45 protein-coding genes and 7 pseudogenes (2 of these 52 running past the window's edge) are annotated in these 57,671 nt (G+C 71.5%); 11 read left to right on the plus strand and 41 right to left on the minus strand.

Annotated elements, in window-relative coordinates; translation table 11 throughout:
- Together E4N62_RS03735 and fxsB are read right to left on the minus strand one after the other, a co-directional pair.
- Nucleotides 1-645 carry the 5' portion of an AAC(3) family N-acetyltransferase gene (locus E4N62_RS03735; protein ID WP_230211902.1) on the minus strand. The gene continues 138 nt to the left of window position 1, outside the view, so the window shows 645 of its 783 coding nt (coding positions 1-645); its start codon is at nt 643-645; the stop codon falls past the left edge of the window.
- Complete coding sequence (fxsB, locus tag E4N62_RS03740) at nt 638-2,800, minus strand: radical SAM/SPASM protein FxsB, inactivated metallohydrolase extension form (RefSeq protein WP_230211903.1); 2,163 nt, start codon at nt 2,798-2,800, stop codon at nt 638-640. The genes E4N62_RS03735 and fxsB overlap by 8 nt, the downstream gene beginning before the upstream one ends.
- A 543-nt stretch (nt 2,801-3,343) precedes the next feature.
- Here fxsB and E4N62_RS03745 point away from each other — a divergent pair.
- Nucleotides 3,344-4,258: a DUF4231 domain-containing protein gene (locus tag E4N62_RS03745; protein WP_230211904.1), complete on the plus strand. Its 915-nt coding sequence runs from the start codon at nt 3,344-3,346 to the stop codon at nt 4,256-4,258.
- 30 nt (nt 4,259-4,288) lie between these two features.
- On the opposite strand, the gene E4N62_RS03750 is transcribed toward E4N62_RS03745, so the two are convergent.
- From E4N62_RS03750 to E4N62_RS03770, 5 genes and pseudogenes are all read right to left on the minus strand, one after another.
- Nucleotides 4,289-4,780 (minus strand): hypothetical protein, encoded by a 492-nt coding sequence (locus E4N62_RS03750; protein WP_230211905.1) that lies wholly within the window; start codon nt 4,778-4,780, stop codon nt 4,289-4,291.
- A gap of 347 nt (nt 4,781-5,127) precedes the next feature.
- Nucleotides 5,128-6,165, minus strand: coding sequence for a rod shape-determining protein (locus tag E4N62_RS03755; protein WP_230212433.1), 1,038 nt, complete (start codon nt 6,163-6,165; stop codon nt 5,128-5,130).
- A gap of 204 nt (nt 6,166-6,369) precedes the next feature.
- A pseudogene (locus E4N62_RS03760) lies at nt 6,370-7,840 on the minus strand (carboxyl transferase domain-containing protein).
- Nucleotides 7,837-9,315, minus strand: coding sequence for an acyl-CoA synthetase (locus tag E4N62_RS03765; protein ID WP_230211906.1), 1,479 nt, complete (start codon nt 9,313-9,315; stop codon nt 7,837-7,839). Before E4N62_RS03765 ends, E4N62_RS03760 begins: the two are co-directional and overlap by 4 nt.
- Nucleotides 9,316-9,431: 116 nt before the next feature.
- On the minus strand, nt 9,432-9,617 hold the full coding sequence (locus tag E4N62_RS03770) for a hypothetical protein (RefSeq protein ID WP_230212489.1): 186 nt from the start codon (nt 9,615-9,617) through the stop codon (nt 9,432-9,434).
- A 195-nt stretch (nt 9,618-9,812) separates the two neighbouring features.
- Between E4N62_RS03770 and E4N62_RS03780 the strand changes: the two are divergent.
- Nucleotides 9,813-10,025: pseudogene (locus tag E4N62_RS03780) on the plus strand (FCD domain-containing protein); the annotation flags it as partial.
- Nucleotides 10,026-10,062: 37 nt separating this feature from the next.
- Here E4N62_RS03780 and E4N62_RS03785 read toward each other — a convergent pair.
- Complete coding sequence (locus tag E4N62_RS03785; RefSeq protein ID WP_230211907.1) at nt 10,063-11,133, minus strand: MerR family transcriptional regulator; 1,071 nt, start codon at nt 11,131-11,133, stop codon at nt 10,063-10,065.
- A gap of 310 nt (nt 11,134-11,443) precedes the next feature.
- Between E4N62_RS03785 and E4N62_RS03790 the strand changes: the two genes are divergently transcribed.
- The 3 genes from E4N62_RS03790 to E4N62_RS03800 all read left to right on the plus strand — a co-directional run bounded on the left by E4N62_RS03790 (nt 11,444) and on the right by E4N62_RS03800 (nt 16,121).
- Nucleotides 11,444-12,283 carry a DUF3152 domain-containing protein gene (locus E4N62_RS03790; RefSeq protein WP_230211908.1) on the plus strand — a complete coding sequence of 280 codons (840 nt, stop codon included), beginning with the start codon at nt 11,444-11,446 and terminating at the stop codon, nt 12,281-12,283.
- Between the two features lie 261 nt (nt 12,284-12,544).
- The gene (locus E4N62_RS03795) at nt 12,545-13,441 is read left to right on the plus strand and encodes a RimK family alpha-L-glutamate ligase (protein WP_230211909.1); all 897 of its coding nucleotides are present in this window, start codon (nt 12,545-12,547) and stop codon (nt 13,439-13,441) included.
- A 130-nt stretch (nt 13,442-13,571) separates the two neighbouring features.
- A complete protein-coding gene (locus tag E4N62_RS03800) occupies nt 13,572-16,121 on the plus strand; it encodes a LuxR C-terminal-related transcriptional regulator (protein ID WP_230211910.1) in 2,550 nt (849 codons plus the stop codon).
- Here E4N62_RS03800 and E4N62_RS03805 read toward each other — a convergent pair.
- The 14 genes and pseudogenes from E4N62_RS03805 to E4N62_RS03855 form a co-directional block, all read right to left on the minus strand.
- Nucleotides 16,099-16,566, minus strand: coding sequence for an ATP-binding protein (locus E4N62_RS03805; RefSeq protein ID WP_230211911.1), 468 nt, complete (start codon nt 16,564-16,566; stop codon nt 16,099-16,101). The genes E4N62_RS03800 and E4N62_RS03805 overlap by 23 nt on opposite strands.
- Entirely contained in the window at nt 16,563-17,483 is a 921-nt protein-coding gene (locus tag E4N62_RS03810) for an MEDS domain-containing protein (RefSeq protein WP_230211912.1), read from the minus strand. Before E4N62_RS03810 ends, E4N62_RS03805 begins: the two co-directional genes overlap by 4 nt.
- A gap of 187 nt (nt 17,484-17,670) precedes the next feature.
- Nucleotides 17,671-18,267: a hypothetical protein gene (locus tag E4N62_RS03815; protein ID WP_230211913.1), complete on the minus strand. Its 597-nt coding sequence runs from the start codon at nt 18,265-18,267 to the stop codon at nt 17,671-17,673.
- A complete protein-coding gene (locus E4N62_RS03820) occupies nt 18,236-19,075 on the minus strand; it encodes an FkbM family methyltransferase (protein WP_230211914.1) in 840 nt (279 codons plus the stop codon). Before E4N62_RS03820 ends, E4N62_RS03815 begins: the two co-directional genes overlap by 32 nt.
- Nucleotides 19,072-19,344 (minus strand): Trm112 family protein, encoded by a 273-nt coding sequence (locus E4N62_RS03825; protein WP_230212435.1) that lies wholly within the window; start codon nt 19,342-19,344, stop codon nt 19,072-19,074. The genes E4N62_RS03820 and E4N62_RS03825 overlap by 4 nt, the downstream gene beginning before the upstream one ends.
- Nucleotides 19,341-20,253 (minus strand): annotated as a pseudogene (locus E4N62_RS48520) (hypothetical protein). The gene E4N62_RS03825 and the pseudogene E4N62_RS48520 overlap by 4 nt, the downstream one beginning before the upstream one ends.
- A gap of 15 nt (nt 20,254-20,268) precedes the next feature.
- Complete coding sequence (locus tag E4N62_RS03830) at nt 20,269-21,027, minus strand: class I SAM-dependent methyltransferase (protein ID WP_230211915.1); 759 nt, start codon at nt 21,025-21,027, stop codon at nt 20,269-20,271.
- The gene (locus E4N62_RS49240; protein ID WP_374116921.1) at nt 21,027-21,341 is read right to left on the minus strand and encodes a hypothetical protein; all 315 of its coding nucleotides are present in this window, start codon (nt 21,339-21,341) and stop codon (nt 21,027-21,029) included. The genes E4N62_RS03830 and E4N62_RS49240 overlap by 1 nt, the downstream gene beginning before the upstream one ends.
- Before the next feature lie 62 nt (nt 21,342-21,403).
- The gene (locus tag E4N62_RS49245; RefSeq protein WP_374116936.1) at nt 21,404-22,033 is read right to left on the minus strand and encodes a hypothetical protein; all 630 of its coding nucleotides are present in this window, start codon (nt 22,031-22,033) and stop codon (nt 21,404-21,406) included.
- A gap of 146 nt (nt 22,034-22,179) precedes the next feature.
- Nucleotides 22,180-22,617, minus strand: a pseudogene (locus E4N62_RS49250) (condensation protein); the annotation flags it as partial.
- 203 nt (nt 22,618-22,820) lie between these two features.
- Nucleotides 22,821-27,056 (minus strand): alpha-(1->3)-arabinofuranosyltransferase family protein, encoded by a 4,236-nt coding sequence (locus E4N62_RS03840; protein WP_230212437.1) that lies wholly within the window; start codon nt 27,054-27,056, stop codon nt 22,821-22,823.
- Nucleotides 27,053-27,874, minus strand: a complete 822-nt coding sequence (locus tag E4N62_RS03845; RefSeq protein ID WP_374116922.1) for a class I SAM-dependent methyltransferase — start codon at nt 27,872-27,874, stop codon at nt 27,053-27,055. The genes E4N62_RS03840 and E4N62_RS03845 overlap by 4 nt, the downstream gene beginning before the upstream one ends.
- A 35-nt stretch (nt 27,875-27,909) precedes the next feature.
- On the minus strand, nt 27,910-29,061 hold the full coding sequence (locus E4N62_RS03850) for a glycosyltransferase family 4 protein (RefSeq protein ID WP_230211916.1): 1,152 nt from the start codon (nt 29,059-29,061) through the stop codon (nt 27,910-27,912).
- A gap of 276 nt (nt 29,062-29,337) precedes the next feature.
- A complete protein-coding gene (locus E4N62_RS03855) occupies nt 29,338-30,315 on the minus strand; it encodes a DUF3068 domain-containing protein (protein WP_230211917.1) in 978 nt (325 codons plus the stop codon).
- Between the two features lie 195 nt (nt 30,316-30,510).
- On the opposite strand from E4N62_RS03855, the gene E4N62_RS03860 reads away from it, so the two are divergent.
- The 4 genes and pseudogenes from E4N62_RS03860 (at nt 30,511) to E4N62_RS03875 (ending at nt 33,878) form a co-directional block, all read left to right on the plus strand.
- Entirely contained in the window at nt 30,511-30,663 is a 153-nt protein-coding gene (locus E4N62_RS03860) for a hypothetical protein (RefSeq protein ID WP_184894552.1), read from the plus strand.
- Nucleotides 30,664-30,666: 3 nt separating this feature from the next.
- Nucleotides 30,667-31,908 (plus strand): helix-turn-helix domain-containing protein, encoded by a 1,242-nt coding sequence (locus E4N62_RS03865; RefSeq protein WP_230211918.1) that lies wholly within the window; start codon nt 30,667-30,669, stop codon nt 31,906-31,908.
- A gap of 304 nt (nt 31,909-32,212) precedes the next feature.
- Nucleotides 32,213-32,986, plus strand: a complete 774-nt coding sequence (locus E4N62_RS03870; RefSeq protein ID WP_230211919.1) for an IclR family transcriptional regulator — start codon at nt 32,213-32,215, stop codon at nt 32,984-32,986.
- Nucleotides 32,983-33,878, plus strand: a pseudogene (locus E4N62_RS03875) (SMP-30/gluconolactonase/LRE family protein). Before E4N62_RS03870 ends, E4N62_RS03875 begins: the two are co-directional and overlap by 4 nt.
- A gap of 35 nt (nt 33,879-33,913) precedes the next feature.
- Here the strand turns inward: E4N62_RS03875 and E4N62_RS03880 are convergent.
- From E4N62_RS03880 to E4N62_RS03890, 3 genes are read right to left on the minus strand one after another with little or no spacing between them, the layout of a single operon-like run.
- On the minus strand, nt 33,914-35,353 hold the full coding sequence (locus E4N62_RS03880) for an MAB_1171c family putative transporter (RefSeq protein WP_230211920.1): 1,440 nt from the start codon (nt 35,351-35,353) through the stop codon (nt 33,914-33,916).
- Nucleotides 35,354-35,364: 11 nt separating this feature from the next.
- The gene (locus E4N62_RS03885; RefSeq protein WP_230211921.1) at nt 35,365-36,126 is read right to left on the minus strand and encodes a toxin-antitoxin system, toxin component; all 762 of its coding nucleotides are present in this window, start codon (nt 36,124-36,126) and stop codon (nt 35,365-35,367) included.
- Nucleotides 36,123-36,752, minus strand: coding sequence for a transcriptional regulator (locus tag E4N62_RS03890; protein WP_230211922.1), 630 nt, complete (start codon nt 36,750-36,752; stop codon nt 36,123-36,125). Before E4N62_RS03890 ends, E4N62_RS03885 begins: the two co-directional genes overlap by 4 nt.
- A gap of 339 nt (nt 36,753-37,091) precedes the next feature.
- Between E4N62_RS03890 and E4N62_RS03895 the strand changes: the two genes are divergently transcribed.
- Nucleotides 37,092-38,606: an alpha-N-arabinofuranosidase gene (locus tag E4N62_RS03895; RefSeq protein ID WP_230211923.1), complete on the plus strand. Its 1,515-nt coding sequence runs from the start codon at nt 37,092-37,094 to the stop codon at nt 38,604-38,606.
- 360 nt (nt 38,607-38,966) lie between these two features.
- On the opposite strand, the gene dacB is transcribed toward E4N62_RS03895, so the two are convergent.
- Nucleotides 38,967-40,346 carry a D-alanyl-D-alanine carboxypeptidase/D-alanyl-D-alanine-endopeptidase gene (gene dacB, locus E4N62_RS03900; RefSeq protein WP_230211924.1) on the minus strand — a complete coding sequence of 460 codons (1,380 nt, stop codon included), beginning with the start codon at nt 40,344-40,346 and terminating at the stop codon, nt 38,967-38,969.
- Nucleotides 40,347-40,665: 319 nt separating this feature from the next.
- Here dacB and E4N62_RS03905 point away from each other — a divergent pair.
- Nucleotides 40,666-41,122 (plus strand): annotated as a pseudogene (locus E4N62_RS03905) (Rrf2 family transcriptional regulator); the annotation flags it as partial.
- Here the strand turns inward: E4N62_RS03905 and E4N62_RS03910 are convergent.
- The 15 genes and pseudogenes from E4N62_RS03910 to E4N62_RS03980 all read right to left on the minus strand — a co-directional run.
- Nucleotides 41,122-41,958, minus strand: coding sequence for a phosphotransferase (locus E4N62_RS03910; protein ID WP_230211925.1), 837 nt, complete (start codon nt 41,956-41,958; stop codon nt 41,122-41,124). The pseudogene E4N62_RS03905 and the gene E4N62_RS03910 sit on opposite strands and share 1 nt — an antisense overlap.
- Nucleotides 41,959-42,032: 74 nt before the next feature.
- Nucleotides 42,033-42,434: a DUF6416 domain-containing protein gene (locus tag E4N62_RS03915; RefSeq protein WP_230211926.1), complete on the minus strand. Its 402-nt coding sequence runs from the start codon at nt 42,432-42,434 to the stop codon at nt 42,033-42,035.
- 65 nt (nt 42,435-42,499) lie between these two features.
- Nucleotides 42,500-42,778, minus strand: a complete 279-nt coding sequence (locus E4N62_RS03920) for a GNAT family N-acetyltransferase (RefSeq protein ID WP_230211927.1) — start codon at nt 42,776-42,778, stop codon at nt 42,500-42,502.
- A gap of 13 nt (nt 42,779-42,791) precedes the next feature.
- On the minus strand, nt 42,792-43,298 hold the full coding sequence (locus tag E4N62_RS03925) for an ATP-binding protein (RefSeq protein ID WP_230211928.1): 507 nt from the start codon (nt 43,296-43,298) through the stop codon (nt 42,792-42,794).
- Between the two features lie 330 nt (nt 43,299-43,628).
- Complete coding sequence (locus tag E4N62_RS03930) at nt 43,629-44,369, minus strand: SDR family NAD(P)-dependent oxidoreductase (RefSeq protein WP_230211929.1); 741 nt, start codon at nt 44,367-44,369, stop codon at nt 43,629-43,631.
- A 151-nt stretch (nt 44,370-44,520) separates the two neighbouring features.
- Nucleotides 44,521-46,068, minus strand: coding sequence for a BTAD domain-containing putative transcriptional regulator (locus E4N62_RS03935; protein WP_230211930.1), 1,548 nt, complete (start codon nt 46,066-46,068; stop codon nt 44,521-44,523).
- A 113-nt stretch (nt 46,069-46,181) separates the two neighbouring features.
- Nucleotides 46,182-47,441, minus strand: coding sequence for an extracellular solute-binding protein (locus E4N62_RS03940; RefSeq protein ID WP_230211931.1), 1,260 nt, complete (start codon nt 47,439-47,441; stop codon nt 46,182-46,184).
- A gap of 322 nt (nt 47,442-47,763) precedes the next feature.
- Nucleotides 47,764-49,417 (minus strand): annotated as a pseudogene (locus E4N62_RS03945) (histidinol-phosphate transaminase).
- Nucleotides 49,418-49,605: 188 nt separating this feature from the next.
- Nucleotides 49,606-50,685 (minus strand): aldose epimerase family protein, encoded by a 1,080-nt coding sequence (locus E4N62_RS03950; protein ID WP_230211932.1) that lies wholly within the window; start codon nt 50,683-50,685, stop codon nt 49,606-49,608.
- A gap of 45 nt (nt 50,686-50,730) precedes the next feature.
- On the minus strand, nt 50,731-51,975 hold the full coding sequence (mmsB, locus tag E4N62_RS03955; protein ID WP_230211933.1) for a multiple monosaccharide ABC transporter permease: 1,245 nt from the start codon (nt 51,973-51,975) through the stop codon (nt 50,731-50,733).
- A complete protein-coding gene (gene mmsA / locus E4N62_RS03960) occupies nt 51,972-53,522 on the minus strand; it encodes a multiple monosaccharide ABC transporter ATP-binding protein (protein ID WP_230211934.1) in 1,551 nt (516 codons plus the stop codon). The genes mmsB and mmsA overlap by 4 nt, the downstream gene beginning before the upstream one ends.
- A 32-nt stretch (nt 53,523-53,554) precedes the next feature.
- Complete coding sequence (gene chvE / locus E4N62_RS03965; protein WP_230211935.1) at nt 53,555-54,667, minus strand: multiple monosaccharide ABC transporter substrate-binding protein; 1,113 nt, start codon at nt 54,665-54,667, stop codon at nt 53,555-53,557.
- 136 nt (nt 54,668-54,803) lie between these two features.
- On the minus strand, nt 54,804-55,772 hold the full coding sequence (locus E4N62_RS03970; protein WP_230211936.1) for a hypothetical protein: 969 nt from the start codon (nt 55,770-55,772) through the stop codon (nt 54,804-54,806).
- Between the two features lie 122 nt (nt 55,773-55,894).
- Nucleotides 55,895-56,917 (minus strand): zinc-binding dehydrogenase, encoded by a 1,023-nt coding sequence (locus E4N62_RS03975; RefSeq protein WP_230211937.1) that lies wholly within the window; start codon nt 56,915-56,917, stop codon nt 55,895-55,897.
- Nucleotides 56,914-57,671: the 3' portion of a mandelate racemase/muconate lactonizing enzyme family protein gene (locus tag E4N62_RS03980; protein ID WP_184894600.1), read on the minus strand. The gene runs 400 nt beyond the window's last position; the window shows 758 of its 1,158 coding nt (coding positions 401-1,158); its start codon lies off the right edge, out of view; it ends in the stop codon at nt 56,914-56,916. Before E4N62_RS03980 ends, E4N62_RS03975 begins: the two co-directional genes overlap by 4 nt.

The following is a 57,671-nucleotide window of genomic DNA, read 5'->3' on the forward strand; positions in this document are numbered from 1 at the left end:
GTCGAACAGGGCGAGATCCTCGTACGCGAACCAGTTGCCCTTCTCCTCCAGCACACAGCGGTACGTCCGCGTCGACGGGGGCGGGCTGGTTCGGTACTCGGCGAGGTGGAACGCGGTGCACACCTCGAACCCCACGCGCAGCAGGAGGATCTGGGCGTCGGCCGCGTAGAGCGTGGCCATCGGGGACCGTTCACCGAGATGGCAGGTCGGATCGTGGTCGGCGAGCAGTTCCGCCGCGCGCGGGCCGAGGGCGGCGAAGGAGGTCTGGGGGTGGGCGCTGCGCACGGCCCCCGCTGTGCTCCGCACGCACTCGGCGAGTGCGCCCATGGACGGACATGGCGTGGCGTCCTTCTCGAACGGCAGCATCCCCGCCCGGAACTCGGCCTTCTCCCGCTCGGACATGCCCTCCGTGAACGCCTGGTACTCGCGGGAGGTGTCGGAGTTCTCCGGGGTGAAGGCGGGGACGACCAGGGTGCCGTCGGGGCCCAGGGCGCTCAGCAGCGCGTCGCGTACGGCGACGGGGGCGAGGCCGGTGCCGCTCAGTGAGGAGTGCACCATCAGGACGCCTCCGGGGCGGACGCCCCACTCGGCCAGGTCGTCGTGGAGACGGGCCGCCAGGCCCTGCGGTCGAGTGGCGTCAGCCATGCAGCGTCACCCATTCTCTTCGTAGTTCCTCTGCCAAGTGAACTCCACTCTCGGTGAGTTGGGCATCGGACAGGGCGCCGAGCCGGTCCAGGGTGTGTCGGGCGTGGAGCAGTTCCTCGGTGCGGGCGGCCCGGTCGGTCGACACGGTGGCCCGGCCGATGGCCTCGCTCGCCTCGTCGAGGAGCCGTCCGGCGCCGGTGCCGGGCACGTTCAGGTCCGCGACCTGCCGCAGGGCGGCGAGCCTGGACCGCCGCAGCAACAGGGGAAGTTCGCGGGCCAGTTCCTCGGGCTCGAAGTCGACGGCCACCCCCAGGGCGCCCGGGGTGCCCGTTCCCGGCAGCAGGCCCGTGCCTGCCGCGAGGGGGGTGATCGTGGTGCAGAGGGAGGCGTCCGGGCCCGGCCGTGGGCTCGGATCGTGTGCGTCCGGCGCGTCGAACGCGGCGCGCAGCCGTTTGGCGAAGAGCTCCAGGTCGCTGGGGTTCAGCGGGGCCGCGACCGGTGCCGGGTAGCAGTCGCGGTAAGGGTCGGCGTCGTCGATGAGGAGCGCCGGACCGGCCGTGGGCTTCAGCGACTTCAACGGGCGCCATTCGACGTGCAGTTCGCCGCCGTGCTGGTCCCTTCCGGTCACCTGGAGGCCGTCCGCCGTGATCGCGCACTCGACCCGTCCGGGTGCCGAGAGGCGCAGGGTCCCGAGGGTCGGGAGGTACAGGTCCCGGTCCTGCTGCCACCAGGTGAGGGCGGCTTCCCTCTCCGCGAGCACGGCCGCCGCCGAGGCGGCCGCCGCCAGCCGCGCGAGGTCGGCGTGACCCTCCAGGGCGCGCAGCAGCACGGTACGCAGATACGGGTGGGCGAGAACGGTGTCGAGGTGGGGCGCGGTGACGGCGTCGGAGTCCAGCTCGACCAGCAGGTCCCAGGTCGCGGCCCAGTCGGGGTGACCGGACAGCTCGGTGTTCACCCGGGCCAACAGGGCCCGGTTCAGTTCCAGTTGGGCCAGCCGGAGGCTGTCGGTGTCCGTGACCGCCGGGTGCAGTGCGCGCTCGGTGATCCGCTCGGCGACGCCCTCGACCAGGCCCCGCAGGTCGGAGCAGAACACGGAGGGGTTGTCGAAGCCTCGCTCGCCGCTGTACCGGTGGGCGTAGAGGCCGCCGCCGCAGGACGTGACGACCGGGCAGCGGCGGCAGGTCTCGCTGACGCCCGCGATGCCGAGCTGCCGGGCCCGGACACCGGGGTGCTCGGCGAACTCCGCGAAGCCGTGCCGGAAGACGTCGTAGCCGGTGGCGGGTGCGCCCTCGTAGGCGGTCTTGAGGCTGTCGGCCTGCTCGAAGGTGCCGTCGGTCTCGATCACCGCCAGGTCGGACGGGGCGAGGCCCAGCGCCTCGGTGAGGCTGGGGCCGCCGCGCAGGGTGCTGAGCACCGAGTCGAAGGTTCTGACCGGCATGGGGCGCCCCTGTTCCTCCCAGCGGTCGAAGACCTTCAGCAGCCAGTCGGCGTAAGGCGTTCCCCTGCCGTGTCCGGGGGGAGGGCTGTCCCACGTCGAATGGGGGAGGAGGTAGTCGACGCGGGGCGGTTCCAGGGCGGTCAGGGCGTCGTGCACCGCGACCGGGTCGTTGGCCACGTCCACCGTGCACAGCAGGCCCTGGAACAGGTCCCGGTACTCCGGCAGGCGGAGGAGCCCGATCGCCCGCAGCACCCGGTCGTAGCTGCTGCGACCTCGGCGGTCCAGTCGATGCCGATCGTTGGCCACCCGGTCACCGTCGAGTGAAATTCCGATCTTCACACCGAATTCCCGGAACACTTCCAGGTGCCGCTTGTTCAGCTGTACGCCATTCGTATGAATGCGCAGGTCCAATGTCGTGACCGGTGCCAATACGCGGGTGAGTTCCGCGCACATGTGTCGCAGCCGGGCAGGCCCGGCGAGAAGCGGTTCTCCACCGTGCAGAATCACGGCGACGGATTCCAGTTCGCTCTCGACCGCGTATTCGGCGAGGCGGCGAGCCACTTGGCCGAGGGTCTCCTCGGCGATCACCACCGGCCGCCCACGCCAGCTCTGGTCGGCGTGCTCGTACACATAGCAGTGGTCGCATGCCAGGTCGCAGCGGCTGTGCACCTTGAGGACCAGTTGCTGGATCGGTCGCTGGCCGCGGAAGTCCGTCACTTTCCGGAAGTGTACGCGCCGACGCGTCCCCGTGGAGGCGGCGCGAGACCCCAACACCCTTGTTGATCAAGAAGGTTGGGGTCTCGGATGTCGTGCTCGGAGTCAGATGGACGAGTTGAACTCGCCCGCTCCTGCGGGGCGCGACTCGCGAGGCTCGGTCACACGACCGGTGAACCGCTGGACGCGGGGCTCACGCGTGTCGATCGTCGCGAGTGTGGCCGTCCGCTTGGTAGCCGGTCGAGTCGCGCCCGGTCGGCGGATCGGCTTCGTGCCCGGAACGTTCATGAATTTCTCGTCCTCCTCAGGAGACCAATGCGTCATCAGCCCCTGGCCGACGAGATCCCGTGGCAAGGGCCTGGTCATTGAGGTTCGGACGACACTGTAGGGCATGGTTCTATCATGCACGCCCTTTACCACGCACGCCTCCGACGGTAAAGGGTGCCTGCGCCCGACCGTGTTCTCCGACATGCGGCCTGGCGCGAATTCAAGATTGACGAGAGCATGACCATTCCGTCGGCTTCCCGGTATCCGTATGAGGTCTGCATGGCTGTGACGCCCGGCCCCAGCACTACGGTGAGTGATCGTGATCTGTCCCCGTTGTTCCAGGTGTGCGATGAGAAGGCGGTGACCCATCAGGGTGAAAGCTTCAAGGTCGTCCGGATGCAACTGGTCGTCCTGCTGCTCGCGACCGCGACCGCCTCGCTGGCCGAGCGGGTCGGGAGCCGGGTGCCCTCGGCCGTCGCGGCCGTGCTGTACGCCCTGACGATCGTGATCGGCTTCTATGTGTCCCGTCGGCGGGCGCGGGCACAGTGGCAGGCGCACAGGGCGGCGGCCGAGGTGGTCAAGTCGCTGGCCTGGCAGTTCATGGTGCACGGCGGTCCCTTCCACTCACGGCTCGTCAACCCCGAGGCGCTGTTCGCCGAACGGCTGGAGCTACGGCTCAGCGAGCTGCGCAAAGTGGGGTGGGAGGACCCGCGCGAGACCGTCACCGAACTCGGACTCGGGCAGATCACGCCGATGATGCGTGCGGTGCGCGCCAAGGCGTACGCCACCCGGCGTGACATCTATCTCCGTGACCGGGTCCTGCAACAGCTGGCCTGGTATCGCGGCAGGGCCGGAGAGGCGCACCAGGCGTCCGTGCGCTGGTCGGGCGTCACCACCACCCTGACGGCGCTGGCCCTGGCCACCGCCGTCGCGCGGGCCACCGGGGTGATCGGCAGCCGGTTGGACCCAACCGGTGTCCTCAGTGCCGCCGCCGCGGCCGGCGTCGCCTGGCAGGAGATGCGACGGCACCGCCCGCTCACGTACGCCCACAAGCTGGTGGAACAGGATCTGGGCACGCACCGCGTCACCATGATCACGACCGTCGGCGAGGACGGGTGGGCCGACGCGGTCGCGGAGGCGGAGCGGCTGGTGTCACCGCAGCACACCGACTGGCTGGTGCGGTTCGGGTCCTGACGGGGGTGGCGGCCCCTCACGATGGAGGGTTCAGACGCGGCGCACGCCCGGGCTCCACAGGACCGTCACCGGGACGCCCGTGTGGCGTGCGTAGTCGACGATGTCGGCCGTGCCCCCCAGGCCGCGGGCCGGGGCGCCGTCCCAGACGGCGATCATGCGGTCGGTGTGGTCGACGATGTAGCGGCCGGCCGCGTAGTACGCCTCCTCGTGGGTGCGCTCGTACGGCAGTTGCTCGCGTTCGGTGCAGCATTTGAGGAGGCGGCGGTAGGCGCCGCGGACCTGGTCGTCGCCGAGGTGGGTCTCGTAGTCCATGCCGGGGATCACGGCCGTGACCTGGAGTCCGCTCTCCAGGGCGATCTCCGCGAAGAGCTGATCGGCGCCGGCGGCGAGACTGCTGAGGGCCCGGGTGGTGGAGGGGCGGCCGCGTAACTCCGCCCGGATGCCCGAGCGGACGGCGGACAGGGCGGCCTCCGGGATCTCCCGGTGTCCGGTGATACCGATCCGGGTCACTGGCCCTGGCATCCGCGCGCTCACCTCCCTGGCCGTGTTCCTCCAAGTAACCCTAGCGGCGGGGGACTTCGACGAGAACGACACGTACGGGCGTTCGGTGGGGCGTCACGGGCTCACGGGGGCGACGATCGGGTGACCGACGTGGTGCCGACCGCCCTCGTGTGCCCCGGGTGCTGCCGCTCGTGGGCATGTTCGGAGAACTGTTCGTAGGAGGAGGGGCGAGGGAGGGCTGGGGATGTGCGGGGCGGCCTCCGGCGCGGGGCGGTCCGGTGCGGTCCGGTGCGATGTGATGCGGTGCGGGTGCGGTGTGATGCGGTCCGGTCCGGTTCGGTGGGGGTGCGGCGGCCGGGGCGCGTCGGTCAGTCGCCCACCGGGTCCAGGCTGATGGGTTCGATCCGGCCGTCGAGCATGGCGCCGACACCGAGCGCTGCGCAGACGTCGGGGCGTTCGGCGATGTGGACCGGCATGCCGGTGGCGTGGCGCAGCATCTGGTCGAAGCCGGGGAGCAGGGCGCTGCCGCCGACCATCATGATGCCCCGGTCGGCGAGGTCGGCCACCAGGTCGGGCGGGCAGTCGCGGAGCACCTTGCCGATGCCGTCGACCACGGCGGTGAGGGGGGTCTGGATGGCATCCCGTACGGCCGCGGTGTCCACCTGGACGGAACGGGCCAGCCCCGTCGCCACGTCCAGGCCGTGGATCTCGGTGGATGTGGGGCCGTGCGGGGTGAGGCCGTTGCCGGAGAGGGCCAGCTGGAGCGGCCGTACGGACTGGCTCGGCAGCGTCAGTTCGTGGCGCAGGCGCAGGTGCTGCACGATCGCGTGGTCGATGGTCTCGCCGCCGACGGGGATGCGTACCGCGCTGACGACCGAGCCGAGGGAGAGGACGGCGAGTTCGGTGGCACCCGCACCACACACCATGATCATGGTGGCCTCGGGCTGCTCCACCGGCAGACCGCAGCCGATCGCCGCCGCGATGAGGGTGTCCACCAGTTCCACCCGGCGGGCGCCGAGGCCCACCAGGGTCTCGATCGTGGCGCGTTGGGCGAGCGGGTCCGCGCCGTGCGGGGTGCAGGCGGCGGCTCGCAGCACGGGCTTGCGGCGCAGATTGCGGCGGACCCGGTCACCCAGCAGCTGGCGCAGCATCCGCTGGGCCATCTCGATGTCGACGACCGTGCCGCCGGAGACGGGCCGGACGACCCGGATGTAGTCGGGCGTACGGCCCGTCATCTTCTCCGCGAACTCCCCGACCGCGATCAGCGCGCCCGTCCGGGTGTTCACGGCGGCGACGCTCGGCTGGTCCACGACCAGGCCCGCCCCCTTCACATACACCCGGGTCCGCGCGGCCCCGAGGTCGACGCCGAAGTGGCAGCGGCGCAGCTGCTCCAGACTGGCGGTCATCGCGGTCATTGCGGATCCTCCCGAGCACGGACCGTACGGACCGCCGCCGGTCGGCGGTTCCGGGTTCCCTTTGCATCGTGCGGGGGCGGGGGTGGGGTGCCTGTTGGGGTGGGCCGGGTGGGGTGCGGCTGGACGGGTGGTTCGGTGGGCCGGGACGGCCGCGCCTCTTCGCGTCAGTCGGGTGTGGGTGTTGTGGCGGGGGCTTCACGGCGGGCGTGGCGGGGTCGTCGTGGGGGTGACGATTCCGCGTACGACGCCCAGCTCGACCAGGTCCTGCGGTCGTAGGCGGAGGTCGTCGGCCGTCGCCCGCACCTGGCCCCGGGCGTTTGAGGATCGCGGCCGCCAGTTCCGGGGCGATCACCGAGAAGTAGGAGTCGGGGTGGCCCAGGTGTCGGTGGGGGCGGCGAGGGCGAGGGCGCGCCGCCGGAGCCGCCCCGCCGATGAGGAGGGTGGTGACGGGGGTGCGGGCGGTGGCGACGGTGGTGAAGAGGGCGGCGATGGCGGGGCCCGCGCCCTCGCGTTCGGCGTCGGCGTCGTTCGCGGCGCCGGGGTGTCGATCAAGGTCAGGACGGGGATGCCGAGGCGGTCGGCGAGGCGGATGAGGCGGGCGGCGGTGCGGTAGCCCGCCGGGCGGGTCGGGTGCCGCACTGGGCCGCGTAGGCGACGGTCCGGCCCTCGTGTTCGCCGAAGCCGCACAGCATGCCGGGGTCGGTGCCGCCGACGCGGTCCCCTCGCAGGGGCTCGGCGGGTGAAGTAGGCGTCCAGATAGGCCTCGGCTCGGGGGCGGTGGGGAGCGGGCGCGTTGTACGGCGTCCCAGCCTGTGGTGGGGAGGGCGGGGAGAGGCGCCTGTTGGGGTGGCGGGTCTGGTTGCCTGGCGGCTGTCGGCTCGTGGGGGCTGGGCGCGCAGTTCCCCGCGCCCCTTGAGGGCCCCGGCCCTCGTGAGGGGTGGCGTCGGGTGGGAGGGCGTGGGGTGGGGGTGCCGGTTCTGTGGACGGGGTGGTCAGGAGGGTCAGCCAGAGGGACAGTGTGTCGCGCAGGTCGGCCGGGGGGACCACCGCGTCGATCGAGCCCGCCGCGAGCTGGGACTCCGCCGTGTACGCCGTCGGGTCCGCGTCCGGGGGACGGACGCGGGAACCGGCGAAGCCCACCTGGGCGTCCGGGAGGGCCAGGATGATGTCGGCGGCGGCGCCGAGGGCGGCCCACCCGCCGCCCGTCGTGGGGTCGCGGAGGACCGCGATCTGCGGCAGCCCCGCCTCGCCCGTCAGCGCCGACTGGCGTGCCACACGCTGGAGTTGGGTGAGAGCGCGCATGCCCTCCTGCATACGGCTGCCACCGGTCGCGATCAGGGAGACGACCGGGAGACGGTGCTCACGGGCATACACGTGGGCCGCTTCCAGGCGGTCGCCGGTGCGTTCGCCGAGGGAGCCGCCGAGGAAGCCGAACTCGAAGGAGATCAGGACCGCTTGTGCGGTTCCGACGATCGCCCGCCCCCACACCACCGACTCCTCCTCCCCGGTGCGCTCGGCGGCGCGGGCGCGGGAGGCGTCGTAACCGGGCCAGGAGAGGGCCGTCGGGGCGGCGGCCCGTGCGGGTGGGGAGTTGAGCGAAGTCGTCCGTCAGGAGGGCGATGGCGTCCCGGGCCGAGTGGCTTCTGCTGTTCAACTGTTCACTCATCCGTCTCTACTCGGGGTTCGCTCGTCCGTCTTCAGCGCGCGCTTCATGATCTTGCCCATGTCGTTGCGGGGAGGGAGGCGAGGTAGTGAACGGTGCGGGGCGCTTGTGGGGGAGAGGAGGGTGGCTACGTGGGTCGCCAACCCACTGCCGGGGAGGGATTGAGGGTCCTGTGGGACGATCCAGGCGACCACGCGTTCGCCGAGGTCGGGGTCCGGTGCGCCGGTGACGGCCGCCTCCCGGACGCCCGGGTGTTCCAGGAGCGCGTTCTCGATCTCGCCCGCGCCGATCTTGTAGCCGCCGCTCTTGATGAGGTCGGTGGCCTTCCGGCCGACGATGCGGACGTAGCCGTCGGGGTCGCGGACGGCCATGTCGCCGGTGCGGAACCAGCCGTCGGCGGTGAACGCGGCGGCGGTGGCGTCGGGGCGGTTGAGGTACTCGGTGAAGAGGTTCGGACCGCGCACCTGGATCTCGCCGACCGACTCGCCGTCGTACGCGGTGAGGGGCGTGCCGTCCTCCTCGACCAGCCTCAACTCCACTCCGGGGAGCGGGACTCCGACGGTGCCGGCGCGGGGTTCGCCGTCGGCGCGGACGCTGGTGTTCATGAGCGTCTCCGTCATGCCGTACCGCTCGACGACCCGGCGGCCGGTCGCCGCCGCGATCCGCTCGTGGTCGTGCACCGGCAGCGCGGCCGAGCCGGAGACGAGGAGGCGGGCGCGGCCGAGCGCCTCGGCGAGGTCCGGGTCGGTGGGGAGGGTCTCGGCGATGCGGTGGTACATCGTCGGAACGCCGAACAGCATCGTCGCGCCCGACGACAGCTCCCGGGCGACGGCACCCGTGTCGAACCTGCCGAGGTGGTGGACCGCGCCGCCGCGCCGCAGCGGGCCCAGGATGCCCAGGATCAGACCGTGCACGTGGAAGAGGGGCAGGGCGTGGACCAGTACGTCGTCGGCGGTCCACCGCCAGGCGTCGGCCAGCGCGTCCAGGGTGGTCGCGATGGCGCGGCGGGGGATGACGGCGCCCTTCGGTGGGCCGGTGGTTCCGGAGGTGTAGACGATGAGGGCGGGGGCCGTGGGAGCCGCTTCGTCCGTGACCGCCGCGTGCGAGGGCGAGCGGTCCTGCACGTCGACGTCCACTCGCGCCAAGTCAGCCAGTACGGACGGTAGTTCGGCGCCGGGGGCGGTGAGGATCAGGGCGGGAGCGCTGTCCTTCAGGATGTGTCCCAGCTCGCTCTGGCCCGACTTCGGGTTGAGCGGTACGGCGGGGACGCCGGCCCGTAGCGCGGCCACGACGCCCACCGCCGTCTCCAGCGTCGGTGTCGCCCAGACGGCCACGCGGCCCGCGTCGCGGATCCGGGCGGCGAGCGCGTCGGTCACCGCCGAGAGTTCCGCGTACGTCAGGGAGCGGTCACCGAAGCGCAGGGCGGGGTGGTCGGGGGTTCGGGCTTCGCCGGTGAGGGCCGGGAAGAGAGAGGACACGTTCTGCACTCCTTGGTCGTCGCCTTGCTCGTGGGCGGGGTCGTCGTCTCGGTCCTCGCCGTTCGAGGTACCGCACCGCCCTTGGGCGCCCCGATCGACGGGGCTCCCCGATGGCCTTACCCGAATCCCGGGACCACCAGCACCAGCCACACCACGGCGGGTACCACGGCCACCACGATCCCTCCGTAGATCATCAGCTGTCGGAAGATAGCGCTCGCGGTCGATGCCCGGTGCGGCGGCCAGGAGACCAGGGCGCCGTTGGTGGAGAAGGGGGTGAAAGCTGCTACGGGTTTTCTGGTCATTCGTGGTCACTTCTAGTCGTACGTCCCGGATATCTTGATCTTGTGAAGCTTTCGGAGTGGGCGCGGCAGCAGGGCGTGAGTTACCAGACCGCCTGGCGATGGGTGAAGGACGGCAAGATGCCCGTTCCCGTCACCCAAGCGCCGTCCGGGACGTGGCTGGTCGCCGAGCCCGCTCCGGCTGTCTCCGCGGTCTGCTTGCGCTCCATCGCCGACCAGATCGCCGAGAGCCGTACCGAGTCGCTGCGCCAGCCCGGCCGCCCCGACCGTTCCCTCGCCCAGCACCAGGTGATCCTCGACGCCATCGCCGCCCGGCAGCCCCAGCAGGTGGCCGCCGCGATGCGCCGCCATGTCCGCACGGTCGCGAAGGTCCGCCTGCTGGACTGGGACCCGGGAGAATCGCCTTCCTGAGGCGGGCCGGGTCGTCCACCTTCGCCCTCCCGGCCCTCTACCGCTGCCCGGTGTGTCGGCCCACCACGTCCGCCACGACGCAGCTCACGTTGTCGGGGCCGCCCGCCTCGTTCGCCTCGGTGACGAGGGCGCGGACGGCGGTGTCGGGGTCGGCGGCCGAGGACAGGGTGTGCCGGACGGCCGGGTCGGGGACGACCGAGGAGAGGCCGTCGGAGCACAGGAGGTAGCGGTCGCCGGGGTGGGCGTCGTGGAGGCGCAGGTCGGGTGTGGCGGTGGCCGCGCCGTTGGTCAACGCCTTGAGGAGCAGGGCGGGTTGGGGGTGCGCGGTGGCCTCCTCCGGGGTGAGGCGACCTTCGTCGATCATCGACTGGACGACCGTGTGGTCATGGGTGATCCGGAACAGTTCGCCGTCGCGCAGCAGATACGCGCGTGAGTCGCCGATGTGCACGAGGGCGAGCTGCGAGCCGGTCCAGAGCATCGCCGTCAGGGTCGTACCGTCCTCCCCGGTCCCCGCGACGTCCCGTACGGCGTCGCTCGCGCCCCGTACCGCGTCCTCCAGCAGGTTCAGCACACTGCCCGCCGGGAGGGTCTCGCGGTCCAGGGTCTTCAGTGCCTCCACGGCGGCCGTGCTCGCGGGCGCCCCGGCGGGGCCGAAACCGTCGGCGACGGCGAGGACGCGGGTGCCGGCGTAGGCGGTGTCCTGGTTGGCGGCGCGGACGAGGCCGGTGTCGGAAAGGGCGGCGTAACGGAGTTCGAGCATCGCGGTGTCCTCCTCGGACGTGTGGGTGAGGTGGTCCACGAGGAAGGCCGCCAGGTCGCGTCGGGTCGCCGTCTCGGCCTCGACCCCGGCCCAGTACGCCCGGATCTCCCGGGCCGCGGAGCCCGGCTCCAGCGCGCACACCATACGGATACGGGCCAGCGGCATCCCGAGCCGACGGAGCCAGGCCACCAGCCGGGCCTGCTCCAACTGCTCGGCGGCGTAGTAGCGGTAGCCGGTGTCGGGGTCGACCCGGGCGGGCCGCAGCAGCTCCAGTTCGTCGTAGAGCCGCAGTGCCTTCGGTGACAGCCGGCACGCCTTGGCGAAGGCACCGATCGTCAGCATCCGCATGCTTCCTCCTGTCGGTCCTGTCGGTCCTGTCGGTCCTGTCGGTCCTGGCGTTCCTCGTTCCGCTATCGATGCTGGGGCTTCACCGAAGGTGAAGGTCAAGCGGTGGTACGGAGCCCAGTCGATCATCCGTTATCTTTTCGTGACTGAGTCGGCCACATCCGATCACATACCGATCACACTCTGAAGGAATATGAGCGCGCACAAGGCACCACGTTCTCGCGGCCGCAGCCACAGTCGGACCCGTAGCCGCCGGCGGCGGAAGGCTCCCGCGTCGCGAGCGAGGGCGCCTCTGTGGAGCGGCCTCGGGGCGGTGGCGGTCGTCGGTGTCGCCGGGTTCGCCGCGGTGGGGTGGATGAACGGCGGGACGGGCGAGTCGGCGGGCGAGCGCGGCGGCAGCGCGTCCGCCGAGTCCTCGGCCGAGCGGCCTGGGCGCTCGTCCGGGCCGAGCGCCCAGGCGGACGGCCCTCCTTCCGGAAGCCCTTCCGGAAGCCCTTCCTCGCCCAGCTCCTCGCCCAGTTCGTCCCCGAGTTCCTCACCGAGCGCGTCTGGATCGCCGTCCCCCAGCGGCTCGGGGTCGATCACCGTCCCCAGGACCGGGCCCGGCACGTTCACCACGGCGTCCGGGGGCAGCGGCAAGGTGGGGAAGGGGACGCCGCTGCGCTACCGGGTCGACATAGAGAAGGGGTTGTCGCTGTCGGCCGCCGCCGTCGCCGAGGAGGTGGAGGCCGTCCTCGCCGACCCGCGCGGCTGGACCGCCGACGGAAAATCGGCCTTCAAGCGGGTCTCCGACGGTCCCGCCGACTTCGTCGTCAAGGTCGCGACCCCGGGCACTGTCGACGACGTCTGCGGCCGGGCCGGGCTGAACACCCGGGGCGAGTACAACTGCCGGGCCGGTGACGACGTCATGGTCAACCTGGAGCGCTGGGAGCTGGCGACCCCCGTCTACGCCGAGGACGTCAAGGCCTACCGCGCCCTGATCATCAACCACGAGGTCGGCCACTTCCTCGACCACGGCCACGTCACGTGCCCCGGCAAGGGCAAGCCCGCTCCGGCGATGATGCAGCAGATCAAGGGCATGAAGGGCTGCCTCCCCAACGTCTGGCCGTACGACCGCGACGGCCGCCTCATCACGGGCCCGGCGGTGCCGTGACCCGCCCCGCGGCGCGGTGAGCCGCCGTAGGGCTCCGCGGGCCCCCGGGAGCACGACCAGCAGGTCTTGTGGTCGGGGTGCGGACGGGGCCGCGGAAACCCGTTCCCTTCACGGCGCCCGAGGTTGTTAGCCTCGGCGGACATCCGTCTTCCGGGCCCCTCGTCGGGGCGCGGCCTCCCGGCCGGTGCTCCGCCGTCACCGGAGTGCCCTCCGCGTCGCGGTCCCCGGGAGGCGCCGTAGACGTACGAGATCGGAGTTCCCGTGGCCCGCACAGCCGCTCCCCGTATAGCCCTCGCCACCTACGATCCCGGGCCCAGGATCAACCACGACCGGGATCTGCCGGTGCTGGTGGAGGCGCTGCGGGAGGCCGGGGCCGACGCGGTGGCCGTGCACTGGGACGATCCGGCGGTCGACTGGGCCGCACACGACCTGGTCGTCATCCGGTCCACCTGGGACTACAGCTGGCGCGCGGCCGAGTTCGTGGCCTGGGCGGAGAAGACCGGCGAGGCCACCAGGCTCGCCAATCCGGCCGAGGTCGTGCGCTGGAACACCGACAAGCGGTACATCGGCGATCTCGCGCGGGCCGGGGTGCCGGTCGTGCCCACGGACTACCTTGCACCCGGCGACCCCCTGTGGTTGCCCGAGGCGCACCCGTACGTCGTGAAGCCCACCTCCGGCGCGGGCGCCCGGTACGCCGCCCGCTACACCCCCGACCAGCGGGAGACCGCGGCGGCGCATGTCGAGCGGATGCACGGCGAGGGGCTCACCGCGATGGTGCAGCCGTTCGTGGCCGGCATCGACACCGAGGGCGAGCGGGCCCTGCAGTTCTTCGGCGGCCGGCTCCTGCACGCCAGCCGCAAGGGCGCGGTGCTCGCGCCCGACATGGCGTACGACGCCGAGAAGACCGCCCACCCCGACCTGGTGCCCTGGACCCCGACCGGTGCCGAACTCGCCGTCGCCGAGCGGGCGTTGGCCGCCGTACCGGGCCGGCCCGAGCTGCTGTACGCGCGGGTCGACCTGGTCACCGGGGCCGACGGGCAGCCGTGTGTGATGGAGTTGGAGCTCGTCGAGCCCAACCTCTTCCTGTGGCTGCACCCGGACTCGCTGCCCCGGACCGTGGACGCGATCCTGGCCGCCGCCGCTACCGCCACCGCCTGACCCGCGGCCCGTCCACCCGCGTGCCCCCTCACCCGAAGAGGCGGGAAATCCATGAAGCGGGCGTCCCGCCCGTGCCCGCTGCCTACCCTTCGGGGTTACAACAGCGCGTACGGGAACCACAACTGAGGGCGTGACCAGCATCGTGGGCGGATCGGAGTCGCGGCGCACTTCCGGTTTCCCGGCGGAGCTGACGAGCTTCGTGGGGCGACGGGACGAGGCGGCCGATGTCAGGCGGCTGTTGTCGGCGGGCAGACTGCTGACGCTGACGGGACCCGGCGGGGTGGGCAAGACCCGGCTCGCCGGGCATGTGGCGGGGCAGGTCGCACGGGCCTTCCCGGACGGCGTGTGGCTCGTGCCGCTGGCCGCGCTCAGCGACGAGGCGTTCGTCCCGCACGCCGTCAACGACGCGCTCGGCGTCCGCAACGAGACCGTGCGGCACCCGCTGGAGATCCTCGTCGACCATCTGCGCGAGCGACGGTTATTGATCGTCCTCGACAACTGCGAGCACCTGCTGCGCAGTTGCGCGGTCCTCGCGGGGACGGTACTGGCGGGCACCGAGGGCGTACGGATCCTGGCCACCAGCAGGCACCGGCTCGGGCTGGCCGGGGAGCAGCTGTTCGATGTGCCGCCGCTGCCCGCGCCCGCGCCGGAGGAGCTGAGCCCGTCCACGAGTTCGTCGGCGGTGGAGTCCTTCCCCGCGCTGCGGCTGTTCGCCGACCGGGCGGCGGCCGTGGTCCCCGGCTTCACCGTCGGCGAGGCGAACCAGCAGGCCGTGGCCCGGCTCTGCCGCCGCCTCGACGGGTTGCCGCTCGCCATCGAACTGGCGGCGGTCCGGGTGCGCGCCCTCGGCGTGGACCAGCTCGTCGAACGCCTCGACGACCGCTACCAGCTCCTGACCTGTGGCAGCCCGACCTCCGCGCCCCGCCATCGCACCCTGCGCTCCGCCGTCGACTGGAGCCACGAACTGTGCACCCCGCAGGAGCAGTTGGTGTGGGCGTGGCTGTCGGTGTTCGTCGGCGGCTTCGACCTGGCGGCCGCCGAGGCCGTCTGCGCCGGGAAGGACACCGGGACCGGGGAGAAGATCGCCCCGTGCGCGGTGCTGGACGCCGTCGCCGGGCTCGTCGACAAGTCGGTCCTCGTCCGGGAGGAGCACGCCGGTCAGGTCCGCTACCGGCTGCTGGTGTCGCTGCGCGACTACGGGCTGGAGAAACTGCACGGCCTGGGCGAGGCGACCGAGACCCGGCGACGGCACAGGGACCACTTCGCGCGTCTCGGAGCCGAGTACGAGCAGGCGTGGTTCGGCCCTGACCAGACGGAGATCACCGAACGCATCCGGATCGACCAGGACAACTTCCGGGCCGCCCTGGACTTCTGCCTCACCACCCCCGGCGAGGCGCAGCACGGGCTGCGGCTCGCCGCCCGGCTGTGGTTCCACTGGGTCGCGGGCGGCATCTGGGGCGAGGGACGGCACTGGATGGACGGGGCCCTGCGCGCCGGTGCCCGGCCCGATGTGGCCCTGACCCGCGCCATGTGGGCGGGCGCCCTGACGTCCCTGGTGCACAGCCGCTCCGCCGCCGTCCTGGCCGGCCTCGATCCGGTGCGGGCCGCGGCCGAGGCCGACGCGGAACTCCCGGTGCCCGCGCCCCCGCCCGTGCCGGCCGGCGCCCTCGCCCCGGGCCGGGCCCGTGCCTCCACGGCCTTCGTCGTCCTCACCCGCGTCGAACTGGCCTGCACCCTCGTCAGCCGGGGCCGCGCCGGCGAGGCGATCCCGCTGTGCGCCGAGGCCGTCGCCCTCTGCGAGGCGCACGGGGAACAGTGGGCCCGCTCCTGGGCGCTGCGCACCCTCGCCCTCGCGCACTGGTCGGCCGGGCAGTACGACCGGGCCGCCGAACACGCCCGCGCCTGTCTGCGGCTGCCGTACACCGTGAGCCAGCACCAGAGCCTCGCCCGCACCCTCGATCTGCTCGCCGCCGCCGAGGCGCTGGCGGGGGATGCCGAGCGGGCCGGTGTGCTGCGCGGTGCCGTCGACCGGATCTGGCACGACATCGGCGGCAACCCCGTGGAGGCCCTCCAGCCCGGCCGCACCCGCGCCGCCGAACACCACGCCCGCCGCGCCCTCGGCGACCACGCCTACGCCCTGGCCCACCGCCGGGGCAGCCGTCTCACACCCGAGCAGGCGGTCGCCTACGCCTTGGGCGAGCCGGGGGAGAGCCCGGCCGCCGCGCGGAGGGGCGGACGGAGGGACGGCTCGGTCCCGGCCTCCCGCGCGGGCGGACGGCGTGACGGCGCGGGCTTCGGGCCGAGCGCGGACGACGGGCGGGACGGCTCGGGTCCCGGTCCGCGTACGGGGGAGGCGTCCGCCGTACGCCGGAACGCCCGGGGCTCCTCCTCGGACCCCCGGGAGGGCACCCTCACGGCCGGGGGCCCGGCCCGCGCCCTGGCGTCGACGAAGGCCTCGGCCCCCGTCACCGCCCCCGTCGTCGACCCGGTCCCGCTGACCCGCCGTGAACTGCAGGTCGCGGCGCTCGTCGCCCAGGGCCGCACCAACAAGCAGATCGCCGACCACCTCGTCATCGCCCGCCGTACCGCCGAGGGTCATGTCGAACGGATCCTGGTGAAGCTGGGGTTCCACAACCGCAGCCAGGTGGCGGCCTGGTTCAGCGCGCGGGCGGGGCTGTAGCGGGCGGCGTACGCACGAGGTCGGGCGTCGGAGCGGGCAGCGGGCCGGGCGGCGGTTCCGACAGCGGGCCGGCGAGCGGGGCGGACAGGGTGACCGTGGTGCCGTGGGGCGTGTCGCGGACGCCGATCCGGGCGGGAGCGCCGATACCGGCGATCAGCGACTCCGCGAGGCCCGGGCCGTGCCCCTCGGGCCGTCCCGGCGGGGGGACGGCACCGCCGTACGTCACCTCGCAGAGCAACTCGCCATCGCCTGCGCGGAGTTCGACGACTCCCGGGTCGGCGCCCCGGGCGGCGGCGTCCGTGGCGAACTCCACCGCGGCCTGCCCGAAGGCACCTCTGACGGAGGCCGGGAGACGGGCGCGCAGGGACGCCTCCTCCACCAGGGCGCGCACCAGGGCGAGTTCGGGACCACGGAACTCCATCCGCAGTCGCAGCCCCTCGCTCACCCGGCGTCCTCCTCGTCCCCTTCGCCCTCCACACGGACCAGCAGCTGGGGCACCTCGTCGGCGCCCAGTTGCTCCAGCACCAGCCCCAGCAGTTCCCCGCAGCGCACGGTGACCTCGCTGCCGGCCGGGAGCGAGGCGGCGAGACTGATCAGTTGCCAGGCGCAGTGGGCCTCCATGAAGCAGAGGTCGCGGAGGTCGAGGACGAAGTGGCTGGGCCCCGAGTCGTCACGGTGTTCCAGCGCCTCGCGCAGCGCCTCGACGAACTCGCTGCGGGTGCTCAGCTCGGCGGTGCCGGCCATCCGACCGCCGTCCGCTGTGCCGGTGACGTCCAGGGAGTCCAGGCGTTCCATGACCCGCAGCGGATGGACCTTGCCGACGCGGGAGGTCAGCTCGTCGTCGAAGCGCCGGCGGTCGTACCAGCAGATCGCCGTGAACAGCGGGTCCGCGAAGAGCGGCGCCACCGAGGCCTCGTAGTCGAGCAGCCGGTCGTGGCCGAGGTTGACCCGGGGAGCCCAGCTCATGTCGGCGGTGACCCGCAGCCCCGCCCAGCCCTCGTCGCAGGCGCGGTCGACCTCGGCGGCGTAGGTGTCGATCGTGCGCCGCTCCTGGAAACGGCCGTCGGGCACATAGATCTCCGTGTTGCGCCTGAGCGACAGCTGGCCGCCGTCCCGCGCCGACGCCACCTGCCCGCTGCCCCGGTCCAGCAGCGCGACCACCTCGTCGTCGCTCAGATCGTCGGGGTCCATGACCAGCAGGACCTTCTCGCCGCGCGCCAGACTCGTCCGGGTGTACGCGGTGAAGACCTTCCACGGCGACTCGTCGGCCCCCTCGGGGTCCCTCGGCCCCATACAGGCGTGATCCCCCAGCCGCAGCCGCTCGACGGGCACGGTTCGCTCCGCGGGGTGCTGGCTCGTCATGGGGGCGCCTTCCCTTGAGGATCTTTCCCGTGAGGATCAGGACTCTGCACGGACAGTAGGCCCGTCGGCGCCCCCGACGGCCGGATGATCGCCAATCTTCTGCTTGGGAGGGATTTCGGGGCGGGTCGGAGTGAAGTTCGATCGAGAGTGGGCGCCACCCGACCGGCGGTGACCGGGTGTTTTCTGCTTAGGCCACCCTCTGCAACAACCCCCACGTGAACTCCGCGACACACTCCCGCCGCACCCCGGCCCCGTCCGGCGCGACGAACCGCAACCCCCACCGCGTGGGCGCCGTCCCCTCCATCGGCCGGGCCGGCGCGAAGGCCCGTGCCACCTCGTCCACCGTGCAGGACCACGGCACCAGATCCTCCAGAGCGCGCGGCTCGGGCCCGGCCGCCCCGGGCGCGCGCACCAGCCACTCGTTCCACACCGCCCCGTTCGGCGCCAGCAGCACCTCGAACCGGAGGTCGTCCCACAGCGGCACCGGCCACAGCCACGCCTCGCACTCCAGGTCCCCGATGCGGCGCCCGGTCACGGACTCGGGCGTGCCCAGCACCGACCGGTAGCGCGACGCCGACCCCCGGGCCCGGGGCGAGCGCGCCATGGCCTGCCACCGTCGGTTCGCCTCACGCATCTCGCTGATCGAGACGCCCAGCTGGCGCCGGGCGTCCTCGACGAGCCCCGGGTTGTGGTCGGCCATCCGGCGCAGCAGCACGAGCTGGAAGTCGAGGGGGGTGAACGGACCGGAGGGCCTATCCGGCCCGGGGCGCTTCGCGGAGGACATGCCCTCCATGGTCGCGTACGGCACCGGACGCGGCGGGCGGCTCACCCGGGCGGCGCCCGTCCGGCAGGAACAGCACCGAGTTGACGTAGCGGGGCCCGGAGAACGGCAGGACCCGACGGAGCAGCCCCTTGGACGCCATGTGCGACGTACGCGCCTGGTGGGCCTCCAGCGTGGCCGGGTCCAGCCGCCGCCAGGTCTTCGCGGGCAGGACCCAGCCGGCGTAGCCGAGGCCCGCGAGCAGGTCGACGACCGGGGCGATCGGCTGGATACGGCACTCCAGCTCGACGAAGAGCGCCGGGCGGTCGCGGACGAGGAGGCCGGACGCGCCGCGCAGGACGGCCAGTTCGTTGCCGTCCACGTCGATCTTGACGAAGCCGACGTCGGTCAGACCGAGACCGTCGAGGGTCACACAGCGGACGTCCAGCGCACGACCGTGGATGTCCCGGCGGACCAGCGACGACACCCCGCGCCCCCCGTCGTCGCCCGGCGGCAGCCAGAGCCGGGCCGTGCCCGGCCGGTCCGAGGCGGCGGCCTGGACGACACGGACGTTGGCGGGGGCCGACGAGACGAGCAGCCGAGCCAGCCGGGGCACCGGCTCGACGGTCACCACCCGCCCGGCGCGTGCCGCCAGCCGGCGCGTCCAGGGGCCGTACCAGCCGCCCACGTCCACGGCCGTGCCGCACCCCGGCGGGCACAGCTCGTCGAGCCGGGCCAGCTCCGGTTCGAAGCGCGGGTAGACGAGCCGGGCGGTCGCGGCGACCAGCGGGTCCGGGAGGAGCGGCGCGAGCCGCGCGGCGAGTGTGGTCATGAGTCCAACTTTCGGAGCAGTGCCTCGTGTTCGTCCTCCGTCACCTGCTCGCCCGACGACGGCAGCAGCTGCGGAATGCCGTCGACGATCGGGTAACGGCGGTGCAGCCGGGGGTTGTAGAGCGACTCCGGCGCCCGGGAGGCGTCGGAGGCGGCGTCTGCGTCGGCAGCGGGGCCGCCGGGGCGCTCCTCCTCGTGGACCACCAGATGCAGCGGCCCCTTGTCCAGCGGGCACGCCAGGATCTGGAGCAACGGGTCGTCGGGGTTCAAGGCGGGGTCAACTCCTTGGCGGGTGCGGGGATGGGGAGGTCGGCGGGGACTGTCGTGCTTGGGCATGCTGAGCAGCACACCGACCGCCAGTACCGTGCCCGAGAGCCGCAGCGTCAGCCGCAGCGGATCGTCGGGCAGCGACTCGCCGAACGACAGCGTGCCGAGCACGGCCGTGAACAGACAGGTCACCGTCGTACAGACCGGCACGATCAGCGAGGCCCGGCAGCGCTGGAGCGCCGCCTGCGACAGCACCAGACCGAACGCGCCGGTGAACAGCAGGAGGTACGGGTACGGGGAGCGCAGCAGGCCGACGACCGCCTCGCCGAGAGCACTGGTCGTCAGATGGCTCGACACACCCTTGATCGCGAGCGAGCTGACGCCGTACAGCAGGCCCACGGCCACGCCGTACTCGACGCCCGTGGTCGGCAGCCGGTGCCGGTGCCGGGCGCGCCGCTCGGCGGACCGGTACAGCCCCACCCCCGCCGCCAGCGCGGGCAGACAGATCGTGAGGACCAGCGCGTACGGCGCCTCGCGGCTGACCGTGTCGGTGCCCTCGTCCAGGGACAGCACGACCATCAGCAGGGCGGCGAGGATGGCCCCGAGGGCGTACCGCTCCCGGCCGCTCGTCTCCTCCCCGAGCAGCCGCGTCGACAGCAGGACCAGCAGCACCAGGCCCGAGACGAAGATGCCCTGGGCGGCGGCGATCGGCAGTGTCCGGTAGACCACGAGCTGGGCGGCGAATCCGGCGGCCAGCGACAGGGAGCCCGCGATCCACAGCGGGCTGCCGACGACCAGACGCAACAGTTTGAACGGCTCCCGGACCGTCACCTGGGGCATCGCGGTGAGGGCCCGTTTCTCCAGGACGAATCCCGTGCTGTACAGCGCGTTCGCCAACAGGGCCGCGGCCACTCCCCACCACATCGCCTACGTCCTCCGCGCGTGCAGCAGCAGGATCGACGCCGCCGAGGGGGCCGCGCAGGCCAGCCGGTCCAGTGGACGCAGCGGACGCGGTACGCCGTGGAAGGGCGCTCCGCGCAGCCGGACGACCTCGAAGCCGGACGCGGCCACGAATTCCCGTAGCGCGCGGGCGGTGTAGAGCCGCAGATGGCCCACGACCTCCGTCCCCGGGCGGCCGTGGATGCCGCGCAGGCTCACCTCGGAGAACACCGGCTGCACGCCCGCGAGGAGCAGGGCGCGGTTGTACCAGGCGGCCAGGTTGGGGGTCGACAGCATCAGATGGCCGCCTGGTCGCAGGACGCGGCGGATCTCGTCGAGGGCCGCGTCCGGGTCGACGAGGTGCTCGATGACCTCGCTGAACAGGACGGCGTCGGCGGACTCCGACCGCAACGGCAGCCCGCCGTGGGCCAGTTCGCCGCGGATCGCGTACGGGACGCGGGTGCGGGCGCGGCGCAGGGCGTCCTGGGACCAGTCGACGCCGATGATGCGGTGACCCGGGAGGAGGGGCGCGGCGGTGGCCGCGGCCGTGCCGTCGCCGCAGCCGATGTCGAGGATCGTGCGGGGGCCGGTACGGGTCGCCGGGCCCAGGGCGGCCGCCAGCATGCGGGCCTGGGCGAGGCTGCGGGGGGTGCCGGAGGCGACCGGGACGGACGGGTCCTCGTAGAAGTCGCGAAGTCCCTTGATCCGGGGCTGCGTTGTCGTGGAGGTGGGTGAGGTGGTCGGCATCACTCGATGTCCTCTTCCGTCGCGTGCAGGTAGTGCTCGAAGAGGTCGCGGAGGTGGGCGCCGTCGCCGTGGCTGAGCAGGGCCCGGGACCAGCGCAGGGCCAGGTGCAGGCGGCCCGCCGTCGAGGCGGTCGTGACGGTGAGGCCGCGGGGCATACGGGCGGGGGCGGAGAACCAGACGGCGTGGGCGCGGCCCGCCTCCTCGCCGAAGTCCAGCGCGTACGGGACGCGGCCGATGTTGCTGAGCAGGGTGGTCGACGTCCAGGGCGCGGCGGCCCGGCGCAGGCCCCTGGTGACGGCGGCGCGCCAGGACACGGGGACCACCGGGGCCGTCAGCAGGGAGGCCCCGTGGCCCAGTTGGGGGCGGGGGAGCGATTTCAGGGCGCGGGTGCGGTCCGCCGTGCGGCGCAGGAGGGTGGTGAGGGGGTGTGGTTCTGGCTCAACTCCTCTGGCGAGAAGGGACTTCGACCAGGCGGGTGCCGTTGCCTATCGGCATGTCCGTGTCCCTGGGGCGGTCGTCCACCGGCATGGTGATGCGGAGGGGCGGGGTGGGCGCCGTGTTCCCGGTTCCAGTGGGCGAGCATCAGGGCCGTGGTGACCATGAGCTGGTCGTTCACGGTGTAGGGGCGGACTTCGGGCGGCGGGGACGGGCAGCTCGGTGACGAGCAGGCCGTTGCCGGGGAGGGTTCGGGGTGCCAGGGGCGACGCGTGCGGGCGGGCCCAGTTGGAGGGAGGCGTCGTCTCGGCCGGGGGTGGTTCGTCCTGGGCGGGGTGGGGCGGACGGGTGGGGCGGTGGGGGCGTTGTCCTGTCCGCCGTAGAGCTGCGCGGCGGTGGCGAGGATACGGAGGCAGGCGGGGCCGTCCAGGGCGGTGTGGTTGATGGTGAGGAAGAGGACGGTGCCGGGGGTTTTGGCGGGGGTGGTGCCGCCGGTGGTTTCACGGCGTCCGGTGCTGGGGTCGGCCGGGGTTGGGTCCGCCGCTCGGCGGTACGAGGTGCCGCTGCCCACCCTCCCCACCTCGGCTGCGCTCGAGCGGGGGACCCCCATCGCCCCAGCGGCACGATTGCCCGCAGCTGAGGGAGATGGGGAGGGGAGGTGGCGGCACGACTGCCCGCAGCTGGGGAAGACGGGGTTCGGCTCATCGCCGGTAGGCCCACCGCGTCCGAGGCCTCGCTGCCTATTGCCGGGCCCGCGCCCTCCACCACCTCCAGGCGGATCGGTGGGGACAGCGTCAGCGGGGGCGCTTCGATCAGTGCCCTCGTCCGCGCGTCCCGCAGCGCGTGCGGCCCGGCCGGCAGGAAGGTCACCACCTCCACCTCCGGCTCCTCCGTCAGCTCCCACTCGTAGCGGCGGCGGTACCAGCGCCCCGGGGCCTCGCGCATGAGGATCCGGGGGTGCCGCTGGAGCGCCGCCGTGAAGGCGGTGCGCAGACGGTCGGGGTCGAGCCGGCCGGGCAGATGTACCTCGATGTGGACGGTCTCGGGCTCCTCCTCCTGCAAGCAGTGGCGGGACACCTCGTCCACCACCGGGAAGGGGATCCGCACGGGCCCCGGTGCGGCCTCGTCCCGCGCGGGCCGGTCCAGCGCCGTCATCCCGGTTCCCCCCTTCCCGTACCGCCCTCGTCCTCCGGCTCACTCGCCCTGGGCTTCGGCTTGGTGAGGGGGATGCGGCGGGTCGGGGTGTCGGGGTCTCCTTGCGGGCGCCGGGCCCGCGCGCCGAGATCGTCGGGCTCGCGACCGATCCGTCGCCTCCGCCTCCGCTTCCCGCGCCGCCCCTTCGCCGCCCGGCCCGCCGTTCAGCGTCCTGCCCACGCGACGCCGCTGCGGCAACGGCTCCGTCGCCGCATCCGCCCCGGCGGCCGCTCGAACTCCCGCGTGGCGCCGCGCCGTTCCGGCGCGGTCGCGACATCCGCGCCCACACTCACCAGCGCCGCGAACAGGCCGATGAGGGCGAGGAGTTGGGCGACCGGACCGAACGCGCCCGTGTCGGCCGCGACCGGCTCGCCCGCCCCGAACGCGGCGACGGTCCCCGCACCCGCCAGCGCCAGGAAGGCGATCGGCACGAGCAGGGTGTGCCGTTTCCAGGCGAGGAGGGCCAGCAGCGGGACGAGGAGGGCGAAGAAGCCGGCGATGACGATGCCGACGAGGGTGAGCGCGACCGTGCCGAGCCAGAGGCCGGGGCCCGGCGGCGTCGGCTGCGGCGCGTCGGGGTTGGGCTCCCGCCGGCGCCAGAGGGCCAGCCCGATGAGGGCCGCGAGGCCGACGCCCGCCCCGATCAGCCCCGCCTCGTACGTCACGGACGGCTCGTACGACAGCTTGACCGTGCCGCCCGCGCCGCCGGGGACGCGCCAGCCCTGCTGCCAGCCGTCGAGCCTGACCGGGGTCAGCTCGTGGCCGTTCAGCGTGGCCTTCCAGCCGTCGTTGAAGTTCTCGTACGTCGTCAGGTAGGAGGCCGCGCCGTCGCCGACGGTGACCGCGCGGCGGTCGCCGAGCCAGTCGCGTATGCCCAACTCCCGTCCGGAGGCGGCTGGTTCGGTGACCGTGCCCCGGGTGAGCGTGGCGGTCGTGACGGCCAGCGCGCCCGTGTCCTCGGACTCGAAGGTGTGCCGGTCGGCGGCGTCCAGCTCCAACCCGCCGCCCGCGCGCCCGTTCTGGCAGAGCGTCAGGTCGACCGGCCGGCGCTCCACCAGGTCCCGTACGGTCCCCCGCGCGCTCGTCTCGTACAGGGTCCCGTCGACCTCGACCGTGGGACCCTCGCCGCACGGCAGCTCGAAGTCCCGGGTCGGGGCGGGCTGCGGTGTGCGGTACTGGTCGAGGGCCGGGACGTACGCCTCCGTGAGCCCGACCGGGAGTTGCAGGTCGTCGTCGGCGACGGGGTTGTGGACGGTCATCGGGGCCGTCTCGGTGACGGTGATGTCGAGCCGGTCGGTGTTGATCGGGTCGAAGCGCACCCAGCCGTTCTCGTCGACCCCGGCGACGACCGCGCCGTCCGGGGAGCTGATCTCGACCTGGGTGGGCCGGGCCGACAGCCCGCCCGCCGGGGCCAGGACGAGCGAGCCGACCGGCCACTTGTCCTTCCAGCTCAGATGGATCGTCGGCTCGTCGCCCGCGATCCACGCCGTGGTCAGGTCGCCGTCGGTGAGGTTGCGGGGTGACAGTCCGGCCCCGAGCGAGGCGGTGGAGTCGGCGGTCGCCGTCATCCGGGTCTGCTGGTCGGGTGCGACCTCGTACAGCAGCTTGTCCAGCTCGTCACCCGGCACGGGCACGGCCGTCGCCTTCAGCTCGTACGTCCCCGCAGTGCCGGTGGCGAAGGTGCGGTGCAGGCCGGGCTCGGTGCCCGTGGGGGAGAGGCCGGTCGGGTCGGCGGCCCGCTGGAGCGAGACCATCTCGGCGGAGGCGGCCGTGCCCGCGGGGTCCTGGGCGTCGGTCGGCAGCCGCAGCATGCGGGTGACCTTGACGCCCGGGATGTCGACCTCGGCGAAGCCCGCGCCGACCAGACCGGTGTGCCGCTCCGCCGAGTCGAGAATCGTGATCTTCAGCCAACGTGTCTCGCCGGGGCGGGCGTTGACGGTCTGGGTGGAGCCGTCCGGCTGGAGGTTCGTGGAGCGCGAGCCCCGCTCGGTCTCCACCTTGATCCGGGTCGGCGCCGACCGCACCCCGTCCTGCGGCAGCGGTGTCACCTCGAACGTCTCCGGGATGTCCTGGCCGCCGTCGAAGTCGATCCGCAGCCACTGCCCGTTCGCCGAACCGGCCGCGCCCTCCGCCCAGGCGGTGTCCCGGTCGCCGTCGAAGGCGTTCACCGGGTCGTACTGCGGCAGGTGGAAGAGCCAGTTGCCGCTGGTCGAGGCGGTCACGGCCTTGGCGCCGCGCAGCTCGGCCACCGTCTGATGGTCGAGCCCGGACACCGGCAGGATCTGCTTCGGCGGCTCACCGGGGTCCTGCACGCTGCCGCTCGGGTTCCGCTCGTTCGCCGTGTACGTGTACGACGTGTTGGCGTTGACCAGGCCGAACCGGGTGTCCGCCCGGCGCAGCCCGTCCCCGACCACCTGGACGGCCGGGGTGCCGAGACCGGGATGGTTGTCGCCGGTCAGCACGGTGGCCCGGTCGCGCAGCTCCGGGTCGGCGGCCAGCGGCAACAGCGACTCGGGGCCACCGGAGACGACAGCCGTGTCCGCGATCGCCTTCAGCCCGGCCTGCCCGGGACGCGGCACATCCGCCGCCGGGCGGTAGATCTCCACGGCCCGCTGCCGCGCGTACAGTCCCTCGACCTGGAGCGGGGTGCCCTCGGCGATCCGCCCGCCGGTCATGACCGGCCCGAGCCCGGTGACCCGCTCGTACCCCGACTGCTCCAGGGTCCGCTTCACGGTCGTGGTCGGTACGGCACCGATCTGGTCGGGGTCCAGGTCGTTGCGGACGACGACGTAGTACAGCCCGGCCCGGCTCAAGTAGTCGGCGAGGCCCGGCACTTCGGCGCCCGTCAGCAGGGCCTGCTCGACCGCGTCCATCGCGCGCCGGTTGCCGGGGGTGCCGAACGGCACGTAGTCGCGCTGCGCCCAGCGGGACTCCGCGAGGACGTCCAGGGGCTGGTCGACGGTGGTGCCCCAGGTGTGGATGCCGTGCGCGGTGGCCGGCACGACCAGCGCCCGCGAGTCCGGCGAGTACTTCTCCAGCCAATCGGCCGTCGCCTGCCAGTACTTGGGCAGTTCCTGGAACGAACCGGGTTGCAGCACAGTCCCGTTGAGGTACGGCCACAGCAGCCCGGGCACGACGAGCACGGTGGCGATCAGCGGTGCGGACCGGCGCCCCCGCACCGGGCGGGCCCCGCGTGCCTGCGCGGCCACCCCCACCAGGTGCGCGAGCCCCAGCACCAGCGCCAGCGCCAGCCCGGTCTGGAACTTGTAGATGTTCCGGAACGGCGCGAGGCCCCCGTTCAGCCAGTCCTGGACCACCCCGTGGAACGGCGCCCCGAAGGCACCGCCGTACCCGGCGAGCGTGACCAGCGCGACCACCAGCACCGTCAGCACCAGCCACCGCCGCTCCGGCATGTCCCGCCGCGCGAGCCCGGCCAGACCCAGCCCGGCCGCCAGCGCCGACGACAGGATCACGAGCACGGAGGCGGCGACGGACCAGCCGGCCGGCAGCCAGGGCTCACCGAAGTTCAGATACGCCACCCAGTTCCCGGCGCCCCGCAGCGCCTCGGTGGCGGACATCGTGGCCGTCGTGGTCTGCGAACTCTCCACGTACGGAAGGAAGTTCTCCCCGTAGAAGCCGAGCAGCAGCAGCGGCACCACCCACCACGCGGTCGCCAGGATCACCCCCGGCACCCACCAGGCGATGAGTCCACGCTGTCTGGGCCCCGGTGTCCGGGTGAGCAGATACAGCCCGACGGGCAGCAGCGAGGCCAGGGTCGCCGAGGCGTTGACGCCGCCCATGAAGGGGATGACCAGCGCCGACCGCAGGGCCGCCACCCGTGCGCTGTACCGCTCGTCCGTCAGCGGCAGCAGCACCCACGGCAGGAACGCCCCGGGCAGCGCGGCGGCCGAGGTCGACCCCACGACCGTGGTGAACACCGGCCACAGCGCATAGGCGGAGGCGGCGAGCAGCCGGGACGTGGAACTCCCCACCCCCAGCCGCTCGGCCAGCCGCAGCGCACCCCAGAAGGCCACCGACACGATCAGCGACAGCCACAGCCGCTCCGCCAGCCACACCGGCAGGCCGACCAGGTCGGTGAGCCCGTAGTACGGCAGCATCGGCCACAGATAGCCGACGTACTGGTCCTGGATGCCGCCGAACCCGCCCCGGTCGTGCCACAACTGGCCCAGGTCGGAGACGAACTGCCAGGGATCGGTGGTGACCCCGAGCTTGGTGTCGAAGGTCTGCCGCCCCGGCTGCGCCGCGACCAGCAGCACGAACACCACGGCCCAGAACCCCAGCAGCCAGCGCCGCGACCGAGGTCCCCCGGGAGGGGGTCCCTCGGTCGTGCCCGGCGGCCGTACCGGCGCGGGAGGTGGAGCCTGGACCGTGCTCGTCATGGTGGACACCGCCGGAGGATGAGGAGGAGGTTCCAGGTGGCGAACTCACGCAGGCCCGGCGCCTTCACGACGGTCTCCGCGAGGAACGGCCAGTAGCGGGAGCGCGCCGACACGACCGTCACGTCGTCCCGGCCGCGCACCTGCCGCAGAGTGCGTCCGATGTGCACGGCGAAGAGGTTCTCGCCGAGGGTGTGCTTGGCGTCCTTACCCGTACGGCGCCGATAGCGGGCCCGCGCCCGCTCCGCCCCCAGGTAGTGCCAGGGCGCCCACTCGTGACCGCCCCACGGGGACAGCCAGTTCGTGAACGACACGTAGATCAGCCCGCCGGGCCGGGTGACCCGGACGAGCTCGCTGATGAAGGTCGGCGGATCGGCGACGTGCTCCAGCACGTTGGAGGTGAAGGTGACGTCCGCGACCCCGTCGGCCAGCGGCAGCAGATACCCGTCGGCGACGACGGCCCCGTCGGGCGGCTTCGTCCCCAACTCCCGCAGATCCGGCTCGAAGAGATACGCCTGCGCGCCGCGCCGCCGGAACTCCTCGGTGAAGTACCCGCTCCCACCGCCGACATCGACCACGGTGAGCCCGTCGACGGCCCTCCCGCCGTACGCCTCCACCTGATCGACGGCATCCCGGGCGAGCAGGGAGTAGCAGTACTCGGGATCGTCCTGCTCCCGCAGGAAGGCCCGGAAGAGGGTGAGGGAGCGGCGAGAAGAGGGATCTCTGTAGCCCGCGCCGGCTGCCGCACCCTGATCGGGGTGCGGGGCTGTGACCTGTGCGGCTCCGCCGCGTGGGCGCGACCCGCCACGACGTATCCGCACCCGCCAACGCGTCCTCGTGGCACTCCCTTTGGCGCTCACCGAGCGAATCCCCGCACGGCTTCGGAAGCCACCGCACGAAACTGCCGCACCGTGCGATCCCACCGAAAATGCGCGGCGCGCTCCCGCGCCGCCTTCCCCATCAGCACTCGCCGATCGGTCGACAGCGCCAACGCGCACCAGGCCGCCGCGAACGACGACTCCCCCCGGGCGAGCACCCCGGTCTCCCCGTCCACCACGGAGTCCCGCAGCCCGGGCACGTCGAAGGCGACCGAGGGGGTCTCCCGCACGGCGGCCTCCGTGACGACCAGCCCCCACCCCTCCACCGACGACGGATGCAGCAGCAGCCAGGCCGCGCACAGCAGCCGGTGCTTCTCCTCCTCGGTGACGTGTCCGGCGAACTCGACACCGGCCCCGGCCATCGCCTCCAGCCGCGCCCGCTCGGGCCCGTCGCCGACGATCACGAGCCGTCCGCCCGTGACCGGCCGCACCCGTTCCCACAGCCGCAGCAGCAGGTCGATCCGCTTGTACTCGACCAGCCTGCCCACCGCCACGAACAGCGGTTCGGGCGAGCGGTCGGCACGCGGCCCCGGTTCCTCGACGCCGTTGTGCACGACCCGTATCCGCTCCCGATCCACCCCGATCGAGCGGAGCGCGGTGGCGGTGGACGAGGAGACGGCGACCAGGAGGTTCCGGCGTTGCGCGGCCGTCAGCGACCAGTGTTCGAGTCTTCGGCCGAGCCGGGCGGCGGGCGCCAGCGGGCCGCCGAACCGCTGCTTCCACAGATCCGTGTGCACATGGTTGACCAGGCACATCGTGGGGCCTTGGTGCCAGAGCGGCGCGAGGTAGGGCATGCCGTTGCAGACCTCGACGAGGAGGTCGCAGTCGCCGACCTGACGGGCGAAGGTCGACTTGGCGCGCAGATGGTGGCTCAGGTCACCGCCGGCGGAGACGACCCGGTAGTCGCGGTAGGCCGCGGGGCCGCCGCACAACAGGGTGACCTGGTGGCCGAGTCGGGTCAGTCCGTCGGCGAGCCGGTCGACGAGGAGCTCGGAGCCCCCCGCCGCCGGATTACCGAGGTCGCGGCGGGCGAGAAAGACGATCCGGCGCGGCTGTGGGGAGCCTGCCGAACGGTGCTGGTCCAGGCGCGGAAACACCTCGACCAGCGAGAACGGCACGTGCTGGGGCATGGGTGCTCCAACTCGTCTCGGGGTGCGGAACTCAGCGGGGAGAAGGACGTTCGCTGTGGGGATGTTCCGGTGGGGCGGGGGTCCGGATGGGTCGGGAGGGTCGGGCGGGTCTCTTGTCCGGTGGAGATGTCGGACGTCGCTTGTACGACGCGGGCGGGGCTTGTACGCGGGATGTGGGTGGGCTGTGCTCGGGTGGGTGGACAGTTTTCGCCCAGCGGTACGAAGCTGCTACTCACCGGCGTGACAATTTCCGGGGTTTATTGAACTGACGCCCTGTCACATCGTGATCGGAGCCTGGGACGACTCGGGCGTATCAGGGCGCTGCCTGCCGCGTACGACCAAGACGGCACCCGTCGCAGCGAGGACGAAACCGAGCACAGCGGTACCGATCGGCACCGTCCGCCCCACCAGTCGCAGCAGTCCGCTGTCCTTCTCCGCCTGGTCCACCGCGAACTTCTGCGTCGCCGGGGTGAACGCGAGCTTCCGGCTGTCGAGCAGCACCGCCGCGTCCTCGTCGCCGCCGGGTGCCCGCAGGGTCCGGCGCGGTCCGGTCTGCGCGTAGAGCACACGGCCCGTGCTCTGGTCGACGACGAGTTCGAGACCGTGGTTGGCGTACCACTCCTCGGCGAGCACCTGCGGCCGGCTCGGCTCGTCGACGAGGGCGCCGGGGACGAGGCGGGTACCGGTCCGGGTGGCCGGAACCTTCGCGGTGAAGCGCAGCCCCTCGTAGCCCCGGATCTTCTTCCGGCCCTCGTAGTGGAGCGTCACCGTCGCGCCCAGCGTGTTGTCCCACCAGCGGTAGGAGCGCTCCTGCACGTCGAAGGGGAACTTCAGGTACGCCTCGCCCTCGATGTACGGCTTCTCGTCGCAGCAGTGCACCGGCCGGTTGGTCTTCCGGTCGCTGACCCAGCGGTGCGGGGTGAAGTCCAGCGCGTCGTGCGGGTCGGCCGCCGGCAGCGACTTGTCGGTGTCGACCGAGGTGATCACGTCCCACACCGCGGCCCCGCTGCGCTCACTTTCGGCCACATCGCCGCGTACCCGCTGGGTCACGGTGATCTTCTGGTCCGGCACGGTCTTCACCTGCTCCACATCGAAGACGCTGCCCGTGCCGGTGTAGACGGCGGTCGTGTCGATGTCGATCGGATTCACGGCGGCCCGTGGCTGCACGTACCACGCGAGCAGCGGCGCGAGCACCAGCAGGAAGGTGCCGAGGCCCAGCAGGACCAGGGAGATCGGTGAGGCTGTACGGCGCATCCGGGCACTCCAGGGGGCGTTGGGAGGTGCGGCTCGGGTAGACGTGCGGCAAAGACGACGCCAGGGGAAGGTGCGCGTGACGTATGGGCCGGGAACCGTAGGCGGAGTCTTGACGCAGTGTCAATGCATTGCTGACACTGAGTCGGCGGGGTGCCTGGGTGGGGACGACCTGTCGACCGAGAGGCTCACCCTGCCATGTCCAGACTGCTCGCCGCCGTGCTGACCATGGCGGCCGCCGCCGCTCTCGCCGTGGGGGCCGCGCTCGGTGTCGTCGCGCTGCTCGACGCGACACCGGACCAGCCGAACACCCCGCTCATCACCTACGAGAACGCCGGTCGGGAGCGCTGAGGGGTGACCGGAACCCCGGGAACCGTCACAGTCCGCTCCGCCTGGCACGACGTGCCGCGGCTCCAGGTGCGCGAGTTCGCCGCGATCGCCATGGCCGAGGCGCCCGCCCTCGCCGAGGAGATCCTGGGCGAGATCCGCCGCGAGTACCCGCACCTGCCCGTCGTCCTCGACGACTCCGGCGAACCGATGGCCCTCATCGGCATCCGCCGCGCGATCGAGGTCTTCGTACAGCACCTGGAGACCGCCGAGGGCCGCCCGCGTGTCCCTCCCGGTGTCTTCCAGGAGTTCGGGCGCGGCGAGGGCCTCAACGGCCGCAGCCTCGACTCGCTCCAGGCGATCTACCGCCTCGGCGTACGCCTCGCCTGGCGCCGCTTCGCGGAGATCGGCCAGCGGGTACAGATCCCGCCGCCCGCGATGTACGAGCTCGTCGACGCCGGGTACGAATATCTGGACGGTCTGGTGGACCAGTCGGTGCGCGGTTACGCGGAGGCGGCGGCCCGGCAGGCGGGCGAGCGTCTGCGACTGCAACGCCGGTTGATGGAGCTGCTGCTCGCCGAGCACCACCGGGGCGACCCGGCCGACGCGCTCGCCGAACGCGCGGCCCGGATCGGCTGGAGCCTCCCGGAGAAGGTCGCGGTCGGGGTCCTGTTGCGCCCGGCCCGCGAGGCCATGGCGCCCGCCGTCGGCCAGAGCGTCCTGCTCGACATGGAGTACGAGCAGCCCCGTATGGTCGTCCCCGAACCGGACGCGGCCGGCCGCCCCGAGCTGCTGCACCGCGCGCTGACCGGCTGGTCCGGCGCGATCGGCCCGCCGGTGCCGCTGGCCGACGCCTCGAAGTCGCTGCGCTGGGCGGAGGCGGCGGTGCGGTTGATGGAACGCCGGCTGCTGCCCGGCGGGGAGGTGCTGCACTGCACCGAGCACACCGAGGCCCTCGTCCTCCTCCAGCCCGAGGAGCTGATCGACGACCTCGCGCTGCGGTGCCTGGCGCCGCTGGCGCACTGCGGTCCCACGCACGGCCGCCGGCTCGCGGAGACGTTGCTGGCGTGGCTGGAGACCCGGGGCGGGGCGCCGGAGATTGCGACACGACTGGGTGTGCATCCGCAAACCGTGCGGTATCGCCTTCGGCAGATACGTGAGCTCTGGGGTGACGAGATCGATGATCCCGATCGCCGCTTCGAGCTGGAGCTGGTGCTTCGGGCGCAGCGGTTGCGGGGGGAGCTGGGGGATCCGCGCGGGCGGAGGTGACCGGGGGCGCCTGACAGCTCGGGGGCGCGGGCTCGGTGGGCGGGTGCGGCTCCGGGGGCGGTGCGGCTCCGGTGGGGCTTCTCACGCAGTTCCCCGCGCCCCTGAAAGCAGGGGCTGCGCCCGTGCTTTCACGCCCCACGCACCCGCACCCGACAACGCACCCCGGCCCTCCCCCGTCGCTCGATCGTCCGCGGTTATTGCCCGGTCAACGCACTATGACTAGCCTGTGTTCGTCATGCCGATCGACCGTTGAAATTTCGAACACCCGCAGACGTAACCGACTGACAGAGGAAGGGGGCCGGCCGTGGGACGCCTCGTACCTGCCGTGACCCGGGCGCTCGACATATTGGAGCTCTTCCTGGACGGGGACGGCACGCTGTCCGCCCCCGACATCGTGCGCAGACTCCAACTGCCCCGCACCACGGTGCACGAGCTGGTCACCACGCTCGCCGCCCGCGGCTACATCGTCCAGGTGCAGGGCCAGCCCGGCCGCTACCGCCTCGGCGTCCGCCCGTACCAGCTCGGCAGCCGCTACGCCGAGCAGCTGGACCTCGCCGCCGAGGGCCAGCAGGTGGCCCGGTCCGTCGCCGAGACCTGCGACGAGACGGTGCACGTGGCGATCCTGGAGTACACCGACGTCATCTACATCGCCAAGGTCGACTCCACGCACGCCGTCCGCATGGTCTCCGCCGCGGGCCGCCGCCTCCCGGCGCACTGCACCTCCGTCGGCAAGATGCTTCTCGCCTCCCTTCCCGAGGTCGAGCTGTCCGCCCGGATCCCGGACGACGCCGACCTGGTCGCCATGACCCCCAACAGCATCACCGACCCGGCCGCTCTGCGCGAGGCCCTGGCCCGGATCCGTGAGCGGGGTCTCGCCGTGGAGAACCGCGAGTCCAACCCGGACGTCTCCTGTGTCGCCGCGCCGGTGCGCGACCGCGCGGGCAAGGTCGTCGCCGCGCTCTCCATCTCCGTCCCCATGATCCGCTGGAGCGAGGAGCGCCGGATCGAGCTGGAGCAGCTCGCCGTCAAGGGGGCCGCGGAACTGTCCGAGCGCCTCGGCCACCGGAGCGTGGCATGAGCGCCCCCACGGGTCACTCGGGTCACACGAGTCGCTCGGGGTACGACGTCGCGGTCCGCGCGTACGCGGCCCTCGGCGAGGGCCCCACCTGGGACCCCGCCGCCCAGCGCCTGATCTGGATCGACATCCTCGGCTCCCGGGTCCACACCTACGACCCGGCCTCCGGCCGCCGCTCGGTCCTTGTCACCGAGCAGCACATCGGCGCGGTCAAGCCCCGCGCCGGCGGCGGCCTCGTGCTGAACCTGCGGGACGGCGTCGGCCTGACCGACCCCGACGGCACCTTCCGGTGGCTGCACCACGAGCCGGTCCCCGGCCGCCGCGCCAACGACGCCGCCGTCGCCCCCGACGGCTCCCTCTTCGCCGGCACCATGCGCTACGACGAGGCCCCCGGGGGCGGCACCCTGGCCCGCTTCACCGCCGAGGGCCTCACCACGACCGTCCTCGACGACGTCGCCGTGAGCAACGGCACGGGCTGGAGCCCGGACGGCCGGCTCATGTACTACATCGACTCGCCGACCCGCCGGATCGACGTCTTCGACTACGCGGAGACCGGGGACGGCGTCCGCCTGCCGGTCGACCGGCGCCCGTTCGTCACCATCGAGGACGGCGGCGGCTTCCCCGACGGCCTGACGGTCGACGCCGAGGGCTGTGTCTGGGTCGCCCTCTGGGAAGGGAGCGCGGTGCGCCGCTACACCCCGGCCGGCACCCTCGACCGCGTCATCACCCTGCCCACCCCCGCCCCACGGCCTGCGCCTTCGCCGGCCCCGACCTCACCGATCTCTACATCACCACGGCCCGTACGGGGACGGACACCCCGCACCCCCTCTCGGGCTCCCTGCTGGTGGTCCCGGGAGCGGGCAAGGGCCTCGCCCAGCCCCCGTTCGCCGGCTGAGCCCACGGGCCGGGTCCTCAATGCCAGTGGCTCACTCACTCCCGCGCGGGTGCGCCGCTCTTCGCCGGGGAGGCGGCGGCGAGTGCCCGTACCGCCTCGATCTCGGCCGGCTCACGCAGTGCCAGCGACACGGCCTCGATGTCCTTCAGCAGATCGGTGGGATCGGAGGAGACCGTGAACTCGGGGAAGGCCGTCCGCCCGGGCGCCCCTGCCGGATCACCCGCAGCCCAACCCGCAGTTGAGCCCGCACCGCAGCCCGCACCCGAGCCCCCGGCTGAACCCCCGGCCGAATCCGCACCCCAACCTGTGCCTGTGCCTGTGCCGAGGCCGGGGAAGACCAGCGGGCCCGTGGCGAGCGTGGCCGTCACGCCGCTCTCCGGCGACCTCCGCCGCGTCGCCACCGCGTCCTGGATCGCCACGGCGGCGGCGAGGGCCTTCGCCCGGCCGGCCTCGTGCCCGAGGTCCAGCGCGGCGTCGTACGCGCGGCGCCGCAGATCCTCGTCGAGGTGACGGGTGAGCCGGAGCAGGGCGTCCCGGATGAACGTCTCCCGGCGGGTGAGCCGCAACTCCGGTGTGGCGCGCAGCGCGAAGGGGACACGGGAGTCGTCGACGGTCCGGGTCAGCAGATACAGCGGCCGCAGCCGCCGATGGCTCGTGCGCACCCGCCAGCGGTCCTGCAGATACTGACCGCTGTGCGGCAGGATGAAGCCCACCGCTATGCAGATGGCCGCCAGTGCGGCGGCCGGCGGCGCCACGTCCGTGCTCAGCCAGTCCAGGTCGTGCCCCGTCCAACGGGCGACCACCGCCGTGAGCTTCGCGGCGTCGAACACCAGGTTGAGCGCGCAGCCCAGCGCCAGCGCCTGCAGACCGCCGCGCAGCCACACGTCGAGGCTCTCCGCGCGGACCCAGTTCCGGATCAGCCGGTAGGTGATCAGACAGGCCGCCGTGTGCGCGACGAGATAGAGCAGGATCTCCTCGCGCATGAAGGGCGTGGTGGCGTAGTACGTGTCCAGGTCGCGCAGCCGCTCGCGGGGGACGTCCGCCAGCGCGAACAGCACCCACAGGACGACGATCACCGCCGCGTAGACGGCGACCACCCACCGCATGAGCCGACGGGTCGCCGGGGAACGGTCGGCGGGGCCGTTGCGCCAGGCGACGATCATCAGCAGACAGCAAGCGCAGAACGCGGTGATCAGTGAGTACACCCAGGGCGCGGCGACGTTCGGCACGCCCACGACCCGGTTGGTCCACGCGATGACCGAGGGCACCGCGAACACGAACACGCAGCAGGCGAGCAGCAGCAGTCCGCCGACCGCGCGCAGCAGCGAGTCCCGCCAGAGCTTGACGATGCTGGGCAGTTTGATCACCAGGGCGGCGGTCAGGACGGCCGTGGGGATCCAGAACGAGATGTACAGCTCGCCGAAGAAGTCGGCGGGGCCGGTGGAGTGGAGGGCCCCGGTCGTCGTCGCGGGCATGGCCGTCCCCCTCATCTCCCGTGCCGGCGATAGCCGAGGGACGCCTGGATGGCCCGCCCGACGGGGTCGTCGGCCACGGCCGGCCCGGCGGCCCCGGCCGAGCCGCTCGGCCGGGTGTCCACCCAGGAACGGAGGGCGGTCGCCAGGCGGTGGCCGAAGTCCTCGGCCTCCTGCTCGTCCGACTCGTGCGAGCCGTTGCGGGCCGCGATGGGAGTGCCGCCCTGCCCGAGGGCGGCCGACAACTCGGGGGAGAGCGGCGGCAAGGCGGACGTGTGCTCGCCCGTCCCGCCCGTTCCACCCGGCCCGCCCGGCCTGCCCGTTCCACCCGGCCTGCCCGGCCTGCCCGGCTCCGCCGACGCGAGTGCCGTGGCGTCCGTCCCCGGCAGATGGTGATGGCAGTGCCCGGCGTGCATGTGCCACAACTCATGCCCCAGGATGACCAGTTGCTGCACGGTCTCGGCCCGCTCCTCGACGATCACCAGGTCGAAGTCGGGGAACTCCATCCACAGTCCGGTCACCCCGATCCCGTCCGGGAACCGCTCGAACCGCAGTTTCACCGGCCGCCCGTCGCGCCGCGCGCTCATCTCCGCACACAGCGCCGCGCCCAACTCCCGTACACCGACGGGTGCGTCGAGCCTGCCCCGCACCGCCTTGCTGAGTCCGGCCGTCAGTTTGCGCATCTCGGCGGTGGACCGCGACGGCACCAGTGCGCCCCGCACCCTGCCGAGGACTCCGCGCAGCCCACCGGCCCCGGTGCGCTCGCCACGGCTCATCGCCGGGCCTCCTCGTCGTCGATGCCGAGCAGCCCTTCGAGCATGACGGCGAGCGCCTCCTGCTGGCGACGGGTGAGCCGTTGTCCACGCAGCGCGAGCGTGACGACCCCGTGCCGGGTGGCGAAATCGACCAACGGCCCGTCGCCGGCCCTGTCCCCGTCCCCGTCCTCCTCAAGTCCCGCCAGGACACGGCCGAGTTCCCGGTTCAGCACGGTCGCCGCCGGGTCGGTGAAGAATCGGACGCCCTCCTCGATACCGAAGAACTCCGCGAGTTCGGTCAGATCGGGCACGTTCGGCATCTTTCTGCCGAGCAGCAGCTGTCGGGCCCACTCGGGACTGATCGAGAGCCGCTCCGCGACCTCTCTGCCGACCTCCCCGGCCCGCTTCCCGCTCCGCGCGACGTACGCCTCGTGCACCGCCCGCACCCGCCGGCGCACCCGGTCGTCGACCCGGTCCGCCTCCCGCGCGCCCCCGTCGAGCAGGACCCGCACCTCGTCCTCGGCGAGGGCCGTACGTTCCGCCAGGGCCGCCGCGTCGAGCAGCCGGCCCCGGTCGGCACCGGTCTCCGCGATGCGGACGTCGAGTCGGGTCAGGGTCTCGGCAAGGGCATCGGGCAGCGAAGGCACGCGCCGACCCTACGTGGCCCCGACCGTCGGCACCATGAACTTCCAACGATCGTTGAATTTCGACGAAACGATGGTTGGACTGTCCGCAGGGACGTCCCGTCAGGGGCGCGGGGAACTGCGCGAGCAACCACGAACCACCCGCACCCGCCCGACATGCCCACCCGGCGGACGGTGAGGCGCAGGGCTCAGCCGTCGGACAGTGCAGCCCCGGCGCCGCCACCCCGCCCGGCGCAGCCACCCGCCCCATTGACTTGCCCCTCCTTCGACCATAGCGTCCCGTTCGGCTCAACGATCACCATCCGTAATACCGAACGCCGAACACCGAAGGGGCCGCCCTCGATGACCCGCACCGCCCGCTTCACCCTCGACCCCGCTTTCAAGGTCGGCGAGGTCAGCCCCCGCCTCTTCGGGTCCTTCGTCGAACACCTCGGCCGCTGCGTCTACACCGGCATCTTCGAACCGGACCACCCCACCGCCGACGAGGCGGGCCTGCGCACCGACGTCCTGGACCTGGTCCGCGAACTCGGCGTCACCACGATCCGCTACCCCGGCGGCAACTTCGTCTCCGGCTACAAGTGGGAGGACTCCGTCGGCCCCGCCGAGGACCGCCCCACCCGCCTCGACCTCGCCTGGCGCTCCACGGAGACCAACCGCTTCGGCCTCTCCGAGTACATCGCCTTCCTGAAGAAGATCGGGCCCCAGGCGGAGCCGATGATGGCCCTCAACCTCGGCACCCGCGGTGTCGCCGAGGCCCTCGAACTTCAGGAGTACGCCAACCACCCCGCCGGCACCGCCCTCTCGGACCTCCGCGCCGCCCACGGCGACAAGGATCCCTTCGGCATCAAGCTCTGGTGCCTCGGCAACGAGATGGACGGCCCCTGGCAGACCGGCCACAAGACGGCGACGGAGTACGGCCGTGTCGCCGCCGAGACGGCCCGCGCCATGCGCCAGATCGACCCGCACGTCGAACTCGTGGCCTGCGGCTCCTCCAGCCAGTCCATGCCGACGTTCGCCGAGTGGGAGGCGACGGTCCTGACGGAGACGTACGACCTCGTCGACCACATCTCCCTGCACGCCTACTACCAGCCCGAGAACGGCGACATCGACTCCTTCCTGGCCTCCGCGGTCGACATGGAGTCCTTCATCGAGAACGTGGTCGCCACCGCCGACCACGTGGGTGCGAAGCTCAAGTCCACGAAGAAGATCAACCTCTCCTTCGACGAGTGGAACGTCTGGTACATCTCGGAGTGGCACGCGATCGAGAACTCCGGCGCACGGGACTGGGCGGTGGCCCCCCGCCTGCTGGAGGACAACTACAGCGTCACCGACGCGGTCGTCTTCGGCTCCCTCCTCATCGCCCTCCTCCGGCACGCCGACCGGGTCACCGTCGCCTGCCTCGCCCAACTCGTCAACGTCATCGCCCCGATCATGACCGAGCCGGGTGGACCGGCCTGGCGGCAGACGACGTTCTTCCCGTTCGCCCAGGCCTCGAAGCACGGGCGGGGCGAGGTGCTCGACGTACGGGTGGACTCGCCGACGTACGAGACGAAGAAGTACGGCGAGGCGGATCTGCTGCATGCGACGGCGGTGCGGGCCGAGGACGGGTCGGTGACCGTGTTCGCGGTCAACCGGGGCCGCACGGTGGCGCTGCCGCTGGAAGTCGCCCTGAACGGGCTGGACTTGACCCGGGTCGTCGAGCACAGCGTGCTGGCCGACGCGGATCCGGACGCGCGGAACACGCTGGCGGAGCCCGAGCGGGTCGCTCCGCGGGTGGTGGAGGGGGCGTCGCTGGAGGGCGGCGTGCTGAGCGTCGTCCTCGAACCGCTGTCGTGGAATGTGATCCGGCTCGGCTGAGGGGGCGGCCGGGCGTCCGGCGTGGTCGACAAATAAGAGGTCGCGCAGATAGGCGCGGTGGTGGTACCCGGCAGCAAGACAGTCACAGATCCATGGTCATTCGTTCTCGGCACCGACTTCGTACGCCGGTCGTGGCCGAGCCTCCCACAGACATGCGGTGAGCTGACAGGGGCAAACGTCCTCGAACAGCGCCTGGAATTGCGCGAATTACGGGCTGCATCAACAGCAACAGTTGGAAGCCGGCCTTCTGACGCGCTGACAGCAGGCGACGGAAGCAGCACGGCTGGACACAGCACGGTGCAAACAGCATTCACACAGAACGTGCGCCCCGGGCATCCGCACCCGGGGCGCACGTTCGCGTCAGGCCCAGCAGCCGTTCACGGTCGCGGCGAGGCCGTCCATCGCGTCCTTGATGGCGCTGCCGGAGGCCGTGGAGCCGTTCTCCACGAAGGAGAAGACCTTCCACCGGCCGTCCTTGCCCTGGGTCAGGCCGCTCAGTGCGATGGCACCGGTAAGGGTGCCGGTCTTCGCGTGCACCTTGCCGACGGCGCACTGCGAGTTCGCGTCGTCGAAGCGGCCCCACTCCGGGCCGAGGGTGCCGCCGGCCTCGCCCGCGACCGGGAGGCCGTCACGGATCGAGCTCAGCCGGTGCTCGTAGCGCTTCTCCGTCAGCAGGTCGAGGATCTCCGCCAGGGTCCGGGCCGGGATGCGGTTGGCACGGGAGAGGCCGCTCCCGTCGTACATCTCGAAGCTCTCCAGCGACACTCCGTACCGCCGGCTCAGCACATCTCGTACGACCGCTGTGCCGCCCTCGAACGTGGCGGGCTGCCCGGCGCGCAGGGCGGTCATCCGCAGCAGGGTCTCGGCGATGTTGTTGTCGCTGACCTTGATCATGTGGTGGACGATGTCCGACAGCTTGGCAGACTTGTGACGGGCCACCGGTACGTCGGTGATGTCCGCCGTCCGGCGTGTGACCTCGCCGTCCACAGTGATGCCGGCGGCGGTGAGTTGCTTGGCGAAGACCTGTCCGGCGTCGATCGAGGTGTCGTTGACGGCGTGTCCGTCGACGACGAGGGCGCGGACCGGGGCGATGTCGCCGGGGAAGTAGTCGGCCTTCCAGCCGTGAGCCAGGGTCGGTTCGGGGAAGAGGCTGTCGTCCACGGCGACCTTCACGCCGGTGAGGCCCGCGGCCTTCAGCCCGGCCACCGCGTCCTTGGCCATTGCGGCGAGGTCCGCGCTGGTCAGGGTCCGGTCGCCGCCGCCGACGAGGGTGAGGGTGCCGTCGCCGTAGACGACCCTCGTCTTGAACTGGTGGTCCGGGCCGAGCACCGTCAGGGCGGCGGTCGCGGTGGCAAGCTTGGTGTTGGACGCCGGCATCAGCGCGGTGGCGCCGTTGTGGTCCCAGACGGTGCCGTCCGACTCTGCGTCCAGCACCACACCGCTGACGTTGCCGCCCAGGCGCTCGTCGAGGACGCGGGTGTCGAGGTTCGCGGCGATCGCCTGGTCGGCGGAGTCGAGGCCTTCGTTCGTGTCCGGGGCCGTGTCGGGGGCCGTCGCGGTGGTGTTCCCGTCGGCGGCGAAGGCCGAGGGGCCGACGAGCGCCACCGACGCGACGGGCACGGCCATGGCCAGGACCAGGGCGCGGCGGGCGCCCGCGCCGAACTGTTTCGGCCTGCGGTGCCCGTGGCGACCGCCCGGCGTGAAGGCCGGCGGGATCACGACTTCGGTGTTGTCGTTCATGTGGGGGACTTTCCGTGATGTGCGCCGGCGGAAGGACAAACCGACGTAGTGGGGAAGGGTTTGGCCTGTGGCCGGGAATGATCAGTACCGTACAAGTGGTCACATGAACCCCACAGCCCACAAAGGACGACTCACAAGTAAGAGACAGAGATCACAAGTTCGAGCACTCCAGTCGACTCGAATCCCAGAGGGCGTTGCCGACTGTTTCCCTTCTGTGGCCGCTCAAGAGGACCTTGAACCGGCAGGCCTGATCTTGAAATCAAAGGTTCCCCCTCGGCTCTCAGAGCCGAGGGGGAACCTTTGATTTCAAGCTGAGCCCATGAGGATCTCGGCACGGGAGGACTGCGCCGTAGGCGCGGTACTGGACGTCGCGGTCCGGCAGGACGGCGGGCCGGTGACGGCGGAGGTCGTCGCGACCGTGCAGGAGATCCCGCACGAGTTCCTGGAGGGCGTCCTCGGGGACCTGCGGCCCGGCGGCCTGGTCACCAGCAGACGGGGCGGCAGCGGCGGGTACCGACTCGCCCGCGAGGCGTCCGCCATCACCGTCGCCGACGTGATCCGGGCCGTCGACGGCCGCATCGTGTCCGTACGGGGGGGAGCGTCCGACCGGTCTGACCTACACCGGGTCGGCGGAGCCGCTGCTGCCGCTGTGGATCGCGCTGCGGGCCAACGTCCGCCGCATCCTGGAGGGCGTCACCGTGGCCGACAACGCGGCCGGTACGCTCCCCGGCCCGGTGAAGGACCTGGCGGCCGAGCCGTCGGCGTGGGAGAACCCTCAACCGCAGCGATCGAGTGCGGCACGAAGCCGGCTGAGGCCCTCCATCCTCCAGCGGCCCCGGTCGGGCATCTGGTCGTCTCGGCGCCATCGCCAGGCCGAGAACATCGCCCAGTTCAGGGCGCGGCACTGGTGGATCAGGCTGTGGTCGGCCCCTGGGTAGTGCTGTGCCACGTCCTCGGGCGCGTGGGCGAGGTCGAACTCGACCGGCCCACGGCAACACGTGGCGAGGTCCACGAAAAGGGGGCCTCGCCTCGTGTTGAGGAGGTTGCCCGGATGAGGCTCGCCGTGGAGCAGCTGTTCGCCGGCCTTCCCGACGCTGATCGCGGTGCTCAGCCCACCGAGTGTGTCGATGAGGAGCTTGCGGCCGGAATCGGGCAGCTCGGGGGAACGCTCCCGGTCGTTCACCTCTCCGAGAGCCGCGGTGACTCGATCAGTGACATGCGGTGCGTCCAGCGCGATCCGGCGCAGGGCGGCATGATGCCGCAGGAACGCGTCCGCGTAGTCGGCCGAAGTGATCCCCGGTCCCACCGGTTCGTAGTAGGTCCAGAGCGAGAGGGCGAAGGCATCACGCACATGGACCCGTGGCTCGACCCTGGGGTCGAGCTCCGCCACCGGAGCTCCGGTGGCGGTGAGACGTCGAGCAACCTCCACTTCGAACTCGGAATCGGCCAGATGCCCCACGGGCGCGATCCGAACCAGCACATCGCAAGGAGCCAGGCGCAGCGCGACACGGTCCGAGTCATGGACGACGACCATGTCGTCGACCTGAAGGCCCAGACCCGAAGCGGTCGCCCGACCCACATCAACCGCACGGCGGAGCTCCGATGGCTCCATACGCCCTCCCTGCGTCTCAAGTTGGCGGGGACATGCTGCTCCCCGGCGCGGTCAAGGCCGGCAGCCCACTGGTGTCACAGCCCGAGCCGAGCGGCCAGGAACACCGCCGCCACCGAGGGCCTGACCGCGTAGGTCGCACCCGCACGCCCCTGAGGGGCTTCCCACCAGACGAACGGGTAGCGCCGTTCGCTGTTGTCATGCGCCTTGCTCATCCCGGACAGCACACCCGCGATCCGGCGCGCCGGATCGGCATCGTCAGCTCCATTCAGAGCCATGTGCACGAGTTCTGTGCAGTGGATCCTTCGGCCGGGGTTGCGCAGCAGATACTCGAACACATGCAGAGCCTGCGGCGCCAGTTCACCCAGAAAGACGGCGGCGCGTTCCAGGTCCGCAGGCCCCCACTCCGTTCCGTAGTGCCCCGCTTCCCCGGAATGCGTGACCCATCGCCCGTCGTCCTCGGCCAGATACACCGTCACATTCGCTCCCAAGGAAGGTATTTGCACCCTCATTTTGCCCCCGGCCCTGGAGCCGGAACCGAGTGTCATGGGTCCAGCCGTGTCCCCACGTGCAGGAGCAGCAGGTCGAACTCTGGGCCGTCGGGGGTGTTGCGGTACGGCCCCGCGTACTCGTAGCCGAGTCGGGTGTACAGGTCCTGACCGCGACTGTCGGTGGGCAGAGCGAGGAGGGACGACCAGGCCGGGGCTATGGCCTTGAGGAGTTCGGCGTGGAGTTGGGAGCCGATCCCCTGGGGCTGCCGGGGCGGACGTACGGCGAGTTCGCACAGGCCCATCAACCGCTCGGTCCGTGCACCCTCGGGCACTTGACCGACCCACTCATCCCAGCCGCATCGCCAGTGTCACCTCGGCCCCCGCCCCCGTCGAGTCCGTCGTGACCGTCAGGCGGTCGGTGACCAGGTGGGCGAGCCAGAGGCCGCGGCCGGGGCAGGTGCCGGTGAGGCCGGGGAGGAGTTCCGGGATGGCGGGGGTGAAGCCAGGGCCGTCGTCGGTGATGCGGCACTCCAACTCGTGCGGGAGCAGGCGCAGTTCGAGTCGGCCCTGACCGCCGGCGTGCTCGACCGCGTTGGCCGCGATCTCGCTGACCGCGAGGGTGAACTCGCCGAGCCGCACGCCGCCCAGGCCCGCCGCCGCGGCCGTGTCCTCGACCTGGGCCCGCACCTGGGGCAGGTTCTCTCCGGTGAAATGGCGTTTCAGCAGCAGCGTCGCGCGAGGAAGGGCGGGGGCGTCGCCGCCCGCTCCGCCCGTCGTGAGGGCTCCGCCGTTTCTCTCCCCGCCCGGCATCACGGCCGCCTCCTCTCGATGGGTGTCGATGGGTACGGGCACGGGGCGCCGGGAGTCAAAGGCGAACTGCCGCACATCGCCCACGCTAGCCGTGCTCGCCCGATGAGTACCCAGTGGATCGAGAGGACATCACGCCTGGTCATAACCGTGTGAATTCGATCGGATGGTGATCGAACTCGCCCGGCCTCGGTTGATCGGTTTCCGTCCATCGATCGGTCGAGGGAGCCAGCGACGCGGCGTCGGCCCCCTCCCCGAACGTTCGTCGGCCCCCTCCCGCACATTCCGGGAGGGGGCCGACGAGATGACGATGACGGCGATGACGGTGATGACTACGCGGCCGACGACGACTACGCAGCCGATCTGGTCGACGCCTCAGGTCGCGGCGTAGCCGCCGTCGGCGAGTAGCACCGCACCGGTGATGTAGCCGGCCCTGCCGGAGGCCAGGAACGCCACGGCCTCGGCGATCTCCTCGGGCTCGCCGGCGCGGGCGAGCGGCGTGTTCTGGCTGAACGCCTCGAACATCTCGCCCACCGTGTCGACGGCCATGTCGGTACGGATCGGACCGGGTGCCACGGAGTTGACGCGCACGCCCGCCGCACCGAACTCGACGGCCCACGACCGGGTCAGTGCGTCCATCGCGGCCTTGGAGGCGTTGTACACGGAGCCCACGGCGGTGCCGATCTGCCCGGCGATCGAGGACACGTTGACGATCGCGCCCTTCTTCCTCGCCACCATGGCCGGCACGAGCGCGGCCGTCAGGAAATAGGTCGCGCGGACGTTGACGTCGAATATCTGCTCGTACTCGTGGAGCGACTGCTCGGGGGTCGGCGAGAGCGGGAAGACGCCCGCGTTGTTCACGAGCACGTCCACCTCGCCGACCTCCGCGGCGAGCCTGCGGACCTCGTCGAGGTTCGCGACGTCCGCGACGACGAAGTGGCCCGTGCCGCCCGCCTGCTCGATCAGCTCGACGGTCTCCTTGCCGAGTTCAGCTCTGCGCCCGGTCGCGTAGACGGTGGCACCCGCCTCCGCGAGCTTGACCGCGATCGCGCGGCCGATGCCCGAGGTGGCGCCGGTGACGAGTGCCTTCTTGCCCTGAAGTTCCTTGGTCGACATGTCTGCCAACGTGGCCCCGCAGGATGGTCGGCGCATAAATTCCGTATATACGACCTGGTCAGGGCGTGAGGAAGGAAGCGGCCCGGTCCCGACGCGCTGCGCCTCGTCCGGTCCCTCACCTGCTCCTCACTCGCCCCACACTCCCCCCCCCTCAGCCGACCGGCGCCGGTGTGCTCAGCGCGAAGTACGCGAAGTAGAAGCGCACGAACCGCGGCAACCGGTAGCGGCCGAGCACGAGCGGCTCGATGAGGTGGACGCCCGCGAGCGACTCCAGCACCCGCTCGATCTCACCGGGTTCGGACCCGGACATCCGCGCCGCCTCGTGGCAGTCGATGACCTCGGTGTCCTGGCGCGCGAAACACCGGAGCAGGTGCCGTTCGGGATCGGTGAGATCCTGATCGGCCGCGATCATCGGGGCCAGCATCGCGGTGCAGTCGGACGGGAGCGCGTCGGCGGACTTGCCCTCCCGCTGCATCTGCAGCAGAAACATCTCGATCGTCCAGTGGGGGCGCGAGCCGAGCTTGCCGCCGGCCACCCTGATCGGGGCCGGCAGTCGCGAGAGGTGTTCCAGCAGTACCTCGACGTGCTCGGGTTCCGCGTCCGCGCGCGCCGGTCCGATGGTCCTGCGGAAGAACTCCCGCGCCTCCTGCTCGGTCAGCCCGGCGATCTGCACCCAGCTCACCCCGGGCAGCTCGTGCAACCGGCGGACGCTCGTGAGGATCATCGCCGAGCCGGGCGTGGCCAGATCGCGCACGGAAGCCGCGTCCCGCACGTCGTCGACCACGACGAGGAACCGCTTGCCGCGCGCCTTCTCCCGCCACAGCGTGGCCTTGTCGCCGACGGGGTGCTCCACACCGACCGCCCGCAACAGCTCACCGGCGACGTCCCCGCCCCTGACGAAGATCTGCCCGTCCGGGAAGCGGCCCTTCACGAGGTGGCCGATCCGGGTGGCCAGCACGGTCCTGCCGCTGCCCCGCATACCGGTGATGCCCACGGTGCCCGGCAGCGTCCGCAGTGCCTGCGCGATCTCCTCGGCACGGCCGGTGAAGTCGATCAGGTCCGGCGGAAGCTGCTCCGGCCTGTGCGGCGGGGTGAGGTCGCCGCTGAGGATCTGCGCGTGGACCCTGCGCAGCTCAGGCCCCGGTTCGAGACCGAGCTCCTCGCGGAGCAGGGCGCGTGCCCGGTGGAAGTGGTCGAGTGCCTCGCCCTGCCTGCCCTCCAGGTAGAGCGCGCGCATCAGGAGGGCGCGGGGACGCTCCCTGAGAGGGAAGGCGGAGATATGGGCCTGTAGCTGAAGCACGTCGAACTCGCGTTCCAGGCAGTCCTCGCGTGCCTTGAGCCGGTGGTCGCCGAGCCGCACCCGCTGCGCGTCGAAGTAGGCACTCCGCAGACCCTCCAGGGGTTCGCCGTCGCAGCCGTCGACGATCTCCGCGCGGGCCGTGTACCCGCCGTCCCTGGTCTTCAGGTCCAACTCCGGAAGCGCCTTGCGGATCTTGTACACGTACGTCCGCAACGCCATGACCGCGCTCGGCGTCGGGTCGTCCCAGACCATGCCGATCAGCTGGTCGTTGCTCAGCCGGACGCCGTTGTTCAGCAGCAACGCCGCGAGCACCGAACGCTGTTGGCGCGGCCCCAGCTCGATCTCCTCCTCGTCGCGCCAAGCTCGTACCGGACCCATCAGCGAGAATCGCAGGCTCATGCGACAGTGCAACGCGCACGCGGATCGCCTGCTTCCCCGCGCTCCCCGCACTGTGCCACGGCTCCGAGCCGCCTCTCCGCGCCAGGACGACCGCGACTGCCGTACCGGCCCTCCTACCGAGCCGCATTCGCGATCGACTCCAGCACCTCTTGGGGGTTCCCGTCCGGGGTCACCGCCTTGCCGATGCGGCGGCGGATCTCTGTGGCCACCTCGGACCAGTTGGTCTCGGCGACGGGGTAGAGGCGGAGGTTCTGGAGGGTGTCCAGGCCGTTCCACAGGGGCTTGTGGGCCTTGTCGGCGCGCATCGCGTCGGCGGCGGACGTGGTGACGGGCAGCAGTTCGTACTGGGCGGCCTGCTCGGTCACGTACTTGTCGGAGTAGAGGAAGTCGAGGAACTCGCCGATGGCGGCCCGGTGGTCGTCGTTGCGGAAGGCGACGACCCAGTCCGCGGTGCCCATCGTCGGCGTGCTGTCGCCGTCGCGGCTCGGCAGCGGTACGGCACCGTAGGGCACGGAGTCGGAGGAGTCGTCGATCTGGCGGATCAGCGACAGCGGCGCGTTGACCATGGCCGCCTCACCGGTGAGGAACGCGTCGACCGCCTCGGACCGGTTCAGCTCGCCGGGCGGGACCGGGCCGGTGAGGCCCTCGCCGATCAGGTTCTCCTTCAGCCAGGTCAGCGTCGCCACATTGGCGGCGGACGCGATGTCGTAGCGGTTGGTGGAGTCGGTGTAGCCGCCGTCGCCGGCCAGCAGCCACATCAGCGTCTCGGCCTCCGCCTCCTCCGGGCCGAGCGGCACGGCGATCGGGTACTTCACACCCCGCGCCTTCAACACCCGTGCGTCGGCGACGAGTTCGTCCCACGTCGTCGGCGGCTCCAGGCCCGCCGCCGCGAACAGGTCCTTGTTGTAGTAGAGCAGCCGGGTGCTCGCGGTGAAGGGCATGCCGTACTGGGCGCGATCCATCTCCCCGGCGTTCGCGAGGCTCCGTACGAAGGACGCCTGGACCGGGACCGACAGCACCTCGTCGGCGCTGTAGAGGAGGTCGCGCGCGGCGTACTCGGAGTAGCTGTCCGTCTGCACGATGTCCGGTGCCTCGCCCCGCTCGACGAGTTCCGCGACCTTCTCGTCGACCTCGTCCGGGTCGTGGACCTGGACGTCCACCTCGATGCCAGGGTGCTCGGCGCCGAATGCGAGGGCCACCCGGTCCCAGTAGCCCTCGGAGTTCTTGCGGACGCTGTCGCCGTAGTTGGTCGCGACGACCGTCAGGGACACCGTCTCCGACTCCGCGTCGGCGTCGCCGCCGCAGCCGGACAGTCCGGCCGCGAGTCCCAGTGCGGCCGTGACCGCCACGATCGTCCGGGCGTTGTGGCGCACGGTCCACCCACTTCCAGCTTCCGTCCGGCTTCCAGCCGTGTCCGAGACGCGCGAGTACAGGAGTTGTGATCGGGCTTGATCGTATGGTGTGTGCCGGTGCGTACGGGCCCGTGGGCGTTGCGTTTTGATTCCGACGGTGTGACGGAGAGCGGCGAAGTGCCCGAGATGACCCACCGGCTCCAGGAAGTACGGAATCGGTGGTCCCACCGTTCACTCACCCGGTGGGGCAGTAGACCGGCAGACGCCCCCGACAGGAGCCCGTGCGGGCCTGTCGGGGGCGTCTGCCGGTGCGATCGATCGGTCCGTCCGGGAGGGCCGAGCCTCACCCCACCTGGTTGTACACCGCTCCCGCCGCCGGCCACCCCTGCGGCTCCTCCAGGGGCTCCGGCTGGGTGCGGCCGCGCACCTGGGCGGCGGTGAGGCCCTGGGCCGCGCCCATGGCGCGCCGGCCCTGAGCGGCGGTCGCGAGACCCGGCATACCGGTCTGGGCGGCGGGCTGGAGCCCGGGGGCCGGCATGGCGGCCGCCGGTGCGGCGGGCATCGGGGCCTGCATGGGCACCGGCGTCGGCATGGGGTAACGCACCACCGGGCCAGGAACTGCATGGGGCGGGCGCCGGGGACGGGAACTGCGGGGAGGCGGCGGGCATCGGTGCGGGTGCGGGTGCGGGTGCGGGTGCGGGCACCGGCACCGGGGACGCGAACTGCATGGAGGACGCGGGGGCCGGGGTCGGCATGCTCAGCGCCTGCGCGGCGAGGTTCTGCATGCCGGTCCCGCTGGTCTCGCCCATCAGCCGGTCCACGGCCGCCGTACCCGAGCTGTAGCTGGTCCCGGTGCTCAGCTCGGGTACGGCGGCTCCCCTCCTGGACCCGTAGAGAACCGACTCCAGGCCGGACACCAGGCGACGCACGTCGACCTGGGGCCGGACCACGAGTCGCAGGAAGCGACTGGACGAGCCGACCTTGTTGCCGCACTCGCGGACCAGGATCCGGTGCTCGGTGAGCAGCCGGTCGCGGACCACGGTGCCCTCGGCGCCCACGGGCAGACGCACGAAGAGGAAGTTCCCCTGCGACGGGTAGACCGTCAGCCCGGGGAGGGCGGAGAGCTGGCGGGCCATGTCCAGCCGGTCCCGGCGGACCTGGTGCAGGCTCTCCATGTATTCGGCGCCGTGGTTCTTCAGCATGAACACCACGTGCTCGGCGAAGGAGTTGAGGTTCCACTTCGGCAGCATCGAGCGGATCTTCCCGGCGAGCGCCGGGTTGGCGACCAGGTAGCCGAAGCGGATGCCGTGCAGGCCGAAGTTCTTGCCGAGGCTGCGCAGCACGACCACGTTGGGCCGCATCACCGCGTCCTGGACCGTGGACGGCTCGGACTCGGCGTCGGCGAACTCCAGGAAGGACTCGTCGATGACGATCAGGTCCAGGTCGGCCATCGCGTCCATGAACTGCACCAGTGCGTGCCGGTGGAGGAAGCCGCCGTCGGGGTTGTTGGGGTTGCAGATGACGGCGACCCTGGTGCCGCGGGCCCGGATGAACTCGGCGTACTGCGCGAGGTCGAGGGCGAAACCGCTGGACTCCTGGAGCGGGAACATGTCGACCCGCTTGCCGGTCTCCATGGGCTGGTCGGTCCAGCGGCCGAAGGTGGGGACGGGGACGGCGAGGGACTCCCGGACGAGCAGGTGGTCGATCCAGGTGATGAGTTCGGTCGAGCCGTTGCCCATCGCCACGCACTGCGGCGGCAGTTGGAGCAGGTTGCACAGTTCGGCCGTGATGGTGTCGGCGCTGCTCGGGTAGTACGTGATGATGTCGCGCAGCTTGCTCGCCATGTCGTCGAACATGGCCGGGGTGGGGAAGTAGGGGTTGCAGGGGATACAGAAGTCCACCGGACCCACCCCGTCGCCGCCCTCACGTGTCAGCGCAGCCATCGAGGGGCTGTGCGCCGCAGTGCTGCGGAACAACGAGGTGACGTTGTCGGCCATGGAACCTCCGTAGGGGGCGGGCCCGTTGGGGACGACCGGGCCCGACGACTAAGGGCGGCCCGCGCGGGGGAGCACGGGCCGCCCCTACATACGCGTGCTGGGGTGGCGCTGTTCAACCACTGGGAGTCCCGTGGGAAATTGTGAGCGCGCTGTGAAGATCTTACCGAAGATTCTGCGTCATGTTCGCGTCACGAAAACGCGTGCACGGTCGTCGACCGGTAGGTCTCCCCGGGCCGCAGCACCGTCGACGGGTACGAGGGCTTGTTCGGCGAGTCGGGGAAGTGCTGGGTCTCCAGGCACAGTGCGTCCCCTTGCCGGTAGATCCTCCCGGAGGGTCCGACGAGCGTGCCGTCGAGGAAGTTCCCGGAATAGAACTGCAGCCCCGGCTCGGTCGTGGAGACCGTCAGGGTGCGGCCGGACGCCGGGTCGGCGAGGGTGGCGGCCCACTCCGGCTCCGCCGTGACGCCCTTGTCGAGCACCCAGTTGTGGTCGAAGCCCTTGGCGTACAGCAGTTGGGGGTCGGCCGCGCGGAGGTCCTCGGCGATCGGCTTGCCCGTCCGGAAGTCGAAGGGGGTGCCCTCGACCGCCGCCGGCTCACCGGTGGGGATCAGACCGGGGTCGACGGGCGTGTAGCGACCGGCGGCGATGGTCAGCCGGTGGTCGCCGACCGAGCCGCTGCCCTCGCCCGCGAGGTTCCAGTACACGTGGTTGGTGAGGTTGACGACGGTGGCCCGGTCGGTGGTGGCCGCGTAGTCGACGCGCCACTCGCCCCGCGCGGTGAGGGTGTACGTCACCTTCACGTCGAGCGTGCCCGGGTAGCCCATGTCCCCGTCGGCGCTCGTGTGGGTCAGGTACAGCCCGACCTCCGAGTCCCGCTCGAACGGCTCGACCTCCCACACGACCTTGTCGAAGCCCCCGGCGCCGCCGTGCAGGCTGTTGGCGCCGTCGTTGACGGACAGCTCGTACGTCGTGCCGTCCAGCGTGAAGCGGCCCTCGCCGAGACGGTTGCCGTACCGGCCGATCAGCGCGCCGAAGTACGGGGAGTCGGCGACGTACTCCTCGACGGTGCCGAACCCGAGGGAGACGTTCGCATACCGGCCCTCGGCGTCCGGGACCTCCAGCGACTGCACGATCCCGCCGTACGACAGGACCTTCAGCCTCGTTCCGCCGTTCTCGAGCGACCAGCGGTGGATCTCGGTCCCGTCGGCGAGCTTGCCGAAGACTTCCTTCACGGGTGACGCCCCACTTTCCTGTTCATGCCTGTTCATGAAAAAAGGGGCCCCGCCTTTCGGCGAGGCCCCCCTTCCGGTGTGTCAGGAACCGCTCTTGCGCTTGTTCCACACGTCGAAGCCGACGGCCGCCAGCAGGGCCAGGCCCTTGATGACCTGCTGCCAGTCGGTGCCGACGCTGAGAAGGTTCATACCGTTGTTCAGCACGCCGAGGACGAGACCGCCGATGATCGCGCCGAGGACGGTGCCGACACCGCCGCTCATGGACGCGCCGCCGATGAACGCCGAGGCGATGGCCTCCAGCTCGTAGCTCAGACCCGCCTTCGGCGAGGCCGCGTTGAGCCGGGCGGCGATCGCCAGACCCGCCAGGGCCGCGAGCACGCCCATGTTGACGAAGACCAGGAAGGTGACCTTCCTGTCCTTCACACCGGAGAGCTTCGCGGCCGGCAGGTTGCCGCCGATCGCGTAGATGTGCCGGCCGAAGACCGCGTTGCGCATCAGGTAGCCGTAGCCGACGACCAGCGCGCCCAGCACCAGCAGGATGATCGGCGCGCCCTTGTAGCTGGCCAGCAGCATGGTGACGGTGAGCAGCGCGGCCGAGATGGCGACCAGCTTGAGCAGGAAGATGTTGCGCGGCGCCACGTCGAGGGCGAACTCCTGCTGGCGCTTGCGGTCACGCACCTCCTGGATGACCACGAAGGCGATCAGAGTGAAGCCCAGCAGCAGGGTGATGTTGTGGTAGTTGGTCGCGGGACCGACCTCGGGCAGGAAGCCGTTGCCCATCTTCTGCAGGCCGTCGGGGAACGGGCCGAGGGTCTGGCCCTCCAGCAGGATCTCCGTGACACCGCGGAAGACGAGCATGCCGGCGAGGGTGACGATGAACGACGGTATGCCCAGATACGCGATGAAGAACCCTTGGGCCGCGCCCGCGGCCGCGCCCGCCATCAGGCAGAGCACCACGGCGAGCGGCCACGGTATGTCGTGCTGCACCGTCAGCACCGCCGCGAACGCGCCCACGAAGGCCGTGAGCGAACCGACCGACAGGTCGATGTGGCCCGCGACGATCACCAGCATCATGCCGATCGCGAGGATCAGGATGTAGCTGTTCTGCAGGACCAGGTTGGAGACGTTGCGCGGCAGCAGCAGGTCGCCGCCGGTCAGGAGCGCGAAGAAGGCGACGATCAGGCCGAGGGCGATCAGCATGCCGTACTGCCGCATGTTGCGGCGCATACCGTCCAGCATCAGCTGCAACAGGCCGCCGCCCGTGGCCGATCCGGTGCCGCCCGGCGGCGCCGGGGCCGGGCTCTTGGCGGTCACATCCGTGCTCATCGGGTTACCTCTTTGTCCTTCGTCATCTGGCGCATCAGCGATTCCTGCGTGGCCTCGGCACGCGAGAACTCGCCTGTCAGCCGCCCCGCGGCCATCGTGTAGATGCGGTCGCACATCCCGAGGAGCTCCGGCAGCTCGGAGGAGATGAAGACGACCGCCTTGCCCTCGGCGGCCAGCTTGTCGATCACCGTGTAGATCTCGTACTTGGCGCCGACGTCGATGCCACGCGTCGGCTCGTCCAGGATCAGCACGTCCGGACCGGCGAAGATCCACTTGCTGAGGACGACCTTCTGCTGGTTGCCGCCGGACAGCTTGCCCACCGGCTCGAACACCGTCGGGGCCTTGATGTTCATGGTCTTGCGGTAGCGCTCGGCGACCTGGCGCTCCTCGTGCTCGTCGACGACGCCCCGCTTGGCGACCTTGTTCAGGGCGGTCAGCGAGATGTTCCGGTTGATCGTGTCGATCAGGTTGAGGCCGTAGTGCTTGCGGTCCTCGGTCACGTACGCGATGCCGTGCTTGACCGCCTCGGCGACCGACTTCGTACGGATCTCGGTGCCGTCCTTGAGGACCGTGCCGCCCGCGTAGCGGCCGTAGGTCCGGCCGAAGACGCTCATCGCGAGCTCCGTGCGACCGGCGCCCATGAGGCCCGCGATCCCGACGATCTCCCCGCGCCGCACGCTGATCGACACATCGTCGACGACCTTGCGCTGCTGGTCGATGGGGTGGAGCACGGTCCAGTCGCGGATCTCCAGGGCGGGTGCCGCGCCCACCTCCGGCTCGTGCGGGGTGCGCTCGGGGAAGCGGTTGTCGAGGTCGCGGCCCACCATGCCGCTGATGATCCGGTCCTCGGTGGTCTCCTCGGCCTTGACGTCGAGGGTCTCGATCGACTTCCCGTCGCGGATGATCGTCACCGAGTCGGCGACCTTGCGGATCTCGTTGAGCTTGTGGGAGATGATGATCGAGGTGATGCCCTGCTTCTTCAACTCCAGGATGAGGTCGAGGAGTTTGCCGCTGTCCTCGTCGTTCAGGGCGGCGGTCGGCTCGTCCAGGATGAGCAGCTTCACCTTCTTGGACAGCGCCTTGGCGATCTCCACCAGCTGCTGCTTTCCCACACCGATGTCGGCGACCCGGGTCTCCGGGTGGTCGTCGAGACCGACCCTGCGCAGCAGTTGGCTCGCGTGCCGCAGGGTCTCCCGCCAGTCGATGAACCCGCCCTTGGCGTGCTCGTTGCCGAGGAAGATGTTCTCCGCCAGGGAGAGGTACGGCGACAGCGCCAGCTCCTGGTGGATGATGACGATGCCGCGCTGCTCGCTCGCGCGGATGTCCTTGAACTCGCAGACCTCTCCCTCGAAGAGGATCTCGCCCTCGTAGCTGCCGTGCGGATGGACGCCGGAGAGCACCTTCATCAAGGTGGACTTTCCGGCGCCGTTCTCACCGCAGATGGCGTGGACCTCGCCCTGGCGGACGGTCAGGGTGACGTCCGACAGCGCTTTGACGCCGGGAAAGGTCTTGACGATCGAGCGCATTTCCAGGACGGGTCCCGCCATGGTCGTGCCTTCCAATCCGTTGGTGCCGGCGGTTACTTGAGGTCGCCGGCCTTGATGTAGCCGGAGTCGACGACGACCTTCTGGTAGTTGGTCTTGTCGACGGCGACCGGCTCCAGCAGGTAGGCCGGGACGACCTTGGAGCCGTTGTCGTAGGTCTCGGTGTCGTTGGTCTCGGGCTTCTTGTCGTTCAGCAGCGCGTCGACCATGTTCGAGGCCACCTTGGCGAGTTCGCGGGTGTCCTTGTAGACGGTCATCGACTGCTCGTCCGCGATGATCGACTTCACCGAGCCGACCTCGGCGTCCTGGCCGGTGACGATCGGCAGCGGCTTGTCCTTGGAGCCGTAGCCGTCGGACTTCAGCGCGGAGAGGATGCCGATGGAGATGCCGTCGTACGGCGAGAGGACGGCGTCGACCTTGCCGCTCTTGTAGTCCTTGGTGAGGATGTCGTCCATACGGCGCTGGGCGGTGGCGCCGTCCCAGCGCAGCGTGGTGACCTTGGTGATCTCGGTCTCGCCGGACTTCACGACCAGCTGCTTCTTGTCGATGTACGGCTTGAGGACGTTCATCGCGCCGTTGAAGAAGTAGCGGGTGTTGTTGTCGTCGTTGGAGCCGGCGAACAGCTCGATGTTGAACGGGCCCTTCTTGGAGCCGTCCTTCAGGCCGAGCTTCTCGACGATGTAGTTGCCCTGGAGCTCGCCGACCTTCTCGTTGTCGAAGGAGGCGTAGTAGTCGACGTTCTCGGTGCCGAGGATCAGCCGGTCGTAGGAGATGACCGGGATGTTGGCGTCCTTGGCCTGCTGGAGCACGTTGTTCATCGACTTGTTGTCGATCGCCGCGACGATCAGGGCCTTCACGCCCTGCGTGATCATGTTCTCGATCTGGGAGACCTGCTTGGCGGGGTCGTCCTCGCCGAAGACCAGCTGGGTCTTGTAGCCCTTGGACTTGAGGTCCTTGACCACGTTGTCGCCGTCGGCGATCCAGCGCTCGGAGGACTTGGTCGGCATCGAGATGCCGATGGTGGCGCCCTCGGTGCTGCCGCCCTCGTCCTTGCTGCCGCCCTCGCCGCTCTGGCCACAGGCGGAGAGGGTCAGGGCCAGCGAGGCGGCGGAGGCTATGGCGGCGAGTGCGGCTCGGCGAGTGCGCATGATCATCATCCTTGATGTTTTGAAGGCCTGGATCGTTCTGGCGAGGCCGGCGTTTCATGAGCCGAACGCTGCCAGAGAAGATGTGGGGGATTCTGTGTGACCGCGTCTTCTTCTGTGAAGACAGTTGTCCGGTTCGTTATGAGGGAGTTCCGAACCGCTTCAGTTCGCCCGGCAGTCGGGAGCCGAGCGGCGCCATGTCGCCGTCCGCCCCGTGCCGTGCGAGCAGATCCAGGGCCAGTCGGCCGCGCCGTACGCGTTCCTTGGCCGTGGACAGTGTGAGGTCCCGCATGTGGTGCCCGTAGGGGTAGATCCCGGGGGCCTTCGACAGGCCGAACTTCAGATAGATCGGCGCGCCGCGCCGGATCAGCTCGGCGACCTCGTACATCCGGACATAGCCGCCGAGGTCGTCGGGCGCCTCGATGTACATGTCCATGGGGGCGGCGGACGCCCGCCGGATCTCCGTGAGGTGGTCGAGCGTGAGGTCGCTCGGCACGTTGATCGAGTCGCCGCCGAGGTTCTCGTACACGGCGTACGCGGTCGGGTTCACCGGTCCGATCAGCGCCGACACCTTGAACGTCGTGTCGGCCGGCAGGATCCCCGCCACCCGCGCCCTGTGCAGCGTCCACAGCACGCCCTCGTCGGCGACGAGCAGGCACTTCACGCCCAGTTCGGTCGCGCGGACGGCGTCCTCCACGCAGCCGGCGACCGCGTCGTGGCCCCGGGCGCGCAGACCGCCGCCCTTGGAGTCGGTGCGGGTGGAGCCGCCGATGTCCCAGGTGCCGCGCGGGCCGGTGAACAGGCAGAGCTCGATGTCGCGCTCGGCCGTCGCCTCCACCATCTCGGTGATCTCGGCGTCGGTGAGCATCCACACACCGCTGCCCTGGCTGATCCGGTGGATCGGGACGTCGAGCCGCGAGGCCTCCTTGAGGACCACGGCGAGCGCCTCCGGCCCCTCCACGGAGGGCACCTCGGTGCGCCAGCGGCCGCCACCGGGGAAGGTGTGCGGTGAGGCGTCGGACGGGTCGAGGGCGGGTGCGTCGAGCCCGAGCGCGGCGAGGGCCTGCTCGCCGGGTCGGCGCGGGGCCGGAGTGGTGGTGTCGGTCACAAGCTGTCCTTCATGTTCGGTATTTCGGACGAGGTTCGCGGCTCTTGGTGCACAAAACTCTTGGGTGTACGCCGGTACGCAGTCGTCAGGTACCCCGTACCGGCGTACGGCTCAGGGGTGTGTCATGGCCGCAGCAGGACCTTGCCCACCGTCGGGTCTCCGGACCCCACCAACTCGATGGCCTGGGGGAACTCCGCCAGCGGAAGCTCGTGCGTGACGAGCGGCAGTGGGTCCAGCAGCCCGGCTCCGAAGACCCGCACCGTGTGCGCCCACGCGTCCGGCGCCGCGCCGAACACCGTGTGCACCTCCAGCTGCCGTACGACGAGATCCGTCGGGTCGAGCCCGTCGGCGCCCGGCGCCGGGATGCCCGTCAGGACCAGCCGGCCGCCGCGCCGCAGCAGAGCGGCGGCCGTGCGCGCCGCGTCCGCCGACCCGGCGGTCTCGATGACCACGTCGAAGTCGCCCGGCAGCTCCTGGTCCTTGGTGCGGAAGTCGGTCGCGCCGAAGCGCTTCGACAGCTCCGCGCGGTCCGGCCGGGTGCCCACGACGAGCAGCTCGGCGGGCGAGGCAGCCTTCAAGAACTGAACGGCGAACATCCCGAGCGTCCCGGTCCCCACCACGGCGACCCGCTCACCAGGAACGGCGTTCGCCTTGAGCGCGGCGGCCGCGATGCACGCGGCCGGCTCCAGCAGCGCCGCCGCCGTCAGATCCGCGTCATCCGGCAGGACGTGCAGCAGCCGGGCGGGCAGGGTGAGCGTCGTGGCCATCGCGCCGGGCTGGGTGAACCCGGTCTCCTCGTACCCCGCCGAGCACAGCGTGGTCTCGCCCGCGTGGCAGCGGTCGCACACCTGGCAGTTGCGGAAACCCTCGCCAACTACCTTGCGCCCTACAAGAGTTGAAGGAACTCCGGTGCCGACCTCGACGACCGTGCCGGACCACTCGTGGCCCGGGGTGAGCGGGTAGCGGACGTACCCCTCCGGCCGGTTGCCCTGGAAGACCTCGCGGTCGCTGCCGCAGATCCCGGAGGCGTGCACCCGGACCAGGGCCTCGCCGGCCTCCGGCGGCCTGGCCTCGTGCGGGACGAGACGGTGCTCGCCCGGCGCCTCGATGACGACGGCGGTGGCCGCGTCGGGGGAGGGGGTCACTTGGTCCCCTTGGGCTTGCGCTGCTCCCAGCCCTCGGCCCACAGGTCGAAGCGGGCCTGCTGCTGCGGGAACTCCGCCGCCGCGTCCACGTCCAGCTCGACCCCGAGGCCGGGCTTGTCGGAGAGGTGGAAGTAGCCGTCCACGACCTCCGGGGCGCCCGAGACGACCTTCTTGATGTCCGCGTCCGCGAAGTCGTTGAAGTGCTCGAGGATCTTGAAGTTCGGGGAGGTGAAGCCGACCTGGAGGGAGGCCGCCGTCAGCACCGGGCCGCCCACGTTGTGCGGCGCGACCAGCGTGTAGTGGGTCTCGGCGGTCGCGGCCAGCTTGCGGGTCTCCCAGATGCCGCCGATGTGGCCGACGTCCGGCTGGATGATGTCCACGGCCTGGCTCTCGAAGAGCTCCCGGAACTCGATCCGGTCGTGGATGCGCTCACCCGTGGCCACCGGCATGTCGACCTTGGCGGCCACCTTCTCCAGCGCCTTCAGGTTCTCCGGCGGCACCGGCTCCTCCAGCCACGCGGGCTTGAAGGGCGCCAGGTCCTTGGCGAGCCGCACGGCGGTCGAGGGCGAGAACCGGCCGTGCATCTCCAGCATCAGCTCGGCGTCCGGCCCGATGGCGTCGCGCACGGCCTCGATCAGCGAGACGGCGTACAGGCTCTGCTGGTGGTCCAGCTCGAAGTGGCCGGTCCCGAAGGGGTCGATCTTGAGCGCCTTGTACCCGCGCTCCATCACCCCCCGCGCCGCCTTGTGGTACG

This window comes from Streptomyces sp. MNU76 (assembly GCF_020982545.1).
GTDB lineage: Bacteria > Actinomycetota > Actinomycetes > Streptomycetales > Streptomycetaceae > Streptomyces.

Excerpts from the sequence above, each read along its gene's own strand:
- E4N62_RS03830 (WP_230211915.1), bottom strand. The coding sequence starts at position 21,027 with ATGCCGACCACCTCACCCACCTCCACGACAACGCAGCCCCGGATCAAG.
- mmsA (WP_230211934.1), bottom strand. The coding sequence starts at position 53,522 with ATGGCGGGACCCGTCCTGGAAATGCGCTCGATCGTCAAGACCTTTCCC.
- E4N62_RS03860 (WP_184894552.1), top strand. The coding sequence starts at position 30,511 with ATGTCCAGACTGCTCGCCGCCGTGCTGACCATGGCGGCCGCCGCCGCT.
- E4N62_RS03880 (WP_230211920.1), bottom strand. The coding sequence starts at position 35,353 with ATGCCCGCGACGACGACCGGGGCCCTCCACTCCACCGGCCCCGCCGAC.
- E4N62_RS03930 (WP_230211929.1), bottom strand. The coding sequence starts at position 44,369 with ATGTCGACCAAGGAACTTCAGGGCAAGAAGGCACTCGTCACCGGCGCC.
- E4N62_RS03755 (WP_230212433.1), bottom strand. The coding sequence starts at position 6,165 with ATGACCGCCAGTCTGGAGCAGCTGCGCCGCTGCCACTTCGGCGTCGAC.
- mmsB (WP_230211933.1), bottom strand. The coding sequence starts at position 51,975 with ATGAGCACGGATGTGACCGCCAAGAGCCCGGCCCCGGCGCCGCCGGGC.
- E4N62_RS03770 (WP_230212489.1), bottom strand. The coding sequence starts at position 9,617 with ATGACCAGAAAACCCGTAGCAGCTTTCACCCCCTTCTCCACCAACGGC.
- E4N62_RS03895 (WP_230211923.1), top strand. The coding sequence starts at position 37,092 with ATGACCCGCACCGCCCGCTTCACCCTCGACCCCGCTTTCAAGGTCGGC.
- E4N62_RS03885 (WP_230211921.1), bottom strand. The coding sequence starts at position 36,126 with ATGAGCCGTGGCGAGCGCACCGGGGCCGGTGGGCTGCGCGGAGTCCTC.
- E4N62_RS03850 (WP_230211916.1), bottom strand. The coding sequence starts at position 29,061 with ATGCCCCAGCACGTGCCGTTCTCGCTGGTCGAGGTGTTTCCGCGCCTG.
- E4N62_RS03750 (WP_230211905.1), bottom strand. The coding sequence starts at position 4,780 with ATGCCAGGGCCAGTGACCCGGATCGGTATCACCGGACACCGGGAGATC.
- E4N62_RS03785 (WP_230211907.1), bottom strand. The coding sequence starts at position 11,133 with ATGCGGATGCTGACGATCGGTGCCTTCGCCAAGGCGTGCCGGCTGTCA.
- E4N62_RS03910 (WP_230211925.1), bottom strand. The coding sequence starts at position 41,958 with ATGGAGCCATCGGAGCTCCGCCGTGCGGTTGATGTGGGTCGGGCGACC.
- chvE (WP_230211935.1), bottom strand. The coding sequence starts at position 54,667 with ATGCGCACTCGCCGAGCCGCACTCGCCGCCATAGCCTCCGCCGCCTCG.
- E4N62_RS03745 (WP_230211904.1), top strand. The coding sequence starts at position 3,344 with ATGGCTGTGACGCCCGGCCCCAGCACTACGGTGAGTGATCGTGATCTG.
- E4N62_RS03950 (WP_230211932.1), bottom strand. The coding sequence starts at position 50,685 with ATGAACAGGCATGAACAGGAAAGTGGGGCGTCACCCGTGAAGGAAGTC.
- E4N62_RS03855 (WP_230211917.1), bottom strand. The coding sequence starts at position 30,315 with ATGCGCCGTACAGCCTCACCGATCTCCCTGGTCCTGCTGGGCCTCGGC.
- E4N62_RS03820 (WP_230211914.1), bottom strand. The coding sequence starts at position 19,075 with ATGACCACACTCGCCGCGCGGCTCGCGCCGCTCCTCCCGGACCCGCTG.
- E4N62_RS03935 (WP_230211930.1), bottom strand. The coding sequence starts at position 46,068 with ATGAGCCTGCGATTCTCGCTGATGGGTCCGGTACGAGCTTGGCGCGAC.
- E4N62_RS03810 (WP_230211912.1), bottom strand. The coding sequence starts at position 17,483 with ATGACGAGCCAGCACCCCGCGGAGCGAACCGTGCCCGTCGAGCGGCTG.
- dacB (WP_230211924.1), bottom strand. The coding sequence starts at position 40,346 with ATGAACGACAACACCGAAGTCGTGATCCCGCCGGCCTTCACGCCGGGC.
- E4N62_RS03815 (WP_230211913.1), bottom strand. The coding sequence starts at position 18,267 with ATGTCCTCCGCGAAGCGCCCCGGGCCGGATAGGCCCTCCGGTCCGTTC.
- E4N62_RS03840 (WP_230212437.1), bottom strand. The coding sequence starts at position 27,056 with ATGACGAGCACGGTCCAGGCTCCACCTCCCGCGCCGGTACGGCCGCCG.